This is a genomic window from Streptomyces sp. NPDC088812 (assembly GCF_044750285.1).
GTDB lineage: Bacteria > Actinomycetota > Actinomycetes > Streptomycetales > Streptomycetaceae > Streptomyces.
On the sequence record NZ_JBIVJP010000007.1, the window covers coordinates 193601 to 250233 of the forward strand.

A 56633-nucleotide genomic window follows, 5' to 3' on the forward strand; every position below is an offset into this window, starting at 1 on the left:
CGGGGGTTCGGGACGGCGGTGGGCCTCGACGAAGGCGCGCGGCGAGCGGAAACCGCGGGAGAGGACCGCGTACCCGGCGGCGGACCAGCCCAGCCAGCCGGTGACCGCCACCAGGTCGCCGGGCTGGGCGCCGGCCCGGGTGATCGGCTCCTGGTTGCGCAGGTCGCCGAGCGCGGTGATCGACACCATGATGGTGTCGCCGCGGACGACGTCACCGCCGACGACCGCGGCCCCGGCGACCTGGCACTCGTCCCGCAGGCCGTCCATCAGTTCGGTCGGCCAGGTCACCGGCAGTTCGGCGGGCACGACGAGGCCGAGCAGCACGGCGGTCGGCACCGCGCCCATCGCGGCGATGTCGGCGAGGTTCTGCGCGGCGGCCTTGCGGCCGACGTCGTAGGCGGTGGACCAGTCGCGGCGGAAGTGCCGGCCCTCCACCAGGATGTCGGTAGTGGCCACGACCCGTCGGTCGGGTGCGGCGACCACCGCGGCGTCGTCGCCGGGGCCGACCCGGACCGCCGGGGTGGTGGTGAGACGGGAGGTGAGCTCCCTGATGAGCCCGAACTCCCCGAGCTCACCGACCGTGCCCTTCATCGTCCTGGCTCCCCTTCTGTCCCTGTCCGTGCCCGGTCGCGCGTCACCAGTGTCCTGGATACGGTCGAGAAGGCCGTCAACTTCTGTCCTGCCCGCACCCCGGCGCGCGATCCGTGGTCCCCGCAGGTCTCCCCGCGGCGAGCGGCGACGCGATACCGTGGCGTTCCTTTTCCCCACATGATCCTCGTGGCCGCCCTGGAGGTTCCGTGGTACAGGCGTACATCCTGATCCAGACGGAGGTCGGCAAGGCGTCGACCGTCGCCGAGACGATCAGCAAGATCCCCGGGGTCGTCCAGGCCGAGGACGTGACGGGTCCCTACGACGTGATCGTGCGGGCCCAGGCCGACACGGTCGATGACCTCGGCCGCATGGTGGTCGCCAAGGTCCAGCAGGTGGACGGCATCACCCGTACCCTGACCTGCCCGGTCGTGCATCTGTAGCCCCCGTCTACCCTGGGCCGGTGAACCTTCTCCGCCACCGGCCGGTCGTTGCGCCGTCGCTCGCCCTCCTGCTCGCTGCGGTGGGCTGCTCCTCAGCAGACGGTGACGCGTCGGCGGCGGTTCCCAGCCCCTCGGCCCCGGTCACCGAACTGTGCCGGAACCTGGACAAGGCGCTGCCGTCCGAGGTGGACGACCTCGGCCGACGGGATCCCTCACCCACGTCCCCGCTGACCGCGGGCTGGGGGAACCCGGCGATCATACTGCGCTGCGGTGTCGAACGGCCCGCCGAGATGAGCGACGAGCAGGCCGACGGGGTCGAGGTGGACGGGGTCGGCTGGCTGCTGGAGAAGCAGGAGAACGGCTCGTTCCGCTTCACCACGACGCTGCGCAGGGCGTACGTCGAGGTCACGATCCCCGAGGACCGCACGGGGAACGGCATGGCACCGCTCGTCGACCTGGCCGCCCCCGTCAAGAAGGCGATCCCCGAAGGGATCGCCGACTAGGTCGTACCGGCGGGAGCCGGATCAGCGCAGGCCCGTCGGCCTGCGCAGGGCCGACTGCACCAGCCGGTCCACCAGCTCCGGGTAGTCGACGCCGGTCGCCTGCCACATCTGCGGGTACATGGAGATCGGCGTGAAGCCCGGCATGGTGTTGATCTCGTTGATCACGAACTCCCCGTCCTCGGTGAGGAAGAAGTCCGCCCGGACCAGCCCCTCGCAGGAGGCCGCCTCGAAGGCGTCCACCGCGAGCCGGCGCACCTCGGCGGTCTCCTCGGGCGTCAGCGGCGCCGGGACGATGCCGGGGGTGGAGTCGATGTACTTGGCCTCGAAGTCGTAGTAGGCGTGCGCGTCCGGCGGCGGGATCTCGGCCGGGACGGAGGCCCGCGGCCCGTCCTCGAACTCCAGCACACCGCACTCGATCTCGCGGCCCCGCAGCGCCGCCTCGACGAGGATCTTCGGGTCGTGGTGCTGCGCCTCGGCGATCGCCTCGTCGAGACCCGACAGGTCGTCGACCTTGGTGATGCCGATGGAGGAGCCCGCGCGCGCGGGCTTCACGAAGAGCGGCCAGCCGTGCTCGCCGGCGAAGTCGATGATCTTCTTGCGGGCGGCGGACTCGTCCCGCTGCCACTCGCGCGGCCGGATCACCAGGTACGGGCCCACCTTCAGCCCGAAGGAGGTGAACACCCGCTTCATGTACTCCTTGTCCTGGCCGACGGCCGAGGCGAGCACGCCCGAACCCACGTACGGGATCCCGGACAGCTCCAGCAGCCCCTGGAGGGTGCCGTCCTCGCCGTAGGGGCCGTGGAGCACGGGGAAGACGACGTCGACCTCGCCGAGCGCCTTCGGTACCGATCCGGGCTCGCTGTAGACGACTTCGCGGTTCGCGGGGTCGACGGGGAGCACCACGCCGCCCTCCTGCGACTCGGCCAGGTCCTCGACGCTCGGCGTGCGGCGGTCGCTGATCGCCATGCGCTCCGGCGCGTCGGCGGTGAGCGCCCAGCGGCCGTCCTGGGTGATGCCGATCGGCAGGACCTCGTACTTGGTCCGGTCGACGGCCGCGAGGACGGCGCCGGCGGTGACCACGGAGATCCCGTGTTCGGAGCTGCGACCGCCGAACACGACGGCCACGCGCGGCTTGCGAGACGGCTGCTCAGGGCTCTGGGGGAGGTTCTCGGTGCTCATATCGCGATGAGAGTACCCGGTGGTAGGGCCCGGAGACAGCGTCGACTCAGGGGATCGCTCAGCGTCGTTCCGGCTTCGCGCTGCGCGACATCAGTTCCTCCAGCGCCACCACCGGAGGCTTGCCCTCGTGGACGATGCCGACGACCGTCTCCGTGATGGGCATGTCGACGCCGTGCCGGCGGGCCAGATCCAGCACCGACTCGCAGGACTTGACGCCCTCGGCGGTCTGGCGGGTGACCGCGATGGTCTCCTGGAGGGTCATGCCCTTGCCCAGGTTGGTGCCGAAGGTGTGGTTGCGGGACAGCGGCGAGGAGCAGGTCGCCACCAGGTCCCCGAGGCCGGCGAGGCCGGAGAAGGTGAGCGGGTCGGCTCCCATCGCGAGGCCGAGGCGGGTGGTCTCGGCAAGGCCGCGGGTGATCAGCGAGCCCTTGGCGTTGTCACCGAGGCCCATGCCGTCGGCGATCCCGACGGCCAGCCCGATGACGTTCTTCACGGCACCGCCCAGCTCGCAGCCCACCACGTCGGTGTTGGTGTAGGGGCGGAAGTAGCTGGTGTGGCAGGCGGCCTGGAGGCGCTGGGCGACGGCCTCGTCGGTGCAGGCGACGACGGCCGCGGCCGGCATCCGCGAGGCGATCTCCCGCGCGAGGTTGGGACCGGTGACGACGGCGACGCGGTCCCGGCCCACCTTGGCGACGTCCTCGACGACCTCGCTCATCCGCATGGTCGTGCCGAGTTCGACGCCCTTCATCAGTGAGACGAGGACGGTGTCCGGGGCGAGCAGCGGGCGCCACTCGGCGAGGTTGGTGCGCAGGGTCTGGGAGGGGACGGCGAGGACGGTGAAGTCGGCGTCGCGCGCGGCCTCGGCGGGGTCGGAGGTGGCCCGCAGGTTCCCGGGCAGCTCGACGCCGGGGAGGTAGTCGGGGTTGGTCCGGGTGGAGTTGACCGCGTCGACGAGGTCGGCGCGGCGCGCCCAGAGCGTCACCTCGCAGCCCGCGTCGGCGAGGACCATGCCGAAGGCGGTGCCCCAGGATCCGGTGCCGAAGACGGCCGCCTTGACGGGCTTGCTCACGTGCCGTTCTCCCCTTCTCGGCCGGCCGTCCGGCCTGTCTCTGTCTGTGTCTGCGTACGGCGCCGCTGCTCGATCCGCTCCCGACGGGGGTCGTAGGGCGTGGCGGGCGCCTTCTCGCCGCGGATCTCCTCCAGCAGGACGGTGATGGCGGCCATGATGACCTCCGTCGCCTCCTTCAGCAGCTCGGGAGTCATCTCCTGACCGTAGAAGCGGTCCAGGTCCACGGGCGGGCCCGCCAGGACGTGGTGCGTCTTGCGCGGCAGGAGGTGCGGCTTCTTGGCGTAGGGCGGGAGCAGTTCGTTGGCCCCCCACTGCGCGATCGGGATCACCGGGCACTTGGTCTGCAGGGCGACGCGTGCGGCCCCCGTCTTGGCGGTCATCGGCCAGCCGTCGGGGTCGCGGGTGAGGGTGCCCTCGGGGTAGAAGGCGACGCACTCACCGCGCTCCACGGCGTCGATCGCGGCCCGGAAGGCGCTGAGCGCGTCGGTGCTCTCGCGGTAGACGGGGATCTGCCCGGTGCCCCGCATCGCGGCGCCGACGAATCCCTGCCGGAAAAGCCCGCTCTTCGCCAGGAATCGCGGTACTCGACCGGTGTTGTACTGGTAGTGCGCGTAGGCGAAGGGGTCGACGTGTGAATTGTGGTTCACCGCGGTGATAAATCCGCCCTCGGCCGGAATGTGCTCCATTCCTCGCCAGTCCCGCTTGATCAGAACCACCAGCGGCGGTTTGCAGAGGACCGCAGCGAAGCGGTACCAGAAGCCGATTCTGCGGCGGGGCACGCGGACACCTTCCTCTAGAACTTCCTCCGGCCCCTGGGGGCCGCACAAGTGTCGCCCCGGGCCGCCGGTCTGTCGAGAACACCGTACGCCCCGTTCGAGGGACCTCCTGAAGAGCCGGGTGACAATGGCGGCGACGAGAGAGGGACGGTACACCGGTGCTGTGGAGCATGGTCATACCCCTGAAGCCGTTGGCGCTGGCCAAGAGCAGGCTCGCGGACACCGCGGGCGACGGGCTGCGCCCGGGGCTCGCCCTCGCCTTCGCCCAGGACACGGTCGCGGCCGCCCTGGCCTGCCCGGCGGTACGGGATGTGGTGGTCGTCACGGACGACGTCCTGGCCGCTCGGGAACTCGCGGCGCTGGGCGCCCGCATCGTCCCCGACGAGCCGCGCTCCGGTCTCAACGCCGCTCTGGCGCACGCCGCGGCCGTCGTGCGCGGTGAGCGCCCGGACGGCGCGCTCGCCGCCCTGAACGCCGATCTTCCGGCTCTTCGCCCCCGGGAATTGACCCGCGTCCTGGAGGCGGCCGCACAATTCCCGCGCTCTTTTCTCCCCGACGCGGCCGCGATCGGCACGACGCTTCTCGCGGTGGCCCGAGGCCGTGAATTGCTTCCGGCATTCGGCACGGATTCCCGCGCCCGTCACCGCGCTTCCCAAGCCGTGGAACTCGGCCTCGACGCGGTGGATTCCGTACGCCAGGACGTGGACACCGGCGAGGACCTGCGGGCGGCGCTGACCCTGGGCGTGGGTCCGCGGACGGCGGCAGCGGCCGCGCGCCTGCTGATCCCCGGGCAGTAGGCTGCCGACCATGCAGGCCACCGCGTACACCTACGACCCCGGCACCCGCAGTGGACAGGTGCTGCTGGACGACGGCACCCCGGTGCCCTTCGACGCCCCGGCGTTCGACGCGGGCGGGCTCAGGCTGCTGCGGCCGGGGCAGCGGGTGCGGATCGAGACCGAGGGCGAGGGCGACGCCCGGCGCATCACCCTGGTGACCCTGCAGACCTTCTGAGCGGCAGACCTCCTGAGCGGCAGACCTTCCGAGCGGCGCCGACGACAGGAACCGGCGGTGCAGGAGCCGGCGACCGGAGCCGGCGACCGGAGCCGGCGACCGGGTCGGTGACCGGAGCCGGCGACCGGAGCCGGCGACCGGGTCGGTGACCGGAGCCGGCGACCGGAGCCGGCGACCGGGTCGGTGACCGGAGTCGGCGACCGGAGTCGGCGACCGGGTCGGTGACCGGAGTCGGCGACCGGAGCCAGCGACCGGGTCGGTGACCGGAACCGGCGACCGGAACCGGCGACCGGAGCCGGCGACCGGGTCGGTGACCGGAGTCGGCGGCCGGAGTCGGCGGCCGGAGCGGTGACCGGAGTCGGCGGCCGGAGTCGGCGGCCGGAGCGGTGACCGGAGTCGGCGGCCGGAGCGGTGCTCCGGACCGGTGAGGGAGCTCGGTGACATGGACCGGCAGCAGGAACCGGCAGTGCCGGAACCGGCGATCAGCGCCGGTCACCGGAGCCGGAGCCCGAACCGGTGATCCGAACCGGCGACAGAGCCCGGCGGCTGGGCCCGATGACAGGAACCGACGACGGGGACCGCCGGCAGGAACCCGCAGTGCCGGAACCGGCGATCAGGGCCGGTGACCGGGCCGACGGTGCCGGAACCGGCGATCAGGGCCGGTGACCGGGCCGGGGAACAGCCCCCGGACACGCCGCGGGCCGGACTCCGAGAGGGAGTCCGGCCCGGCGCGTGGGTGCCTCTGGCCTCCGGCGCCTAGCGCGCGGTGGTCTTCTTGGCGGTGGTCTTGCGGGCGGTCGACTTCTTGGCGGGGGCCTTGGTGGCCGTCGCCTTCTTCGCCGGGGCCTTCTTGGCCGTGGTCTTCTTGGCGGCGGCCGCGGTCTTCGCGGTGGAGGCCTTCTTCGCCGCGGGTGTCGTCGTCTTGGTGGCCGCCTTCTTGGCGGTCGTCTTCTTGGCGGCGGCCGTGGTCTTCTTCGCCGTCGCCGCCTTCTTCGCCGGGGCGGCCTTCTTCGCCGCGGCCGTCTTGGTGGTGGCCTTCTTGGCGGCGGCCTTCTTGACCGTCGCGGTCGCGCCGCCGGTCAGGCTGCCCTTGGGGGCCTTCTTGACGGAGACCTCGCCACCACGCGGCAGCTTCTTGGAGCCGCTCACCAGGTCCTTGAAGCCCTGGCCTGCGCGGAAGCGCGGTACGGACGTCTTCTTGACACGGACACGCTCGCCCGTCTGGGGGTTGCGTGCGTAACGCGCCGGGCGGTCGACCTTCTCGAACGAACCGAAACCGGTGACCGAGACCCTCTCCCCCGCGACGGTCGCGCGGACGATCGCGTCCAGGACCGCGTCGACGGCGTCGGCGGCCTGCTGTCGGCCGCCCAGCTTGTCGGCAATCGCTTCTACGAGCTGCGCCTTGTTCACGTCTTCCCCTTCGGAGACATCGCCAGAACGAAAGTGTTCAAGCTTTTTCGCACGTTAGGCAGATATATACCGCAAATCAAACACGAAACGGGCTAATCACCCTTGTGCCGCAACGAACTCGGCTGCTCCGGAGGCGATCAGCTCTCCTCTTCGGGCATTCGCCCTTCGTCGAGGTCCGCCATGAACCGCTCCAGACGCCTTGTCGCATCGGCGAGATCGTGCTTGGCCGCGGCCGTAATGACCAGCAGCTTCCGGGTCAGCGCCATCCGTACGCCCTCCGGGACTTGCAGTGCGCGCACCCGTGAGTGCGCTTCCTTGAGCCGGTTCGCGACTGCCGTATAGAGCTCGAGTTGGCCGTCGTGTTCCATGCACAGATTGTGCCATCTGGGGCGAGTTGTCGCCCCCCCAGGGGGCAACTGCCGCCTTGAGCCGCCGCCCGGACACCGTCGCGGGCCACGTCGCCAGAGGGCGCTTACCCGGCCAACCGCCCTGTCAACGTGGGGCGTTGGGAGAAATGGTGAGGACTCGGGGGCCGAAAGGGTGCGGACACAGCCGTACCCCCGATCGGACCGATCGGGGGTACGGAGGGGGGTGTCGCGGTGGCCGAAAGTCGACCTGTCCCAGGGGGTCAGACCTGGAGCGTGCGCGGCTTGAACGACGGGCGCCCAGCCTCGTAGGCGGCGATGTCGTCCTCGTTCTGGAGGGTGATGGAGATGTCGTCCAGGCCGTTCAGCAGCCGCCAGCGGGAGTTCTCGTCCAGCTCGAAGGAGGCGGTGATGCCCTCGGCCCGCACCTCACGCGCCTCAAGGTCCACAGTGACCTCAGCCGTGGGGTCCTTCTCCGTGAGCTCCCAGAGGGCGTCCACGATCTCCTGCTCGATGACCACCGTGAGCAGGCCGTTCTTCAGCGAGTTGCCGCGGAAGATGTCGGCGAAGCGGGAGGAGATGACGGTCTTGAAACCGTAGTTCTGCAGCGCCCAGACGGCGTGCTCACGGGAGGAGCCGGTGCCGAAGTCGGGGCCGGCGACCAGGACGGTCGCCCCCTGCCGCTCGGGGCGGTTGAGGATGAACTCCGGGTCCTTGCGCCAGGCCTCGAACAGCCCGTCCTCGAAACCGTCCCGGGTCACCTTCTTGAGCCAGTGAGCAGGGATGATCTGGTCGGTGTCGACATTGGAACGGCGCAGCGGGACGGCCCGGCCGGTGTGCGTGGTGAATGCTTCCATGGCTGATCAGACTCCAGCGGGCGTACGGGTCTCGGCGTCGGACAGGTCGGCCGGGGAGGCCAGGTGGCCCAGGACCGCGGTGGCCGCCGCGACCTGCGGCGACACCAGGTGGGTGCGACCGCCCTTGCCCTGCCGGCCCTCGAAGTTGCGGTTGGAGGTGGACGCGGAGCGCTCACCCGGCGCGAGCTGGTCGGGGTTCATGCCCAGGCACATCGAGCAGCCCGCGTGCCGCCACTCGGCGCCGGCCTCCTTGAAGACGACGTCCAGGCCCTCGGCGACGGCCTGGAGGCCCACCCGGGCGGAGCCGGGGACGACCAGCATCCGTACGCCGTCGGCGACTTTGCGGTCCTTGACGATCTCCGCGGCGGCCCGCAGGTCCTCGATGCGCCCGTTGGTGCAGGAGCCTACGAAGACGGTGTCCACCTTGATGTCGCGCAGCGGCTGGCCGGCCTCCAACCCCATGTACTCCAGGGCCTTTTCCGCGGCGAGGCGCTCCGAAGCGTCTTCGTACGAAGCCGGGTCGGGGACGTTCGCCGAAAGCGGCGCGCCCTGGCCGGGGTTGGTGCCCCAGGTGACGAACGGCGACAGTGCGGCGGCGTCGATGACGACCTCGGCGTCGAACTCGGCGTCGTCGTCCGTCTTCAGCGTCTTCCAGTACGCGACGGCCGCGTCCCAGTCCTCGCCCTTGGGGGCGTGCGGGCGGCCCTCGAGGTAGTCGAAGGTGGTCTGGTCGGGGGCGATCATGCCCGCGCGGGCGCCGGCCTCGATCGACATGTTGCAGATGGTCATCCGGGCCTCCATCGAGAGCTTCTCGATGGCGGAGCCGCGGTACTCCAGGACGTAGCCCTGGCCGCCGCCGGTGCCGATCTTCGCGATGATCGCCAGGATCAGGTCCTTGGCGGTGACGCCGTCGGGCAGTTCGCCGTCGACGGTGATCGCCATGGTCTTGGGCCGGGTCATCGGCAGCGTCTGCGTGGCCAGCACGTGCTCGACCTGCGAGGTGCCGATACCGAAGGCCAGACCGCCGAAGGCGCCGTGGGTGGAGGTGTGCGAGTCGCCGCAGACGACGGTCATGCCGGGCTGGGTCAGCCCCAGCTGCGGGCCGACGACGTGCACGACGCCCTGCTCGACGTCGCCCAGCGGGTGCAGACGCACACCGAACTCGGCCGCGTTCTTGCGCAGCGTCTCCAGCTGGACGCGGGAGACCGGGTCCGCGATGGGCTTGTCGATGTCGAGGGTCGGGGTGTTGTGGTCCTCGGTGGCGATGGTGAGGTCGAGGCGGCGCACCCGGCGGCCGCTCTTGCGGAGGCCGTCGAAGGCCTGCGGGCTGGTCACCTCGTGCAGCAGGTGCAGATCGATGAAGAGGAGGTCGGGCTCGCCCTCGGCGCGCCGGACGACATGGTCGTCCCAGACCTTCTCCGCGAGTGTCCTACCCATCGCTTTCCCTCCGGCCGGCAGACGATCACCGGCCCAACTAGAGATCTTGTGGAGGCGGCGCCCACGCCCCTGTTCACGGGCACCCGCCGCCAGGCCCGTCGGTCTTCGGGCGCTGTGCATCCAAGGGTTGCGCGTCTCACGGAAAATTGAACTTGCGTTTCACAGAGTGAGACGGGAATATCGTTTCATGGACAACAGTAGCGGCGTCGGCGTCCTGGACAAGGCAGCACTTGTCCTGAGCGCCCTGGAGTCCGGTCCGGCCACCCTCGCGGGCTTGGTCGCGGCGACCGGACTGGCACGACCCACGGCCCACCGGCTGGCTGTGGCTCTGGAACACCACCGTATGGTGGCGCGGGACATGCAGGGCCGTTTCATTCTCGGCCCCCGCCTGGCGGAACTGGCCGCGGCCGCCGGTGAGGATCGTCTCCTCGCCACCGCCGGCCCGGTGCTCACCCACCTCCGCGACATCACGGGCGAGAGCGCGCAGCTCTACCGTCGCCAGGGCGACATGCGCATCTGCGTCGCCGCGGCGGAACGCCTGTCCGGCCTTCGGGACACGGTCCCGGTCGGTTCGACGCTCACCATGAAGGCCGGCTCCTCGGCCCAGATCCTCATGGCCTGGGAGGAGCCCGAGCGCCTCCACCGCGGGCTTCAGGGGGCCCGCTTCACGGCGACGGCCCTGTCGGGCGTACGGCGCCGGGGCTGGGCCCAGTCCATCGGCGAGCGTGAACCGGGCGTCGCCTCCGTCTCGGCGCCCGTGCGCGGCCCGTCCAACCGCGTGGTGGCCGCCGTCTCGGTCTCCGGCCCGATCGAGCGTCTGTCGCGCCACCCGGGCCGGATGCACGCCCAGGCCGTCATCGACGCGGCCTCCCGTCTGTCGGAAGCCCTGCGCCGCACCGGCTGAGCGGCCGCCCGGTCGAACGGGACCCCCGGGACGTCACCGGGGAGAGCCGGCCTCAACGCCGCGGCAGGCTCTCCCCGGTCCCCCCGGATCCCCCCGTCACCCGGTCTTCCCGCCGGCCTCCGCCGTGCGGTGGGCGTAGCGGTCCTTCGCGTACCGGCCGCGCCGTTCCAGCGGGACCTGCCCGTGCGCGGCGGCCAGGCCGAACGCCGGCATGTCGCCGTAGATCGCTTCGTAGGCCCCCTCCGGCACGACGTACGTCTCGTGCCAGATCCCCACGTGGCCGCCCAGCTTCCCGTCCCGTTCCATGCGGTTGACCTTCGTCCACACCGTGTGATGGAAGGCGTCGGGCGCGCTCGCGTACGCGTACAGCTTCTCCTTGGACTCCCAGTACTGGACGACGTAGTACGTCCGCGGGGAAGCCGTGAGCAGCACCCGGGAGAGCAGTCCGCGGCCGGGTTCCTTCTTCAGCTCGGCCAGCATGCGGAACATGGCCAGCATGACCGGCAGCCACTGGTGCACGGCCCGGAAGTGGTTGATCCGCATGCCGATCAGCAGGACGACCACCTCTCCCCGGGCGTCCGCGGTGGTCCGGCGTGCGGTGGAGGTCCCTTTCCCGTTCCCGTCCATGCTTGGATAGTGCCGCTGACCAACAAGGAGCACAAGAGATGCGGCTGGCCGAGTTGAGCGAGCGCAGTGGCGTGTCCACCGCGACGATCAAGTACTACCTGCGCGAGGGCCTGTTGCCGCCCGGCCGCCAGATCAACACGACGACCGCCGAGTACGACGAGGAGCACCTGCGCCGGCTGCGCCTGGTGCGCGCGATGATCCAGGTGGGCAGGGTGCCGGTGGCCACGGTCCGGGAGGTCCTCGGCCACGTCGACGACGACTCCCTGGGCCGTACGGTCCGCCTGGGCGCGGCCCTGTGGGCGCTGCCGCAGGTGCCGGAGCCGGACACCGAGGACGAGCACGTACGGACCGCGCAGCGGGAGGCGGACGCACTGCTGCACACCCTGGGCTGGGCCAACGCCCGGCAGCTGACGAGCCTCTCCCCCGCCTACCGCTCGCTCGTGGTGTCGGTGGCCGCGCTGCGCCGGCTGGGCTACGACTGGGACGCCGAACTCCTCGTTTCCTACGCCCGGTTGATGCACCGGGCGGCCGTGCTCGACCTGGACTTCGTGGAGACGCGCGAGTCGGAGGCGGAGCGGGTCGAGACGGCAGTGCTGGGGGCGATCCTCGTCGAGCCGATGCTGCAGGCGCTGCACCGGCTGGCGCAGGAGGAGGAGTCGGCGCGGCGGTACGGCTTCGAGTGACACGAACGCGTTGAGCCGCGGCCCGAAGCCCCGCCGTTGCCTACATGGGTCCGCGCCGGGTCACGCCCAGTGCCCAGCGGTACAGGTCGGGCACTCTGAACAGTCGTTCCGGTCCGTCGCTGTCGAGCGTCTCCAGCAGTCCCGCTTCCTGCGCGAGCCCCACGAGATCTTCCTCGATGCCGCTGAGCGCGTCTTCACCCACCGGCGTTCGACCGTACTCGCGCAGCGCCTCCGCCGCCTGCCTGAGCTCCTGGAACTCTTCGTCGAGCAAGGCGGAGAGCGCCTTGTCGCTGACGCTCTCCAGGCTCAGCGCCAAGCTGCGTGGACGCAGAACGGACCTGTCGTACCCACTGCGCTTCTCCTCACTCCGTTCCCACTCCAGCGCGGCGGCGAAAAGCTGCAGCAACGCACGTGGAGAGTGATCTCCATTGCCGTCCGCGAGCCGGTTCCACACCCAGTTGGCAGTGAAAGCCGTGCGTTCACCACGCATGCGCTCACCCACCAGCGCACCCCAGGCGGCAGCGACCTGCTCAGGACCCCAGGCTGCCACCTCTGTACCAGGCAGTACCGGATCGATCTCCGCCAGCACCTCGGCGAACGCGGGGGCGCGTACCGCCCTCTTGAGGACCACCTTGAAGTACTCCTCCCGGTCCTCCCACTGCAGTCGGCGGGAGAGGCCGAAGAAATGGCTCTTGTTCTCGAAGCGCAACCCCTGCCAGATGTCCTGGCGCACGAACACCTTCAGACGGATCCCATGCAGCCTGGAGGTGAGGTCCGCCTCCTTGGTGAGCAGCCCGGCGATGGCGGCTGACCTACGTGAACGCTGGGCCGGTGAGTGCCCGAAGGCTGTGTCCAGGCCGTCGAAGAGAAGGAGTAGGTGACGCTCAGCCCCAGCATCCACCCTCTGGAGCCAGTCCCCGCACCTCAGAGGCCCCATGGGGTCGTCGAGCACGTCGAAGACGGCCTGGGTCACCGCGAAGTCCCCGCTGCCCAGGTCCGCCAGGGCAGGATGGGGAGCACCCTGCTCCCGAGCGGGGCCGTAGGACTCATAGATCGCCAACGCCATGAGCACCTGCCAGAACGAGCCCCAGTCCAACCCGCGCTGATCAAGCGCACGGCCGACGGCAGCGTAATTGTCAGGCCCGAAGGACCACGCCGGGCGTCCCTGATATTGATTCGGCGTGGTCACCAGCACCGGCTCCCACTCGGTGAGCTTCCCGGCTGCCAACCAACGGAATAGAGCCGTCTTGCCTGTCCCCTTCCGTCCGAGAATCAACGGCACCCCCGGAGCAGCGGTCTCGTTGACCTGACGGGTCACGACGTAGTCCTGCAGGAACTCTTCGTGGTCGAGGATCTCCGCAGTGCCTGTGGAGAAGGAAAGCTGCCTGAGCGCTTCCGTCTTGCCCACTGACGTCCTGCCGTGGAGGGAAGACATCGTGTTCGGCTCGGGAACGATCTGAACGATCCAGTCAGCAATCCGCGCGTACGGAGCCAACTGGCCCTTTGCACCGACGACCGTGTCGGTGAAGGCAATCTCGGCGTTGTAGGGGACGGTGTGGGTGATCTCCTCAGCCGACAGCCCATGAGAGTCACCCTCACGCTGAGATCCCGCGGCAGCTGTCCACGCCTCGACCCATGATTTGGCACGCTCCGCCAGTCGGGTCGCGCTGCTCCCCGGTGGCATGGGCGACACGACGAAACGCGGCTCCGGCGTCAGCGGACGACCGTCGACGCTCCGCCGTGTAGTGGCGCCGAGCAGTGCCTTGGTCAGCATCTCCGTACCGGCTCGGGCCTGGGCGTGCGGATGGAAGCAGACAATGGCCATGTCCGAAATATCGAACAGCAAGGGAGCGGCCACGGGGCTCACGCCAGTGCGTGAGTCGATCAGCACCACATCGGGACGAAGGTTCGAATCGCGCACGTCATCGATGAGGCGGTGCAGCGCGTTCGTCCGCTCCCGATACCAGATCTCTGGCTCCAGAGCGCGGAGTTGGGCAGCGTAGGCGCTGTCGATCCTTCCTGCGGGCATGCAGTAGAGCCGACCCGAGTCGTCCACGGGGATGACGTGCTCGAGTACGGACTCCTGCTGGCCGAACTCGCACTGCAGCAGGGCCGAGACCACTCCTTGGTCGGGGTCCACCTGGTTCTCGATGCCGAAGAGCGCGTCGAGGCCAGGAGCTTCCAGGTCCATGTCGATACAGACCACGGTCAGCCCGTGTTCAGCGGTGAGGCGCCGCGCCACCGCCACCAGAGCCGTGCTACGCCCGACACCGCCCTTCAGGCTGTAAAAGGTGACCACTGGAGCCGAGTCCAGGTCCTCATCCAGGTCACTGGCGAACGTCACCGACCACGGGACGTCGCCGACGTCCTGCGCCCGCTCCAGCGCGGTCGCCCACAGAGGCAGGCGTGCACCCTCTTCGACGTGCGCCAGGTCTCCGTACCACTCGGCCTCGGAGGCGGTGAGCAATTCCCAGGTATGCACCTGCTCGGCCACCTCACCCCTGAGCCGCGACATGAGCTTGCTCCGGCGCTCTTCATGGGACCAGGGCGCGAAGGCGTCGCTCTCGGCGCGCACCAGGACACCACCGGCGTCACGTACGACGTGAACCACAGCCGAGGGCACGAGTTCGCGCACGGCAGCCGTGATCTCATCAGCTGTCTCACGGTCGGACATTCCGTCGGCCTCTCTCATCCGTCTCGCCTGCGGGCGGTGATCCCTCGTTGGGAGTTGGCCTGGCGAATACGCGTCGCGACCCAGCTTGCCAGTTCTCTTCCGCCCTTGAGCAGGTCCTTCGGGTCCACGTCGGCGGGCAGGGCGGACTCGTAGCGCAGCTCCGTCCCCCAGTGGAGGATGAACAGATCAGCATGCCCCCGGGGCGGCGGAAAATTGGCCGACCGCCACAGTCCCTTGAGGTTGTGGCCCTCGTTCCCGCCTCGCGGGAAGCGGATGCCGTTGAGCTGCAGGTAGGTCTTCAAGCGGCACTCGACGACATAGCCGGCGAGGTAAACCGCTCCGAGATAGTGACCCGAGTCGGCGAGAAGCTTCGACTCGGCGGCCCGCACGCCCGCCACGGCCCTGAAGTCGGACACGCTCCCCCTCATTCCGCGCGATGCACCCCCCGGAGCAGCCCTACCCGAGGACCTCCGCGCCGTCAGACGAAAGAAGCCTCCCAGATCACTGGAAGGCTTCTGTTCGAACGTACCCCCGACCGGATTCGAACCGGCGCTACCGCCTTGAGAGGGCGGCGTGCTAGGCCGCTACACAACGGGGGCGTGGACACTGCGTTTCCGCAGGTCCGAGCTGGTCTACCTGGACTCGAACCAAGACTAACTGAACCAGAATCAGTCGTGCTGCCAATTACACCATAGACCAATGTGGTTTAGACCAGTCAGTACCCCCGACCGGATTCGAACCGGCGCTACCGCCTTGAGAGGGCGGCGTGCTAGGCCGCTACACAACGGGGGCCCTAGCGATTCCGAGGTGATCGGAACCAGTACCCCCGACCGGATTCGAACCGGCGCTACTGCCTTGAGAGGGCAGCGTGCTAGGCCGCTACACAACGGGGGCTTGCGGATGTGATCCGCGGGCGCAGATGAGCTCTGCGAGCTGGCCTACCTGGACTCGAACCAAGACTAACTGAACCAGAATCAGTCGTGCTGCCAATTACACCATAGGCCACTGGAACGCAAGCCCCGGAGGGGATTTTGTTCTAGCTTGCGCCTCGGGGATCCGGCCTTTCGGCCCGCTCCCCGGCGGCGCAGAAAGAACATTACCCGAAGGTGGACCGGGCTCCAAAACGGGTATCCGCGCCGAGGATCGCGGGCAGTTCGGCGAGGGTGGCGATCCGGTGCCGTCCGGACGGGAGCTCCACGGTGGCCGTGCCACCGAAGCGGTCGATCCACACCGAGAGCAGTCCGGCGTCCGCGGCGCCCTGTCCGTCGATCTCCGGGTGGTCGCCGACGTAGGCCACCTCGTGCGGGGGGAGGGACAGGGCCTCGCAGGCCGCGAGGAAGGCGGCCGGCTCGGGCTTGGACACGCCCAGCTCGGCGGCGCACAGGATCGCCTCGAAGCGGTCGTGGACGCCGAGGACGCGCAGCTTGCGGTCCTGGACGTGGATGCTGGAGTTGGAGAGCACCGCGTGCCGGTGGCTGGCGGCGAGGGCGTCGAGGACGGGCAGGACGTCCGGGAAGAGGGCCCAGGCGGCCTCGTAGTGGCCGACGTAGCGCCGGAACCAGGTGTCGGCCTCGTCGTCGGTCATCTCCCGCCCCAGGAAGACCCGCACCCGGTCGCGGCGCTGGTCCTCGAAGGTGGCCTCGCCGGCCGCGTAGCGCGCCCACTGCCGGTCGGTGATCTCCCGCCACAGGTCCAGGGCCTGTTCCGGGGTGCCGTACCCGTCCAGCAGTCCCTCCGCCGTGAGATGGCCGCGCATGCCCTCCCGGTCCGCGGTCGTGTAGTCGAAAAGGGTGTCGTCCACGTCCCAGACCACGGCGCGAATGTTCATGCTCCGACGGTAACGCGGAGTACGGCGGCCTGTCCGCCGATCGCCGCCGGCTCAGACGGGGCCGCCCGTGTCCTCGTCCGGGCCGGGCGCCACGAAGAAGTCGGTGAGGAAGCAGGTGACCTCGCCCTCGGCGGAGCGGCCCGTCCAGGTCGGGTACGAGCCGTCGCCCCAGCCGGAGGTGAAGGCCGCCAGGGTGTGGCCGGTGGCGGGGGACCGCACCAGATGGGGCCCCTCCGACCAGTCGCTGTTCTCGAAGGCGTCCCACAGCGGGCCCTCGTCCTCCTGCGCCTCGGGGAAGCCCTCCTCCGCCGCGGCGTCGTAGAAGCAGCCGGTGCCGGCGTCCACGCCGTAGCCGAAGAACTCGTCGTCGCCGAGCTCGGCGGGGTCCTGGCCGGGGAGCAGGGCCAACTCCCAGGTCACGGCGGGTTCGTCGCGGATGACGAGGCGGGCCGCGGCCACCCGCCGGTGGGGACGGGCGGCCGGCGGCTCGTCGGGCCGGGCGAGCGTCGCCACGGCCGCCTCGACCCGGTAGCGGCCGGGGGCCACCGTGACCGTGAACGGCTCGACGTCCCCGCTGCCGAGGTACACGAACGGATCGCAGGCGACGACCCGGCCGGTGGGCAGGTCCAGTGCACCGCCGTCGGCCACATGGATCACTCCGGTGTTCCCGGACTCGTAGCGGAACGTGCTGCCCGGTGTGAACAGCCAGGTGTAGTCACGGGGGGACATCGGCATGGCGGGGCCTTTCGGGACGGGCTGAGCCGGGCCGCCCACGAGCCGGAGCTCGCGCGCGCACCCGCCGGGACCTCCCCCGGTACGACAGCGGCGTGGCAAGTCCCCGGAACACTAGCCGTCGGCACTGACATCGCTCTCCGCGCCTCGGACACCTCGATGCCCAAGGGCCCCGCCCACGGCATCCTCACCGTCCGCCCCGCGGCCTGGTCCGCCTTCCTGGGCCCGGCCCGCCGGGACCGACCGGAGCCCGACGTCCCCGGCCGATGCGGTGTGACGCCTGCCGGCCCCCTGCGGGAGCAGTTGGGTCCGGCAGGGAGCCGGACGGCGGTTCGTCTCTCGCGCCGTAGCCGGGCGGCATGCGACGAGGGCGGCAGCTTCCACGGCTGCCGCCCTCGTCGTGTGCGTCAGGCGGTGCCTACGCCGCCGCCAGCTTCGCCAGGGCCGCGTCGATACGGGCCAGCGTCTTCTCCTCGCCCAGGATCTCCAGGGACTCGAAGAGGGGCAGGCCGACCGTGCGGCCGGTGACGGCCACCCGGACCGGGGCCTGGGCCTTGCCGAGCTTGAGGCCGTGGGCCTCGCCGGCGGCCAGGACGGCCTCCTTGAGGGACTCGGCCGAGGTCCAGTCCGCCGCCCGGAGCTTCTCCCGCGCCGTGGTGAGCAGCGCGTCGCTGCCCTCCTTCATCGCCTTCGTCCAGCTCGGCTCGTCGAAGACCGGCTCGGGCAGGAAGAGGAAGTCGACGTTGTCGGTGATCTCCGACAGGACCTTCAGGCGGGTCTGCGCGTGCGGGGCGATCGCCTGCCACCGGGCCTCGTCGAAGTCCTCCGGCGCCCAGGCGGCGAAGGGCGCCTTCAGCCACGGGCGGCAGCGCTCCGTGAAGTCCTTCACCTCCAGCAGGCGGATGTGGTCGGCGTTGATGGCCTCGCACTTCTTCAGGTCGAAGCGCGCCGGGTTGGGGTTGACGTCCTTGACGTCGAACGCCGCGACCAGCTCGGCGGTGGTGAAGACGTCCTGGTCGGCCGAGAGCGACCAGCCCAGGAGGGAGAGGTAGTTGAGCAGGCCCTCGGGGAGGAAGCCCCGCTCCCGGTAGAGGTTGAGGGACGCCTGGGGGTCGCGCTTGGAGAGCTTCTTGTTGCCCTCGCCCATCACGTACGGCAGATGGCCGAAGGCCGGGATCTCCTTCGCGACGCCCAGCTCGATCAGCGCCCTGTACAGGGCGATCTGGCGGGGGGTGGAGGAGAGCAGGTCCTCACCGCGCAGGACGTGGGTGATCTCCATCAGGGCGTCGTCGACCGGGTTGACCAGCGTGTACAGCGGGGCGCCGTTGGCGCGGACGATGCCGTAGTCCGGGACGTTCTCCGGGGTGAAGGTGAGCTCGCCGCGGACCAGGTCCGTGAAGGTGATCGTCTCGCCGGGCATGCGGAACCGGACGATCGGGGTGCGGTCCTGGGCCTTGTACTCCTCGACCTGCGCCTCGGTCAGGTCGCGGCAGTGGCCGTCGTAGCCGGAGGGCTTACCGGCGGCGCGGGCGGCCTCGCGGCGGGTGTCCAGCTCCTCCTGGGAGCAGTAGCAGTGGTAGGCGTGGCCGGCGTCCAGCAGCTTGCGCGCGACGTCCTTGTAGAGGTCCATGCGCTGCGACTGGCGGTACGGCGCGTGCGGGCCGCCGATCTCGGGGCCCTCGTCCCAGTCGAAGCCCAGCCAGCGCATCGAGTCCAGGAGCTGCTCGTAGGACTCCTCGGAGTCGCGGGCCGCGTCGGTGTCCTCGATGCGGAAGACCAGGGTGCCCTGGTGGTGCCGGGCGAACGCCCAGTTGAACAGGGCGGTGCGGACCAGGCCCACGTGGGGGTTACCGGTGGGCGAGGGACAGAAACGGACGCGTACGGGAGAGCCGGGTGCGCTAGCCACGCTTGACAACCTTGTTGGTGAGAGTGCCGATGCCTTCGATGCTGACGGCGACCTCGTCGCCGACAGCCAGGGGGCCGACCCCTGCCGGGGTGCCCGTGAGGATCACGTCGCCGGGGAGCAGCGTCATGGCCTCGGTGATGTTGACGATCAGATCCTCGATCGAGTGGATCATCTCGCTGGTGCGGCCGAGCTGCCGCTGCTGCCCGTTGACCGTCAGCTGGATGGTGAGGTCGCTCGGGTCGAGGTCGGTCTCCACCCACGGGCCGAGCGGGCAGGAGGAGTCGAAGCCCTTGGCCCTGGCCCACTGCTTCTCGCGCTTCTGGACGTCCCGCGCGGTGATGTCGTTGGCGCAGGTGTAGCCGAGGATCACGTCCTTGACACGCTCGCGCGGGACCTCCCGGCACATGCGGCCGATGACCACGGCGAGCTCGGCCTCGTGGTGGAGGTCCTGGGAGAAGGACGGGTACTGGATGTCGTCGCCCGGACCGATCACCGAGGTCGACGGCTTGAAGAAGGCGAACGGGGCGTCGGGCACCTCGTTGCCGAGTTCGCGCGCGTGCTCGGCGTAGTTGCGGCCGAAGGCCACGACCTTGTTGGGGAGCACGGGTGGGAGCAGCCGGACCTTGCTCAGCGGCACCTTGGTGCCGGAGAGCTCGTGTTCCGCGAACGGGATGCCCTTGATGATGTCGAGGACGAGCTCGTCCGGCTTGTCGCCCTCGACCGCGCCGAAGGCGACGTTCCCGTCGATGGAGAACCTGGCGATGCGCACGGGTTGGTTGGCCCCTTGCTGAGCTGGCTGGAGTCTGACGCTCCAGGCTAACGCGGAAGGGCGCCCCCGGCCGGGGACGCCCTTGACATCCGTGACCGGCCGCCCCTGGTGCGGCGGCCGGAACGTGCGACTACTGCGCCGGGGAGGTGACGGGCACCTCCATGAGGATGGTGCGCCGGGGATTGGCGGTCTGGGCGGGGAGGTCGACGGCGTGCTCCGGCTGCTCCGGAAGCTGCAGTGCGTCGGCGCCCTCGAGGTGCGCCAGCGTCGTGCGCCGCGGGTTGGCGATCTTGTGGAACATCGTCGTCGTCTTCACTGTTGTACTGAGCCCTGTCCTGTCCGGGCGCCCGGCGGGCCGTGGCCGGCCCACCGCTTCAGGCGCGGCTTGTCGGATGTGCCATTTCTGTAAAGCGTCAGGCTAAACACGTGATTCCCGGTGAATCCGTGAAGGTCTCATGATGTGGGTGTGAGTTTGCTCACTGATCCATGGGCAAAACGGTCATATCGATCCGTCAACTCGCCACCAGGAAACGGACATTGCACCCCTGAAGCGCGCATTCCGCTCCTGATCATGGCGACTGGGACACCGCTCGAACCCACCCGGTTGGCCCATGCATGTCCGGTTTCTTCACGATCACCTTCTACGACCGGTGACCCACCCCTCACGTGCTGTCACGGATGTCACAGCCCGGCCAACACACCTTGTTGGAGATCCTGCACTGTGCTGGAATTCCACGGAACCGCCGCGGGATCGAGCCGGCGCGCAGGGGGCGCACAGCAGCGCCGAGTGGCGGCGAGAAGGGGGAGCCAGCGCCGGTCACTCACGACTCGGAGGGCGTACTCAAGACGCCCTTCAAGACGCCGACACCGTCCTTCCGTTCATCCGGAGGGGCGCCTGGTCCAGAGGTTGCGACGCTAGTGCAGGGACGTTTCAAGAGGGATGGCAGTGCTTCGGCCGAGCCGGAGCCGCATGGCGGGACTGCCTCCAGCAATGGCAGCTCCTCGCCCCAGCACGCCCAGAACCCGGGTGCGGCCCCGTCCGGCGAGGGCGGTGAGCGCCCCGGGCGCCCCGCCGCGTCCGCGTCGCCGAGCGCCCTGCCGCCGACTCCCCCGGTCAAGCCGGCGCCCGACCCGGCCGGGGCCACCGGTCACGGTTCGCGGGTGGCCCTGCGCAACTGGCGCATCTCCACGCGCCTGGTCGCGCTGCTGACGCTGCCCGTGGTCGCGGCGACCACGCTGGGCACGATGCGCATCAGCCAGTCCCTGGACGACATCCAGCAGCTCGACAACATGTCGCTGCTGACCGAGATGACCAACCAGGCGACCGACCTGGCCTCCGCGCTCCAGGAGGAGCGCGACAAGTCCGCCGGTCCCCTGGCGCACGGCGCGAAGGCCTCCACCGCCACGGTGAAGGGGGCCCGCGACAAGACGGACAAGACGCTGGCCGCGTTCAGCGACGCCTCGGAGGAGATCGACGCCTCCAGCAAGGACGGCAACCTCCAGGGCGTCCGCGACAGCCTCGTCGGCCTCCTCAGCGACCTCGGCAACCTGGCCAAGATCCGCAAGTCGGCCTACGCGGAGGAGAACAACTCCACCCAGACGGTGGAGGCCTACCACCGCCTCATCACCAGCCTGCTCGACCTCTCGCAGGACATGGCCCAGGCCACCAGCAACCCGGAGATGATCCAGCGCACCCGCGCGCTGGCCGCCTTCTCCTCGGCCAAGGAGTACGCCTCCGTCCAGCGCGCCACCCTCGCGGCCGCGCTGCCGGTCAGCAACGACGTCTACGGCAAGCTCTCCGAGAACGACCGTCAGTACGCCGAGGCGGCGCTGGAGAACCAGGAATCCGAGCTCGCCAGTTTCCGCAGCATCTACGGGGACGACGGCGCCGAGGAACTGCTCCAGCCCGTCGAGCAGGGCAGCCCGACCATCGAGGACGCCGACACCTACGCCGACCGTGCGCTGAGCTCCTCCACCGGTCTTGAGTCGCTGGACAAGCGGTCCTACCAGGACTGGCTCGACGCCAGTTCGACCAAGATCAAGCAGATGGCCAACATCGAGACCACGCTGCTCGAGGACATGGAGCAGAAGGCCCGCGAGCTGCGCACCGAGTCGGAGAGCGAAGCGCTCATCACGACCGCGCTGATCCTGCTCGTGCTCGGTGTGTCGCTGGTCGGCGCGTTCGTCGTCGCCCGGTCCATGATCCGCTCGCTGCGCCGCCTCCAGGAGACCGCCACCAAGGTCGCCCAGGACCGTCTGCCCGAACTGGTCAAGCAGCTGTCCGAGTCCGACCCGCAGGACGTCGACACGTCCGTGGAGTCGGTCGGTGTGCACTCCCGCGACGAGATCGGCCAGGTGGCCGCGGCCTTCGACGACGTGCACCGCGAGGCGGTCCGCCTCGCCGCCGAACAGGCCCTGCTGCGGGGCAACGTCAACGCGATGTTCACCAACCTCTCGCGCCGCTCCCAGGGTCTGATCCAGCGCCAGCTGTCGCTCATCTCCGAGCTGGAGTCCCGCGAGGCCGACCCCGACCAGCTGTCCTCGCTGTTCAAGCTCGACCACCTCGCGACGCGTATGCGCCGTAACGGTGAGAACCTCCTCGTCCTCGCGGGTGAGGAGCCCGGCCGCCGCTGGACCCGCCCGGTCCCGCTGGTCGACGTGCTCCGCGCCGCCGCGTCCGAGGTGGAGCAGTACGAGCGCATCGAGCTGTCCTCCGTGCCGACCACCGAGGTGGCCGGCCGGGTCGTCAACGACCTCGTGCACCTGCTCGCCGAGCTGCTGGAGAACGCCACCTCGTTCTCCTCCCCGCAGACCAAGGTCAAGGTCACCGGTCACGCGCTGCCCGACGGCCGCGTGCTGATCGAGATCCACGACACCGGCATCGGCCTCTCCCCCGAGGACCTCGCCGCGATCAACGAGCGGCTCGCCGCGCCGCCCACCGTCGACGTCTCCGTCTCCCGCCGCATGGGCCTCTTCGTGGTCGGCCGTCTGTCGCAGCGGCACGGCATCCGCATCCAGCTGCGCCCGTCCGACTCCGGTGGTACGACCGCCCTGGTCATGCTGCCGGTGGACGTCGCCCAGGGCGGCAAGAAGCCGCAGCCCAAGCCCGGTCAGGGCGGCGCGTCCGGCGGCCCCGCGGCCGCGCAGGCCGCCGCCGGTGCGGCCGCGGCCCGTCGCCAGAACGGCCAGCAGGGCGGTGCCCTCGGTGCCGGTGCGCCCGGGGGCGGTGCCCTCGGCGCCGGACCCGGCGGGGTCGGGGCCGGCCGGCTGGCCGCCGGTCAGGGTCCCCGGGCCGCGCTGCCCGGACGGGACGGCACCGACCGTTCCGGCGCGCCGCGCGGACCGCAGGCTCCGATCTCCCCGCAGCAGGGCCGCCCGGCTCCGGCCGGCGCCGGCTTCGGCGGGCAGGCTCCGGGTGCGCCGCAGGGGTTCCAGTCGGCAGGTCAGGGTGCGCCCGGCCAGGGCCAGGACCTGTTCGGCGGCGGGCGCCCGGCGCCGCAGCGCCAGAACGACGGCGACCGCGCCGAGCAGGGCGGCGGTCGCGGGCGTCGGCCGCAGCTGCCGCCGCGCGGCGGACCGCGTGCCGAACTGCCCGGCGCGGCCCCGCAGCAGCGCGCCGCGAGCTGGGGCGACGACAACGCCCAGCCGCACACCCCGCTGGACGCCCCGCGCGGCCACGAGGAGCCGGACGTCACCCGGACGTCCCCGATGCCGCGCATCGACGACCGCCAGGGCCCCGGCTCCACCGCGGAGATACCCCGCGTCGAGGAGCACCAGGTCCCGGGCGGCCCCGCCGACTTCACACGTCCCGGCCTCAACGGCCTCCAGGGCACCGGCCAGTTCCCGGGCGTCCCCGGCGGCCAGGACACGGGCCAGTTCCCCGCGCCCGGCGTCAACGGGCAGCAGGACGGCTTCGTCCGCTCCGACGTCTTCGGCACCCCGGGCGGCCAGAACACCCCCGCGGGCACGGGCGGCTTCGCCGCTCCGCAGGCGTACGACGACGGTTCCACCGGTCAGTTCGCCGCGCCCGGCTACGAGAGCTCCTCCACCGGGCAGCACGCGCTGCCCGGCCGGCAGGACCCGCAGACCACGGGCCAGTTCCAGCGTCCGCAGCCGGGCGACGGCTACGGCTCCCCGCAGCAGCCGGTCCCGCCCCGCCCCGCCGCGCACCGCCCCGAGCAGGACAACGGGGGCTTCGCGCAGCGGCCCGACCAGGGCCGTGGAGCGGGCGACGGGTGGGCGCTGCCGCCGGCCCCGGGCCCGGGCGACGGCCGTACCCCGCTGTACGACAACCTGGAGACCAACTGGTTCCACGGTGGAGGACAGCAGGGCGCCGCGCACGGCAACGGCTCGGCTCCGGCCCCCCAGCAACAGCAGCCGCAGACTCCGGCTGCTCCCCAGCGTTCCGCGGGCGGTGCCTGGCGCACCTCGCCGAACGACGAGCTCGTCCGGCAGGCCGAGCGCGTCCGGCAGCCGGCCGCGGGCGGCGTCACCACGTCCGGCCTGCCGCGCCGGGTACCGCGGGCGAACCTCGTCCCGGGCACGGCGCAGCAGCAACAGCACCAAAGCGGTCCGCAGGTCTCGCGCGCGCCTGACGACGTGCGCGGACGGCTGACCAATCTCCGTCGGGGCATCGCGCAGGGTCGCCAGGCCGGCAACGGTCAGACCGGCAGTTTCCCGAGCCCCACTCACCAGCAGGAGCGTTAGTTGAGCCAGATGAGCCAGGCGGCACAGAACCTGAACTGGTTGATCACCAACTTCGTGGACAACACCCCCGGGGTGTCCCACACCGTCGTCGTGTCCGCCGACGGGCTCCTGCTCGCGATGTCCGAGGGCTTCCCGCGCGACCGTGCCGACCAGTTGGCGGCCGTCGCGTCGGGGCTCACCTCGCTGACGGCAGGCGCCTCCCGGATCTTCGAGGGCGGCCAGGTGGCCCAGACCGTCGTCGAGATGGAGCGGGGTTTCCTCTTCCTCATGTCCGTCTCGGACGGCTCGTCCCTGGCCGTGCTGGCGCACCCCGAGTGCGACATCGGCCTGGTCGGTTACGAGATGGCGCTGCTGGTCGACCGGGCGGGAGCGGTGCTCACGCCCGACCTGCGCGCCGAACTGCAAGGCAGTCTGCTCCACTGATCGTCCCCGGTACCACCCCCCTCACGAAATCACCGTCCGGCCGACACAATCCCCCCACCGGCCGACGGACGGCACGACTGACCGAGACATGCTGTCCCGCCCGGAGGATCCATGACCCCGCCCACCGCCTCTCATGATCCGTACGCGGAACCGTACGGGGACGAGGGCGACCAGCCGCTGGTGCGTCCGTACGCGATGACCGGCGGCCGGACCCGGCCGCGCTACCAGCTCGCCATCGAGGCACTGATCAGCACCACGGCCGACCCGGCAGCGCTCATGGGGCTGCTCCCCGAGCACCAGCGCATCTGCCACCTGTGCCGCGAGGTCAAGTCGGTCGCGGAGGTGTCGGCGCTGCTGGCCATGCCGCTGGGTGTGGCACGGATCCTGGTCGCGGACCTGGCCGAGGCCGGCCTGGTGGCCATCCACCAGCCGGGCGGCGACGAGAACAACGGCGGCGCACCGGACGTGACGCTGCTCGAAAGGGTGCTCAGTGGACTTCGCAAGCTCTGACGGCGGCCGGGCGACCACCTCCGCGAAAATCGTGGTGGCGGGTGGCTTCGGCGTGGGCAAGACCACGTTCGTGGGTGCCGTCTCGGAGATCAACCCGCTGCGCACGGAGGCCGTGATGACGTCCGCGAGCGCGGGCATCGACGACCTCACCCACACCGGGGACAAGACGACCACCACGGTCGCCATGGACTTCGGCCGCATCACGCTGGACCAGGACCTGATCCTGTACCTCTTCGGTACGCCCGGTCAGGACCGCTTCTGGTTCATGTGGGACGACCTGGTGCGCGGCGCCATCGGCGCGGTGGTCCTGGTGGACACCCGCCGGCTCGCCGACTGCTTCCCTGCCGTGGACTACTTCGAGAACAGCGGCCTGCCGTTCGTCGTCGCCCTCAACGGCTTCGACGGGCAGCAGCCGTACCAGCCCGAAGAGGTGCGCGAGGCGCTGCAGATCGGACCGGACACCCCGATCATCACCACCGACGCCCGCCACCGCGCGGACGCCAAGAGTGCGCTGATCACGCTGGTCGAACACGCGCTGATGGCCCGCCTGCGGTAGCGGAAAAAGCGGTCGTCCACGGCGGTTGCCGCGGGCCTGGGAGCCGGCTGTGGCTTTTGACACGGCCGGCTTCGGCGTTCATAACGTTTCGGCAGAGGAATCGCCACAGGGCCGCCACGCGTCGCGGTCGCTCGGTCTCGCTGTGCGCACGAAAGCCCCGTCTTTTGACGGGGCTCGCTCTTTATGACCGTTTTATCTGGGGCTTACATCACACGGAATCCATGCTCCCCACTGTTTTGAGGAGCGCAGGTCGTCATGCTGGAATGCCTGAACTGCCCAATAGTCAATGACGTACTCATGGTCGATGGCTGACCGGGCTCTGAGACACTGCGGCACGACGTAGGTGCCGACCGCCGAGAGGTTGTTGGTCGAGTGAGGCGAAGCAAGAAAAGTCCCGAGCCGGCGGCGCGGGGCAACTTCACCCCGCCGCCGCGCGGAGCGGCGACCACCCCTGTGCCGGGCCCCGAGTCGCCGGCCGCGCCCGCCGAGAGCGCCGGCCGTCTGTCTCCCCGCAACTGGCGGGTGCGCACCCGGCTCAACGCGATCCTGCTGATACCCGTGCTGGTCGGCCTGGTCATGGGCGGCTTCCAGGTGAAGAGCTCGATCGACACCTGGCAGGAGGCCGAGGACGCGGAGAACACCGCGCGCCTGGTCCAGGCCTCCCTCACCTACGCCGACGCCCTCTACAAGGAGCGCGACACCACCGCCGTTCCCCTCCTCACCGGTGAGAAGGACGACTCGGCCGTCACCGACGCCCGCAAGGCGACCGACGCCGCCGCCGACGCCTTCGACGCGGCCGCCCAGAACATGCCGCAGAAGTCCGGCCTCCAGCGCCGTCTGCAACTGTTCCGCACCGCCGAGACCAAGCTGACGGCGCTGCGCGCGGCCGCCTACACCTCGCAGCTCACCGGTGTGCAGACCGAGGAGGGGTACACCGCGGTCGCGCACCCCCTGATGGAGTTCTCCAACGAACTCGGCCTGGGCACCGGAAACATCACCTCCTACGGCCGTACCGTCTACGCGATCTCGCTGACCAAGGCCGCCCTCTCCCTCGAGCGCTCGATCGGCATGCACCTGCTGGTCAGCCCCGGCCCCAAGAACGCCGACCTGGCCAAGCAGCGCGTCGCCCTGTCCTCGTACGCCTACCTCGAGGGCATCGCCGTCGAGGAGTACACCGGCGGTGGCACCGAGGCCGACGCGCAGAAGCTGGAGGACGCCGAGGCGAAGATCAAGACGGACGCGGCGTCACAGGCGGCCGCGGCCAAGCAGAAGGACCCGGACTACGTCCCGCCGCCCTCCGACCCCACCGACATGGTCTCCGCGCTGGCGTCGCTGCAGAGCACCGACGAGTCCGAGCGGGCCGCGCTCGCCGAGGACGGCGTCACGGCGGAGAACTGGTGGGCGGTCACCACGCTGAAGTACGACGCGTACCTCGCGATCGAGTCGGACATGGCCGACAAGGCGGTGACCGAGGCCTCGGACATCGCCGCCGACGCCCGGACCGACGCGCTCGTCACCGGTGCCGCGGTCGTGATCGCCCTGCTCCTCGCCTTCATCCTGGCCGCCAGCGTGGCCCGCCAGATGAGCCGCTCGATGCGCCAGCTGCGCAACGCCGCCTTCGGTATCGCCGAGCAGCGGCTGCCGATGCTGGTCGACCAGCTCTCGCGCACCGACCCCGGCCGCGTCGACACCCGGGTCACCCCGATCCCGATCAGCACCACCGACGAGATCGGCGAGGTCGCCCGCGCCTTCGACCAGGTCCACCGCGAGGCCGTCCGGCTCGCCGCCGAGCAGGCCCTGCTGCGGGGCAACATCAACGCGATCTTCACCAACCTCTCGCGCCGCAACCAGTCGCTGATCGAGGGCCAGTTGACCCTCATCACCGACCTGGAGAACAACGAGGCCGACCCGGACCAGCTGGAGAACCTCTTCCGTCTGGACCACCTCGCGACCCGTATGCGCCGCAACGGCGAGAACCTCCTCGTCCTCGCCGGCGAGGAGCCCGGCCGCCGCTGGGACCAGCCGGTGCCGCTGGTGGACGTGTTGCGCGCCGCCTCCTCCGAGGTGGAGCAGTACGAGCGCATCGAGCTCTCGGGTGTTCCGGAGGCCGAGATCCACGGCCGTGCCGTGACCGACCTCGTGCACCTGCTGGCCGAGCTGCTGGAGAACGCCACCACGTTCTCCTCGCCGCAGACCAAGGTCCGCGTCACCGCGACCCGTCTGCCCGACGGCCGCATCATGATCGAGATCCACGACAAGGGCATCGGTCTGACGGCCGAGGACTTCGCGGACATCAACCACAAGCTGGCCAACCCCCCGACCGTGGACGCCGCGATCTCGCAGCGCATGGGTCTCTTCGTGGTCGGCCGGCTGTCCGACCGGCACGGCATCCGGGTCCAGCTGCGCCCCTCGGGCGAGCAGGCCGGCACCACCTCGCTGGTCATGCTGCCGGACGCGATCACGCACGGCGGTGGCGGCGAACACCCCGCCGGCCGCGACGAGTTCACCGTCTCGCAGATCATCCCCGAGCAGCAGTTCCAGGGTGAGAACTTCAACCAGCCGCAAGCGCGCACGGCGGCCGAACTCGGCTTCGACGACAGCCGCTACGTCGAGGTCCCCGACGACATCCGCGACCTGGACCCGGTGGGCCGCACCCGGATGCGCGAGGAACGCCGGGCGGCCCTGGAGTCCCAGGCCCCTGGCCGGCAGCAGGACTCCCCCGAGCCGTCCGCGTACGGCGAGGGCTTCGACCGCGCCCAGCAGCAACAGCAGCAACAGCAGCAACAGCAGCAACAGCAGCAACAACAGCAACAGCAGGCGTACGACGGTTCCCAGAGCGGCTTCGCCGGTGCGCAGAACGCCTACGGCGACGGTACGGCCGGCGCGACCGGGTACACCGAGCAGCCGACGGGGTCGTACGACCAGCAGACGGCGTACGAGGAGCAGCAGCGTCCGGCGTACGAGGACCCGTACCTCGCGTCGAACGGCACCGCCGCACCGAACGGTGCCTTCCCGTCGAACGGCGGCTACCCGGACCCCGCGTATGCGGAACCGTCCCAGGAGGACCGCACGCCGCCCCAGGCGTCCGCGCCGGGGGGCTTCCCCCCGTACGGGGAGCAGTCCTACCAGGACGACTGGCCGCAGCAGACCGGTTACCAGAACGGCTTCCCGGACCAGTACGCTCCGCAAGCGGAATCGGCGCAGGCCGCTGACGCGAACGAGCAGAACCGCGTAGGCTTCGACCGTCCGGGACCGGCCCCTTCCGCCGCCCACGCGCTGACCGACGCCGGACTGCCCCGCCGCGGCTCCGCCGCGGCGAGCGGTTCGAACGGCGCCGCGCAGCCCGTGAACCGCGAGGCGCCGGCCCCCGCTGCGGACAACGGCGGCGACGGCGACTGGCGTTCGGCGAACGACGAGCGCTGGCAGCAGGCCTCGCAGCTCCGCAAGCCGAAGGCGGGCGGGGTCACCTCCTCCGGCCTTCCGCGGCGGGTGCCCAAGGCCAATCTGGTCGAGGGCGCCGCCGAGAGCACCCCCCAGGGAGGCCCGCAGGTCTCCCGCGCCCCGGAGGACGTCCGAGGCAGGCTGAGCAACCTGCGTCGAGGCGTCCAGCGCGGACGCAACGCAGGCAGTGAAACGAACGGCCAGGGCTTCGGTCCTGACAGCACCTACGACCAGGAGCGTTAGTGTGAGCCCGATGAGCCAGGCGGCACAGAACCTGAACTGGTTGATCACCAACTTCGTGGACAACACCCCGGGGGTGTCCCACACGGTGGTGGTCTCCGCCGACGGACTCCTTCTGGCGATGTCCGAAGGCTTCCCCCGCGACCGCGCCGACCAGCTCGCGGCCGTCGCCTCCGGTCTGACGTCACTGACGGCAGGCGCCTCCCGGATCTTCGAGGGGGGCAGCGTGAACCAGACGGTTGTGGAGATGGAGCGGGGATTCCTCTTCATCATGTCCATCTCTGACGGTTCTTCGCTCGCAGTCCTCGCACACCCCGAGGCGGACATCGGCCTCATTGGGTACGAGATGGCCCTTCTGGTGGACCGGGCCGGCACGGTCCTGACGCCCGATCTTCGTGCGGAGCTCCAAGGGAGCCTGCTCAACTGACAGACGGACGGTGCGTTCTGGCGTCCCGAGGCCGTAGGGTTTCGGGACGCGGCTTCCACGTGATGGGTGCCAGGCACAGTCGGAGGAGGAGAAAAGTGGTAACACCCCCAAACGGTGAGCATGCGGGCAACTGGTCGTACGGCCCTGTCCAGGGCCAGGGCGACGGTTCCCAGAACGCGAACCGTTACAACTTCCCCTCCGCCCCCAGCCAGCAGCGTCAGCCGTACGCGCCCCAGGGCCCGCAGGGTCCCGGACCGTCGCCGTACGACCAGCCGCACACACCGCGCATCCAGCCCGTGCAGCCGCAGCGCCGCACCCCCGAGCCGGCGCCCGCCGGGGCGGCCGGCAACCCCTTGGTGCGTCCGTACGCCATGACCGGCGGCCGGACCCGCCCGCGGTACCAGCTCGCCATCGAGGCGCTGGTGCACACCACCGCGCAGCCGCACCAGATGCAGGGCCAGCTGCCCGAGCATCAGCGGATCTGCAACCTCTGCCGAGAGATCAAGTCGGTCGCCGAGATCTCGGCGCTCCTGACCATCCCCCTCGGCGTGGCCAGGATCCTCGTCGCCGACTTGGCGGAGGCGGGACTGGTCGCCATCCATCAGCCCGGCGGCGACGAGAGCGCCGGCGGCCAGCCAGACGTGACACTGCTCGAAAGGGTGCTCAGTGGACTTCGCAAGCTCTAGCGGCGGTCCTTCCCGCTCCACCACCTCCGCGAAGATCGTGGTGGCGGGCGGCTTCGGCGTGGGCAAGACCACGTTCGTCGGCGCTGTCTCGGAGATCAACCCGCTGCGCACTGAGGCCGTGATGACTTCCGCTTCGGCGGGCATCGACGACCTCACCCACACCGGGGACAAGACGACCACCACGGTCGCCATGGACTTCGGCCGCATCACCCTGGACCAGGACCTGATCCTGTACCTCTTCGGTACGCCCGGTCAGGACCGCTTCTGGTTCATGTGGGACGACCTGGTGCGCGGCGCCATCGGCGCGATCGTCCTGGTGGACACCCGCCGGCTCGCCGACTGCTTCCCCGCGGTCGACTACTTCGAGAACTCGGGTCTTCCCTTCGTGATCGCCCTCAACGGCTTCGACGGCAGCCAGCCGTACCAGCCGGACGAGGTCCGCGAGGCCCTCCAGATCGGGCCCGACACCCCGATCATCACCACCGACGCCCGCCACCGCGCGGACGCCAAGAGCGCGCTGATCACGCTGGTCGAACACGCGCTGATGGCGCGGCTGCGGTAGCGCCGGCGCGCGGCACGGCACGAACAGGGCGCCCTCTCCGTCGGGAGAGGGCGCCCTGTCGTGGTGTGCGGGGTCGTGGGGACGCGGCGCGGGCCGGCGGCGGTCGCAGGGCGCGGTCCGTCCACCCCGCCCGCTCCTCGCGTGCGGGCAGGGCAGACGGCGTACCTGCACCCTCTGGACGGGCGAAGGCCCCCGGCCACCCGGGGACGGGACGCGCGAACCCCCAAGGCCCGCGCGGGAGCGGGACGCGCGAAGGCCCCCGGCCGCCCGGAGACGGGACGCGCAAAGCCCCCCGGCCGCCCGGGGACGGGACGCGCGACGGCCCCGGCCGCCCGGGGGCGTCGGGGCCTTCGTGCGTTCGGCGTGGGGTGGTCAGCGCCAGCTGTGCGGGGCGCGGAAGCCGCCCTCGCGTTCCAGACGGCGCCAGCCGGCCCTCGGGCGGCCGCGGTGGGCCGGGGCGGGCTCGGGGGTGCGGGCGGCGGCGCGGGCCAGGAGGATCGCCGTGATGGCGGCGACTTCCTCGGGCTCGGCGTGGCCCTTCTCGACGCGGATGTCAGGGGCGTTCATGGCTGTCAGTCTCCGTGAGAGAGGTTTCCACGAGGGTGTCGCGGAAAGTCCGCTGGGTTACTGCGGGGGGTTGCCGTGCTTGCGGGAGGGCAGGTCGGCGTGTTTCGACTGGAGCATCGCCAGGGACCTGATGAGGATCTCGCGGGTCTCGGCGGGGTCGATGACGTCGTCGACCAGGCCGCGTTCGGCCGCGTAGTAGGGGTGCATCAGCTCGGACTTGTACTCCTTGACCATGCGGGCCCGCATGGCCTCGGGGTCCTCGGCCCCGGCGATCTGACGCCGGAAGATGACGTTGGCGGCACCCTCGGCGCCCATCACGGCGATCTCGTTCGTCGGCCAGGCGTAGGTGAGGTCCGCACCGATGGACTGGCTGTCCATGACGATGTAGGCACCTCCGTACGCCTTGCGCAGGATCAGCGAGATCCGGGGCACGGTCGCGTTGCAGTAGGCGTAGAGGAGCTTCGCGCCGTGCCGGATGATGCCGCCGTGCTCCTGGTCGACGCCCGGCAGGAAGCCGGGGACGTCCAGCAGGGTGAGGATCGGGATGTTGAAGGCGTCGCACATCTGCACGAAGCGGGCGGCCTTCTCCGACGCCTCGATGTCCAGCACTCCGGCCAGCGCCTGCGGCTGGTTGGCGACGATGCCCACCACCTGGCCGTCCAGCCGGGCCAGCGCGCAGATGATGTTGCGCGCCCAGCGCTCGTGGACCTCCAGGTACTCGCCGTCGTCGACGATCTCCTCGATCACCTTGGCCATGTCGTACGGCCGGTTGCCGTCCGCCGGGACCAGGTCCAGCAGCACCTCGCCGCGGCGGTCGACCGGGTCGCCCGACTCCACGCGCGGGGGGTTCTCCCGGTTGTTCTGCGGCAGCAGCGACAGCAGGTAGCGGACCTCCGCGATGCAGGTCTCCTCGTCGTCGTACGCGAAGTGGCACACCCCGGAGGTCTCCGCGTGCACGTCCGCGCCGCCCAGGCCGTTCTGGGTGATCTCCTCACCGGTGACGGCCTTGACCACGTCGGGACCGGTGATGAACATCTGCGAGGTCTCGCGGACCATGAAGACGAAGTCGGTCAGGGCGGGGCTGTAGGCCGCGCCGCCCGCGCACGGGCCGAGCATCACCGAGATCTGCGGGATGACACCGGAGGCCCTGGTGTTGCGCTGGAAGATGCCGCCGTACCCGGCGAGCGCGGAGACGCCCTCCTGGATCCGGGCGCCGGCGCCGTCGTTGAGCGACACCAGCGGAGCACCGGCCGCGATGGCCATGTCCATGATCTTGTGGATCTTCGTGGCATGGGCCTCGCCCAGCGCGCCGCCGAAGATACGGAAGTCATGGGCGTAGACGAAGACCGTACGGCCCTCCACCGTGCCCCAGCCGGTGATCACACCGTCGGTGTACGGCTTCTTCGCCTCCAGACCGAACCCGGTCGCCCGGTGCCGGCGCAACTGCTCGACCTCCTGGAAGGACCCCGGGTCCAGGAGCAGCTCGATGCGCTCACGGGCGGTCAGCTTGCCCTTGGCGTGCTGCGCCAGGGTCGCCTTCTCGCTCGGCCCGGCCAGCGCCTGCGCACGGATCTCGTGCAGCTCGGCGACGCGCCCGCGCGCGTCCGTGGGCTCCGTGGTCGGCTCACCCGTCGTCTCTTCCAAAACGGTCATGTAGCGACCTTACGAAGCCCACCAAGGAATGCGAGACGTCGACTCCGTACAGTGTCCGACGCGTTTTCCTGGTGCTCCTGAACAGATCCAAGGGGGCATGCAGGCTTTCCGACTGCTCAGGGGGCGTCAGGGTTGTGGAAACCGCACAAATACGGTCGGCGAGACCTGCCGCACATTCCCCGGGTGGCGATCCCTCCAGGCGGGTGACGCGACGAGCTTAGCCTGCGCGGCCGGGTTCGAGTGGACGACCTTCCGTGTTCCCCGGATCACTCTGCGCATGAGGTTGAAAGTTGAACTGAATGCCTCTAGAGTCGACCTCGTTGAAGTCGTTGAACCTTCAACAGAATCGCGTCCCGTCATCGATCCGACCCTCAAGGAGCACGTCATGGGCATCTTCGGCCGCAGGAACTCCGAGACCTCCCCCGCCACCACGTCCGCCACGGCCGGCACCGTCGCCACCGTGAACCCGGAGCTCGCCGCGCTCACCGGTGAGTACACGATCGACCCGGCGCACTCGACGCTCGGTTTCGTCGCCCGGCACGCGATGGTCACCAACGTCAAGGGCACGTTCAACGACTTCACCGGCACGCTGCACCTGGACGGCACCGACCCGTCACGGTCGACCGCCACGCTCGACGTCACGATGGACAGCATCGACACCGGGTCCGCCGACCGCGACGGGCACCTGAAGAGCGCCGACTTCTTCAGGACCGACGAGTTCCCGGCGATGACCTTCCGCTCCACCGCGGCGCAGGCCCTCGGCGGCGACGACTACCGCATCACGGGCGACCTGACCATCCTCGGCGTCACCCGGCCGCTCACCATCGACCTGGAGTTCAACGGATCCGCGAAGGACCCGTTCGGCAACGAGCGCGTCGGCTTCGAGGGCCGCGCCGAGATCCTGCGCTCCGAGTGGGGCCTGACCTGGAACGCAGCGCTGGAGACGGGCGGCGTACTGGTCTCCGACAAGATCAAGCTGAACTTCGACATCTCGGCCGTCCGCACCGCGTGACACGTCACCGGCGGCGCACCGACGCCGCCCCCTCCGAGCGCGCCCGCCCTCCACTCCCCCAGGCCCCGTCGGCCTCGGGAGGGCGGGCGCTCGGCGTGTCCTGACCGTGCTTCCCGCGCCCCTTCCCCGCGCCACCACGCTCGCCGCCGTCTCTCGTTGCTCAGGGTGTCCCCCTGAGACGGCAGGGAAGACGCTCGAGCAAGGAGGCAGCATGAGCACCAGGACAGGACCGCAGAAATACCCGGGCGCCGACCGCGACCACTGGTACCAGGACGACTTCGAAGGCGACCGCATGGAGGTCAACGTCGTCGTCCTGCACACCACGGAGGGCACCTCGCTCCCCGGCTACGGAGGCGGCGCCTCCGCGCCGAACCTGACGGCGGTGCCCGACCTCGCGGCCAAGAAGCTGAAGTGGTACCAGCACTTCGACATCGACATCTCCTCGCGCGCCCTGCTCAACAAGCCCGGCGGCGTCGAGACCAACACCCTGAACGTCTGCCAGGTCGAACTGGCCGGCACCTGCGACCCCGAGACGCACACCAAGTGGCGCACCGGCGACCGGGCCCACGTCTACTGGCCCAAGGCCCCGGACTGGGCCCTGCTCGGCGTCGCCCGCTTCCTCACCTGGATGCACACCGAGCACGACGTCCCCCTGCGCGGCCCGGCCCTGTGGCCCGCGTACCCGAAGTCCTACGGCAACGGCGGCGGGCAGCGGATGAGCAAGGCGCGCTGGAACGCCTTCAAGGGCGTGTGCGGGCACATGCACGTACCGGAGAACACGCACGGGGATCCGGGGGCCATCGACTTCGAGAGGCTGCTGGAGCTGGCCAAGGGATAAAGGGCTCCGGGTCCCGTACGCCACGGCCCCTTCGGCGTCCGCGGGCCCGGCGCGCCCCGCGCCGGGCCCGTGCCGGTCTCCCGCGGGGACCGGGTCAGAAGCCTCCCCCGAAGTCCCCGCCACCGCCGAAGTCGCCGCCCCCGCCGCCCCCGAACCCGCCGAAGCCTCCGAAGTCCCCGGTGTCGAAGTCCGCGCCGGAGACGTCACCGCCGTCGTAGCCACCGCCGAAGTCGCCGTAGCCGCCGCCGTAGTCGGCGGCGTAGGACGGGGTGGCCATCATGCTGCCGAGCAGGGTGCCGACGAGCAGGCCGGGCAGGATGCCGCCGCCGAAGTAGCCGCCCGCCCAGGGGCCGTAGGCCGGGCCCGCCTCCCAGTACGGGCGGCGGCCGTAGTCGGTGTCGACCTCGCGGACCGCCGGGTCGAGGCCGTCGGCGAGGCGGGTCCGGTCCGCGGCGCAGACCGGTACCTCGCGCGGCGCGCCACCGGCCGGCGTCCAGGTGGCGTCGGCCACGGAGGGTCCGTGGCGCGGGTCGAAGAAGCAGGGCGGCCGGCGCTCGGGCAGCTCCCCGCCCGTCCTGCGGGCGGCGAGCCGGACCAGGGAGAAGCGGCCGTCGTCCAGGGCCTGGGTGACCGCGCGCACGTCCTCCGGTCTGGTCGCGGCGGCCATGGACGACTTGGCCCGGTCGTAGGCGTCGAGGGCGTGCTCGTAGTCGGTGCGCATGGCGTCGTCGGCGCCCGGTTCGGCCGGGTGGAAGTCCAGGCGGTCCAGTTCCTCGCCGAACGCGGTGATGTCCTCGTCGACGACGACCCGGAGCCGTTCGAGGGCGGCCCGCTGCTCCTCCGTGTGCCGCCGGCGGTTGCGGCGGACGAGGGTGTACGCGCCGGCGCCGCCCACCACCAGGACCGCGCCGGTGGTGATCAGCGCGGTGGAGGAGATCCCGCCGCCGTCGGGGCTCCAGCTCGCGGGGGCCGAGCCGCCCATGTTGGCCAGGGCCCGGTCGGTGAACGCGTCGAGCTGGGTGGCGGTGTCGCTCTCGCCCCGCACACTGGCGACCAGGTTGCGGACCGCCGCGTTCGGCAGCACGGCGGAGTCGGCGCGGGCCTCGAAGCGGTCGCCGAGACGGACGGCGTACAGGCCGGTCACGCCGGTGGCGGTGCGCAGGTCCGTGAAGAGGTTCTCGGTCGGCTGGTCCGCGGGCAGGACAGCGATGAACACGGGCTTGTCGGCGCTCTCGATCGTCTTGCGCAGCGCGTCGGCGTCCGCCTGCGACAGCAGGGCGGACGCCTCCGGGTCGACGTACACGGGGCTCTCGCGGAGGGCCTCGGCGATCGTCGTGACGCTGCTGTCCGCGACCGCGCGCGGGGCGCCCGCCGACAGCAGCGTCAGCGTGGCGAGCGCCAGCGCGGCCAGGAGGCCGGCGAAGGCTCGGGCCGATGGTGCGACCTTCATACTTCGACGCTACCCGAATTGCCAGCAATTAGAGCATATGGGCGCTATTGGGCTTTCTGTGCTTCCCGATAGGCCTCGGTCAGCTTCGCCACCGCCTCTCCGTACCGTCCCGTCAGCAGCAGATGGTCGGCGTCGGCGAAGGGGCTCGCGACGGCCGCCGTCATCCGGCCGGCCCGCTGCTGGACGATCAGCCGCGCCTTGGTGACCAGCGCCCGGCCCGCGCTGTCGGCACCGGTCCGCTCGGCCGCCCGGGCCGCGACGGCGAGCGCCCGCAGGGTGCCCTCGCCGCCCTTCGGCACCTCGGTCAGCGTGGTCAGGCCCCACCCGTAGGGGAACTGCGGGTCGTACGCCGTGTCGCCGACGTTGATCGGCAGCTGCGCCTCGGAGCGCGGCCAGGTGACGGGGAGCTGCCCGGTGAAGGGCCGCCTGCCGTAGAGCACGTCGGCCACGCCGTCGCCCTCCGTGCCCGGCAGCCAGGAGGCGACCAGGGCGTCGACGGCGTCCAGCCGGTCGCCGACCAGCTGGGGCCGTCCGGAGACGATCAGCACCACGCACTTCATCGCCGCGCAGACGGTGTCGACGGCGGCCCGGTCGGCGGCGGACAGTTCCAGGTCGTGGCCGTTGCCGACGTCGCCGGCGCCCTCGGCGTACGGGGTCTCGCCGACGACGACCACACCGACGTCGTGGCCGGCGGTCGGCGCGGAGGCGTCCTTGCTGTACGTCAGGTCGGGGTCTGCCGCCCGCATGGCCTCCAGGACGGTCGTGCCGGGGGTGATGTCACCGGAGGAGCCCTGCCAGGTGATGGTCCAGCCGCCGGTCTGGTTGCCGATGTCGTCGGCGTTGGAGCCGGCGACGTACACCTTCTGGGACTTCTTCAGGGGCAGCACGCCGCCCGCGTTCTTCAGCAGCACCTGGGACTCGGCGACCGCCTCGCGGGCCACGGCCCGGTGCGCGGCGGAACCGATCTCCGCGATGCCGCTGGTGTCGGCGTACGGCTGCTCGAACAGGCCGAGCCGGAACTTCTGGGTGAGGATGCGGGAGACGGCGTCGTCGATCCGCCGCTCGCTGATCCGGCCGGCCTCGACCTCGTCGACGAGCGTGGCGTGGAAGGTCGTGTAGGCGTACGGGACCATGATCATGTCGAGGCCCGCGTTGACGGACGTCCGCACGTCCAAGGCGTAGTCGCCGGGGATCTGGTCGATGGCCTGCCAGTCGCTGATCACGAAGCCGTCGAAGCCCATCCGGTCCTTGAGCACGCCGTTGATCATGTCGGCGCGGGCGTGCATCTTCACCGGCCCCTGGTCGTCGCCGATGATGTCGAGCGAGGAGAACGACGGCATGACGGTGCCGACTCCCCGGTCCACGGCGTCCTGGTAGGGCGCCAGGTGGACGGCCTCCAGTTCCTGCCGGGTGACCTCGGTGACGCCCTGGTCGAGGGTGTAGGTGCCGGTGGTGGAGGAGCCGTAGGCGGTGCCGCCGTCGCCGACGAAGTGCTTGGCCGTGGCCAGGACCTTGTCGGAGCGGTCCAGGTCACTGCCGTCGGCGCGGCCCTGGAGTCCCTGGATGACCGTCTCCAGCGACTCCACGAGCGCCGGGTCCTCGCCGAAGGACTCGTAGGTACGGCCCCAGCGTTCGTCACGGGCGACGCACAGGCAGGGGGCGAACGTCCACGGGATGCCGGTGGCCCGGGTCTCGGCGGCGGTCACCTGGCCGGTGCGCCGGACGAGGTCCGCATCGCGGGTCGCGCCGAGGCCGATGTTGTGCGGCAGGACCGTCGCGCCGACGAGGTTGTTGTGGCCGTGCACCGCGTCCACGCCGTAGATCAGCGGGATCTGGAGGCGGGTGGCCTGCGCCCGCAGCTGGAAGACGTCGACCATCTTCGCCCAGGCCTCGGGGGTGTTGGGCGTCGGTGTGGAGCCGCCGCCGGACAGCAGTGAGCCGAGGTCGTAGGCGGCGATGTCACCGGCGGCGGTGAGCGCGCCGCGTTCGGCCTGGGTCATCTGCCCGGCCTTCTCCGCCAGGGTCATCCGGGAGAGCAGGTCGGCGACCCGTCGTGCGACGGGCAGCCGCTCGTCCAGGTACGGCAGTCCGTGCGCGTCCACGACCACGCTCGGGTTCTCGGCCGGCGCCTTGGCCCCGGTGACGGTCAGCCGCAGGGGGATCGTCTCGGCGGTCTCGCCCGTCCGGTCCTTCAGCGTCGGCACCTCGATGGTCCGGGAGGCGCCGGAGGCCGTGCCCGCGGGGAAGGTGAGGGTGCCGCTGACCGGCGTGTAGTCGCTGCCGGAGCCGGCGCTGCCGCCGCCGGTCTCGTACGTCACCGTCACCGGCTCGTCGACGGGCACCGCACCGGTGGTGGCGACGGTGACCTTCACCTTCGCCGTGCCGCCCTCCGTCACCGGGTAGACGGCGGCGTCGGTGGTGACCGAGGCGCGCAGGGACTGGTCGGCCTTCCCGTACAGCTCGACGGCGTCCATGGCGAAGTCGCCCGGGGCGCCGACGGGCAGGGTGACGGCGTACCCCCACATCCCGGTGAGGCCGAGGACCTGGTCGATGCCGCCGACGGGCTGGTAGTCCGTGCGGTAGGTGAAGTCGGAGAACGGCAGCTCGATCTGTTTCCAGCCGCTGAAGTCGTCGGTGAAGGAGGTCGTCCACAGTTCGGAGGCCTCGCCGTGGGCGCCGCCGTCCTTCAGCTCGAAGACGATCTTCGCGCCGTTGCCGCGGCCATCCCACCAGAAGCGGATGCCGCGGTGGGCCGACCAGTCGTGGGCGGGTTCGTCCGCGGCGAAGTCGTGGGTGAAACCCCCGTAGCCGCTGATGTCGTAGGTTCCGGTGAGGACCTTGGCGCCCTCGGGGGCGTCGGCGCGGTCGGCCAGCCGGAGCGCGGGCGGGTCGTCGGCGTCACCGCCCCAGGTGAAGATGCCGTCGGCGGGCTGGCCCCCGAAGGGCACCTCGCCCTCGAAGCGGTCGACGGAGACGGGAGCGGGGTCGTCGGCGGCCGTGGCGGACGCCCACGGGAGCAGGGCTGCGAGCAGGGTGGCGGAGGCGAGCAGGGCGGTTCTTCGCATGGACCTTCCCTCGGCACTCGTATGTCCACTGAATCACTCATGGCTTAGATCAGGCCGTGAGTTAACTGACGGCTCCTGGCGGCGTCAAGAGTTCACGTCGGGACTGGTGCACAGGGGGTGGACGGCCGGATGGGGTGCCTCGTCCGTTCGGCTTGTGAAGGCGGGGGCGGGGCTCGGGAGTGTCTGACGTGGCGTCATGTGCGGGGCGGGGGCGGCGTGGGTTGCTCGCCCCCGCCGCCCCTTCCCGTCCCGTCCCCGGGGGCTCTGCCCCCGGCCCCCCGTTCGGCCCTGAACGGGCCTCGTCCTCAAACGCCGGACGGGCTGGGGGGGCGGCCTCGTCCTCAACCGCCGGACGGGCTGGGGGGACGGCCTCGTCCTCAAACTCCCCCAGAGGGGGCACCCCCAGACGGGCTGGGACGAGGGGGCTCGTCCTCGGACTCCGCCAGAGGGGGCACCCCCGGACGGGCTATTCGGCCGGGGTCACACCGGCCCTCAGGAGGCCGTACGTGTAGGCGTCCTCCAGGGCCTGCCACGAGGCTGCGATCACGTTCTCGGCGACGCCCACCGTGGACCACTCGCCCGCGCCGTCCGTCGTGGCGATGAGGACGCGGGTGGTGGACTGGGTGCCGTGGACGCCCTCCAGGATGCGGACCTTGTAGTCCACCAGGTCGAGCTTGGCGAGCTGGGGGTAGATCTTCTCCAGGGCCACGCGCAGGGCGCGGTCGAGGGCGTTGACCGGGCCGTTGCCCTCGGCGGTGGCGACGATGCGCTCGCCCTTGGCCCAGAGCTTGACGGTGGCCTCGTTGGCGTGGGTGCCGTCGGGGCGGTCCTCGACGATCGCGCGCCAGGACTCGACGGTGAAGTACTTCAGGGGCCTGCCCTCGACCTCGGTGCGCAGCAGCAGCTCGAAGCTGGCGTCGGCCGCTTCGTACGTGTAGCCCTTGAGCTCGCGCTCCTTGACGCGCTCCACGACCCGGCCGACCAGCTCGCGGTCGCCGCCGAGGTCGATGCCGAGTTCCTTGCCCTTGAGCTCGACCGAGGCGCGGCCGGCCATGTCGGACACGAGCATCCGCATGGTGTTGCCGACCCGCTCCGGGTCGATGTGCTGGTACAGGTCCGGGTCGACCTTGATCGCGGAGGCGTGCAGGCCCGCCTTGTGCGCGAAGGCCGAGACGCCCACGTAGGGCTGGTGCGTCGAGGGGGTGAGGTTCACGACCTCGGCGATGGCGTGCGAGATACGGGTCGTCTCGCGCAGCTTGCCCTCGGGGAGGACCTTCTTGCCGTACTTCAGTTCCAGGGCCGCCACGACCGGGAACAGGTTGGCGTTGCCGACCCGTTCGCCGTAGCCGTTCGCGGTGCACTGGACGTGGGTCGCGCCCGCGTCCACGGCGGCCAGCGTGTTCGCCACCGCGCAGCCGGTGTCGTCCTGGGTGTGGATGCCGAGGCGGGCGCCGGTGTCCGCGAGGACGGTCGAGACGACGGCCTGGATCTGCGCCGGGAGCATACCGCCGTTGGTGTCGCAGAGGATGACCACGTCGGCGCCGGCCTCCGAGGCGGCCCGGACGACCGACTTGGCGTACTCCGGGTTCGCGCGGTAGCCGTCGAAGAAGTGCTCGCAGTCGACGAAGACGCGGCGGCCCTGCGCGCGGAGGAAGGAGACGGTGTCGCGGACCATCTCCAGGTTCTCGTCGAGCGTGGTCCGCAGGGCGAGCTCGACGTGCCGGTCGTGGGACTTCGCCACCAGCGTGATGACCTCGGCGCCCGAGTCCAGCAGCGCCTTGACCTGCGGGTCCTCGGCGGCCTTGGCCCCGGCCCGGCGGGTGGCCCCGAAGGCGACGAGCTGGGCGTGCCGGAAGTCGATCTCCTCGCGCGCACGGGCGAAGAACTCGGTGTCGCGCGGGTTGGCGCCCGGCCAGCCGCCCTCGATGAAGCCGACGCCGAAGTCGTCCAGGTGCCGTGCGATCGCGAGCTTGTCGGAGACGGTGAGGTTGATGCCCTCACGCTGGGCGCCGTCCCGCAGGGTCGTGTCGAAGACGTGGAACGAGTCGTCGAGTTCGCTGGTTGCCGTCTCGGTCATGGTCTCAAGGCTCCTGTTGTGGATCTTCGGTCTTACCGGAATGACCGGCTCCACCATCCCCCCATGGTCCCTCACGCTCTCGCTCCCGGCTGAAGGTGGGCCAGGAAAACGAAAAACCTCTCGCGGGTGCGAGAGGTCTGCGCGCGGGTCGAGGACGACGGTGGCCGCCCGTACCTGGTCGTACGTGGCGGTCACTGCGGACCGGCGCGCCTGCTGCCAATAATCATGGCGAACGAGAGCACGGGGGCAGTCTGGCACAAGCCGCCCCCGCGGCCACGGGGTGTCTCAGGATGCGGGCGGTGCGGTGTCACGGCACGGCCCGGCACGGCCCGGCACGGCCCGGCACAGCACGGCACCGGCTCAGGCGTCCGCGAGGAGCGTCCGCTCCACGAACTCCCGTACATGGCCGAGGACCTGGTCCCGGTCCGTGCCGCGCAGGCCGATCGCCACATGGATGGAGAAGCCGTCGAGGAGGGCGCGCAGCCGGGCGGCGCAGCGGTCGGGGTCCACGGGGCGGAACTCCCCGCGCGACACCCCCTCGGCGATCAGCGCCACCAGGTCGCGGTGCCAGGCTCCCTCGATGGCGGCCTGCCGGTCCCGGGCGTCGTCGTCGGCGTTCTGCGAGCGGTTCCAGACCTCCAGCCACAGGGTCCAGTGCGGGTCGCGATGGCCGTCGGGGACGTACAGGTCGACGTAGGCGTCGAGGCGTTCACGGGCCGGTCCCCCGCGGGCCAGCAGCCGGCTCCGCTCGGCGCCCAGCCGGCCCTCGCTCCACTCCAGGGTCCGCAGCAGGAGTTCGTCCTTGGAGCGGAAGTAGTAGAGGAGATGGCCGCTGCTCATGCCGACCTCGCGGCCGAGCGCCGCCATGGTGAGCTTCTCCAGCCCGCGTTCGGCGATCATCTCCATGGCGGCGGCGAGGACGTCCTCGCGCGGCGGCGCCTGCCTGCGCCCACCGGCCATCTGCGGCTCCTAGATCTTCGGCTGCTGCTGGGTGATGCAGTGGATGCCACCGCCGCCCGAGAAGATCGTACGGGCGTCCACCAGCGTCACCGTGCGCTCGGGGAACAGCCGCCGGAAGATGCCGGCCGCGATCTCGTCGCGCGGGTCGTCGAAGCCGCACAGCACGACCCCGCCGTTGCAGAGGTAGTGGTTGATGTAGGAGTAGTCGGCCCAGTGGCCGTCGGCCTCCAGGACGGTCGGGGCGGGTACCTCGACGACCTCCAGACGGCGGCCCCGGGCGTCCGTGCCGGACCGCAGCAGGCCGATGACCTCCTTCGTCACCTCGTGGTCGGGGTGGGCCGGGTCCGGCTGGTGGTGGGCGACGACCACGCCGGGGCGGGCGAAGGCGGCGACGATGTCGACGTGGCCGAGGGTGCCGTAGCCGTGGGGAGGGTAGTCGCCGGTGAGGCCGCGCGGCAGCCAGATGGCCTTGCGGGTGCCGAGGTGGGCATGGATCTCGGCCTCGACCCGCTCGCGGGACCAGTCCGGGTTGCGCTCGGGGCCGAGCTGGACCGTCTCCGTCAGCAGGACGGTTCCCTCGCCGTCCACGTGGATCGCGCCGCCCTCGTTGACCAGCTTCGAGGCGTACGTCCGGGCGCCGGCGAGGTCCGCGACGGACGCGGCGATCTTCGCGTCGTGGTCCCAGCGGGCCCAGTGCTGGGCGCCCCAGCCGTTGAACGTCCAGTCGACGGCGGCGAGTTCCCGGCCGTTCGTCAGGAACGTGGGGCCGATGTCGCGCATCCAGGCGTCGTCGAGGTCCCGCTCGACGGTGTCGACGCCGGGTCCCAGCAGGGTCCGCGCCTCGGACGACTGCCCGGGGCCGCACACCACCGTGACCGGCTCGAAGCGTCGGACCGCCCGGGCGACGGACGCCCAGGCGCTCCGCGCGGCGGCGAGTTCCGCGGGGTCGTCGAAGGTGGGGTTGGGGGACGGCCACGCCATCCAGGTGCGCTCGTGCGGGGCCCACTCGGCGGGCATGCGGAAGCCGTCGGCGGCAGCAGACATGACGGGTCCTCAGAGGAAGTAGAGGCGGTTGAGGGAGACGGACTCGGCCGGCCGGGAGCGCAGCGGCTCGCCGTCGAGGGTGACCAGGCCGGTGCGCTGGTCGACGTCGACGGCTCCGGTGCGGGAGTTCAGGCGCAGGTCGGCCGGGCCGATGCCGCGGGTGCCGCGGACGGCGACCCTGCGGCGGCGGGTGGGCATCGAGTCGTGGCCCTGGTCGAGGGCGGCGCGTGCGACGAAGGCGACCGAGAGGTCGGCGGGGGTGGCGCCGTACGCCCCGAACTGCGGCCCGAGGACCAGGGGTTCACAGGTGTCCGTCGCCGCGTTCGGGTCGCCGACCACGCCGTACGCCGGGAAGCCGGCCTTCAGGACGAGCTGCGGCTTGGCGCCGAAGTACTCCGGGCGCCACAGCACGATGTCGGCGAGCTTGCCGGCCTCGATCGAGCCGACCTCGTGCGCGAGGCCGTGGGCGAGGGCGGGGTTGATGGTCAGCTTGGCCATGTACCGCAGGACGCGCTCGTTGTCGTGCTCCTCGGGCGCGCCGAGCTCGGCCTTCATCTTGCCGGCCATCGCGAACGTGCGGCGGACCGTCTCGCCGGCGCGGCCCATGCCCTGCGCGTCGGAGGAGGTGATGCCGATGGCGCCCAGGTCGTGCAGGACGTCCTCGGCGCCCATGGTCGAGGCGCGGATGCGGTCGCGGGCCATGGCGGCGTCGCCGGGCAGGTCGGGCTTGAGGTCGTGGACGGAGACGATCATGCCGTAGTGCTCGGCGACGGCGTCCCGGCCGAAGGGGAGGGTGGGGTTGGTGGAGGAGCCGATGACGTTCGGGACGCCGGCCATCTTCAGGACGTTCGGCACGTGGCCGCCGCCGCAGCCCTCGATGTGGAAGGCGTGGATGGTACGGCCCTCCAGCACGCGCAGGGTGTCCTCGACGGACAGGCACTCGTTCAGCCCGTCGCTGTGCAGGGCGACCTGGACGTCGTGCTCCTCGGCGACACGCAGGGCCGTGTCCAGCGCCCGGGTGTGGGCGCCCATGTCCTCGTGCACCTTGAAGCCGGACGCGCCGCCCTCGGCGAGCGCCTCGACCAGGGGTGCCTCGTAGGAGGACGAACCCCGGCCCAGGAAGCCGATGTTGACCGGCCAGGCGTCGAAGGCGTTGAACGCGTGCCGCAGCGCCCACGGCGAGTTGACCCCGACCCCCCACACCGGTCCGAACTCCTGCCCGATGACCGTGGTCACGCCCGAGGCCAGCGAGGCCTCCATGATCCGCGGCGACAGCAGGTGGACGTGCGTGTCGACGGCACCGGCGGTGGCGATCAGCCCTTCGCCGGAGACGATCGAGGTGCCCGTGCCGACGACGACGTCGACGCCGTCGAGGGTGTCGGGGTTGCCGGCCCGCCCGATCGCGTGGATCCGGCCCTCGCGGATCCCGATGGACACCTTGCGGATGCCCTGCACGGCGTCGATCACGACGACGTTGCTGATCACGACGTCACAGGTGTCGCGCACGGCGGCGGCCTTGAGGTGCAGTCCGTCGCGGGCGGTCTTGCCGAAGCCGGCCAGGAACTCGTCGCCGGGGTGCTGGGAGTCGGACTCGACGCGGATCACCAGCCCCGAGTCACCGAGGCGGACGCGGTCGCCCGCGCGCGGGCCGTGCGTGGCGGCGTACTCGTACGGGGTGAGGCTGCGGTGCTCGGCGGGGTGTCCTCCGGGGCGGCTCATCGTCCGTCCTCCTCGTCCGTCGTTCCCGGTACGCCGAGATAGCCGCAGGCGGCGGCCCGGCGCAGGGCCTCTTCCTTCGCGCCGGGCGCGTCCAGCGGCCCGTCGACCAGTCCGGCGAAGCCGACCGCAATCCGGTCACCGCCGATCGGCACCAGTCCGACCTCGTGCGTCTCCCCCGGCCCGAACCGCACCGAGGAGCCGGCGGGGACCGCGAGCCGCATCCCGTAGGCGCGCTCGCGGACGAAGTCCAGGCGCGGGTTGGCCTCGAAGAAGTGGAAGTGGGAGGTGACCGAGACGGGCACGCCGGCGGTGTTGGTGACGGTGAGCCGTACGACCGCCTCGGGCTCGGTGTGCCCGGGGCCCGGCAGCAGCGCGCCGGGGGCTTGGGGGCCGAGCCCGCCGCCGAGGGGGTCGGAGACCACCGCGAGCCGTGAGCCGTCGTCGAAGACGGCCTCGACGTGCACCTCGGTGACGACGTCGGCGACGCCCGGCAGCACGTCGTCCGGGCCGAGGACCGACCGGGCGCGCTCGATCGCCTCGGCGAGCCGGGCGCCGTCGCGGGCGGCCTCGCAGACGGTGTCCGCGATGAGCGCGGTCGCCTCGGGCACGTTGAGCCGCAGCCCGCGGGCGCGGCGCGCGCGGGCCAGCTCGGCGGCGCCGAAGAGCAGCAGCCGGTCACGTTCCGTGGGGGTCAGTCTCACGACGGGGACCTCCTTGCCTTCCCACACTTTAGAGCACCACTCTAAATGCAAGGGGCAGATGCCTGAAGCCCGCACCGGCCAGCATGGACTTCCTCACATTGGGCATCACTCAAACCGATGGTGGTGGCCGGGAACGCGGCAGGGCCGCCGCGGACGCGTGGCGTCCGGGGCGGCCCTGGGTGACGGTGGGGGCGGCGGGGCTCAGCCCAGCTGCTGCATCCACCCGTGCCGGTCCTCGGCCGTGCCGCGCTGGATGTCCAGCAGGGCCTGGCGCAGCCGCAGCGTGACCTCGCCGGGCTCGCCGTCCGACTGCTTCCACTCGGCGCCGGCGCGCTTCACCGTACCGACGGGGGTGATGACGGCGGCGGTGCCGCAGGCGAAGACCTCGGTGAGGGTGCCGTTCTCGGAGTCGCGCTGCCACTGCTCGACGGAGACGCGGCCCTCCTCGGCCTCGTAGCCGAGGTCGCGGGCGACGGTCAGGAGGGAGTCGCGGGTGACGCCCTCCAGGATGGAACCGGTGAGGGTGGGCGTGACGATCTTGTTGCCGTACACGAAGTACAGGTTCATGCCGCCGAGCTCCTCGACCCACCGGTGCTCGACCGCATCGAGGTAGCAGACCTGGTCGCAGCCCTGGGCGGCGGCCTCGGCCTGGGCGAGCAGGGACGCCGCGTAGTTGCCGCCGGTCTTGGCGTCGCCCATGCCGCCGGGGACGGCGCGGACGCGGTCCTCGGAGACCCAGATGGAGACCGGCTTCACCCCACCGGCGAAGTAGGCGCCGGCCGGCGAGGCGATCACCAGGAAGAGGTACTCGTTCGCGGGCTTCACACCCAGACCGACCTCGGTGGCGATCATGAAGGGGCGCAGGTAGAGGGACTCCTCGCCACCGTGGGCCGGCACCCACGCCTTGTCCTGCTCGACCAGGACGTGGCACGCCTCGATGAACGTCTCCACCGGCAGCTCGGGCATGGCGAGGCGGCGCGCGGAACGCTGGAAGCGCTTGGCGTTCTGGTCCGGGCGGAAGGTGGCGACGGAACCGTCGGGGCGCCGGTAGGCCTTCAGGCCCTCGAAGATCTCCTGGGCGTAGTGCAGGACGTTGGTCGCCGGGTCGAGCGGGATCGGCGCGTACGGAACGAGCTGGCCGTCGTGCCAGCCGCGGCCCTCGGTCCACTTGATCGTCACCATGTGGTCGGTGAAGTAGCGGCCGAAGCCGGGGTTGGCCAGGATGGCCTCGCGCTCGGCGTCGGAGAGCGGGCCGGCGGACGGCTTGAGCTCGATCGTGGGCGTCGTCATGGGTGGTTGTCCTTCACCGGTTGTAGTGACGGGCCGCGCTCACCCCCGCACGGCCGGTGGCCGGTGCTAGGACGTCCGAGCATTCCCTCGTACCGCAGCTCCGCGTTCGATTATCTCGCGGCGGTTGCGCTGGAAGAAAACGGAGTGAATGCGGCCCAGGATCGATGGTGGCACCCGGCGACGGCATACGAGAAACCGCCGGGTGCGGAAGCGACCCGGCGGCTTGAAGTGATCTGCGGGAGATCGAGTGCGCGGCGGGTCAGCCGGCTACTCGTACGGAGAGGGCGTCGCCGATCTCCGAGGTGGAGCGGGCGGGCTTGCCGGTGCGCTCGGCGAGGTCCGCGGAGACCGCGTCCTCGATGCGGGCCGCCTCGGCGTCGTAGCCGAGGTGGCGCAGGAGCAGGGCGACGGACAGGACCGTGGCGGTGGGGTCGGCCTTGCCCTGGCCGGCGATGTCCGGGGCCGAGCCGTGGACCGGCTCGAACATCGACGGGAACGCGCCGGACGGGTTGATGTTCCCGCTCGCCGCGACGCCGATGCCGCCGGAGACGGCCGCGGCGAGGTCGGTGATGATGTCGCCGAAGAGGTTGTCGGTGACGATCACGTCGAAGCGCTCGGGCTGGGTGACCAGGAAGATGGTCGCCGCGTCGACGTGGATGTACTCGGTGGTGACCTCGGGGAACTCCTCGGCCACCTTGTTGAAGATGTTCGTCCACAGGTGGCCGGCGAAGGCCAGCACGTTGTTCTTGTGGACCAGCGTGAGCTTCTTGCGCGGGCGGGCCTGGGCGCGGGCGAAGGCGTCACGGACCACGCGCTCGACACCGAAGGCGGTGTTGACGGAGACCTCGGTGGCGACCTCGTGCTCGGTGCCCTTGCGGATGGTGCCGCCGTTGCCGGTGTACGGGCCCTCGGTGCCCTCACGGACGACGACGAAGTCGATCTGCGGCTCGCCGGCCAGCGGGGTGGCGACACCCGGCAGCAGCTTGGACGGCCGCAGGTTGACGTGATGGTCGAAGGCGAAGCGGAGCTTCAGCAGGAAGCCGCGCTCCAGGACGCCGGAGGGGACGCTCGGGTCGCCGATCGCGCCGAGCAGGATGACGTCGTGCTTCTTCAGGGCGTCGAGGTCGGCGTCGGTGAGGGTCTCACCGGTGGCGTGGTAGCGCTGGGCGCCGAAGTCGTACTCCTTGGTCTCCAGCTTCACATCCTGCGGGAGGACGGCGGAGAGGACTTTGAGACCTTCGGCCACGACTTCCTGGCCGATGCCGTCACCCGGGATCACTGCGAGATTGATGCTGCGAGACATGCCCGGCACCCTACCCCTCGTCCCATGGAATGACATGGACCGTCCGCCATACGGACAGCCGGGGTGTGTCGGCACCGTGCCGGAAGTGCGGTTCCGGAGTGCGGCGCGGAGCCCGAAGTCCCGCTCGGGGCCCGCGCCGCACTCCGTTCGGGTGCGGCTCCCGGTCCGGGGCGGCCTACAGGTGGCCGGTCTCGCCGCCGTTGTCGCGGCGGTCGAGGGCGCGCTGGAGCGCGGCGGCGGCGTTCTTGCGGTCGGACTCGCTCGTACGGGGGGCACGGCGGACTCGGCGGCGGACGGTCGTCTCGGCCATGGGCGATCGACTCCTTCGACACAGCAGGGAGTACGGAAGGGGGTACGAGACGCCGGATGGGCGGGGAGCGTGGCCGCAGGGGTGGCCTGCCGGGGCCGGGCTCACGACCGCCATTCGCTGGATCGAGCGAGACGTTCGGCTCCTACAAAGTTAAGCGAGGAGCACGCGGCTGTCTCCACAATTACTCGGACTTCCTACTATCTGAGACAGTGCCGTGCGTCACACGGTCCCCACCTGCGGTTTCCCGGATCCGGTGCGCCGCTCGCCGCGGGACCGGTCGTCCACCCGACTGATCCTCCGCACGGCGTGCGACATCGCGTTCCGGCCGGGGAACGGTTGTGGTCATGAGCGACGAGCCCCAGGCACTTCTCGAGGGCGGGCCGGCCGATCTGCCCGACCGGATCGTCCCGATCACGACCCCCGGAGAGGACGTGAAGATCGAGCTCCGGAACGGCTACGAACACTTCCGTCCCACCGACCGCCAGGCCGACACGCCCCAGGGCAGGCTGCCGGTGTACGAGTGGTGGGAGCGGACGGAGATGCCCGGCTAGGCCCGGCCGGGGCGGGGTCCGACACCCGTCTCCGGCACGCGCGAGGGGCCGGGCTGTCCGCCCGGCCCCTCGCGTGTCGTGTCCGCCCGCTCGTCAGCCCATGTGCGGGTAGCCGTAGTCGGTCGGCGGGACCAGCGTCTCCTTGATGGCGCGGGTCAGGGTCCAGCGCGTCAGGTTCTGCGGGGCGCCGGCCTTGTCGTTGGTGCCGGAGGCGCGGCCGCCGCCGAAGGGCTGCTGGCCGACGACGGCGCCGGTCGACTTGTCGTTGATGTAGAAGTTGCCGGCCGCGTACCGGAGCCGGTCCATGGTGTGCGCCGCCGCCGCGCGGTCGTTCGCGATGACCGAGCCGGTGAGGGCGTAGTCGGACACCGACTCCATCTGGGTCAGCATCTCGTCGTACCGGTCGTCCTCGTAGACGTGCACGGCGAGGACCGGGCCGAAGTACTCGGTGGTGAAGACCTCGTTCTCCGGGTCGGTGCACTCGATGACGGTCGGGCGGACGAACCAGCCGACCGAGTCGTCGTAGGAGCCGCCCGCGACGACCGTGCAGGACGGGTCCTCCTGGGCGCGGTCGATCGCGGCCTTGTTCTTGGCGAAGGAGCGCTCGTCGATGACGGCGCCGATGAAGTTCGACAGGTCGGTGACGTCACCCATGGCGATGCCGTCGACCTCGGCGGCGAACTCCTCCTTGAAGCCGGAGTTCCAGATCGACGCCGGGACGTACGCCCGGGAGGTCGCCGAGCACTTCTGGCCCTGGTACTCGAAGGCGCCACGGGTCAGGGCGGTCTTCAGGACGGCGCGGTCGGCGCTCGGGTGGGCGACGACGAAGTCCTTGCCGCCGGTCTCGCCGACCAGGCGCGGGTAGGCGCGGTAGTTCTCGATGTTGGCGCCGACCGTCTTCCACAGGTACTGGAAGGTCCTGGTCGAGCCGGTGAAGTGGATGCCGGCGAGGTCGCGGTGGGTCAGTGCGACCTCGGAGACCTCGATGCCGTCGCCGGTGACGAGGTTGATGACGCCCTTGGGCAGCCCCGCCTCCTCCAGAAGCTGCAGGAGCAGCACGGCGGCGTGGGTCTGCGTCGGGGACGGCTTCCACACCACGACGTTGCCCATCAGGGCCGGGGCGGTGGGCAGGTTGCCCGCGATGGCCGTGAAGTTGAACGGCGTGATCGCGTAGACGAAGCCCTCCAGCGGGCGGTGGTCGAGGCGGTTCCACACGCCCGGGGAGTTGGCCGGGGGCTGCTCGGCGAGGATCTGGCGGGCGTAGTGCACGTTGAAGCGCCAGAAGTCGACCAGCTCGCAGGGGGTGTCGATCTCGGCCTGCTGGGCGGTCTTGGACTGGCCGAGCATGGTGGAGGCGGCCAGCGTCTCGCGCCAGGGGCCGGCCAGCAGCTCGGCGGCGCGCAGGATGATCGCCGCGCGGTCGTCGAAGGACAGGGCGCGCCAGGCCGGGGCGGCGGCGAGGGCCGCGTCGACGGCGTCCTGGGCGTCCTGCCGGGTGGCGTTGGCGTAGGTGCCGAGGCGGGCCTTGTGGTTGTGCGGCTGCACGACGTCGAAGCGCTCGCCGCCGCCCATCCGCCGCTCGCCGCCGATGGTGCAGGGCAGGTCGATCGGGTTGTCGGCCAGCTCCTTGAGCTTGGCCTCCAGACGGGTGCGCTCCGCAGAGCCGGGGGCGTAGCCGTGCACCGGCTCGTTGACGGGCGTGGGGACCTGGGTGACAGCGTCCATGGGTTCCGTGACTCCTTGAGTTGAGCGGGTGGTTCGGGCTCAGCCCTTGCTGACCATCGAGCGGACGAAGAAGCGCAGGTTCGCCGGCTTCTCCGCGAGGCGCCGCATGAAGTAGCCGTACCAGTCGGTGCCGTAGGCGGTGTAGACGCGCATGCGGTGGCCCTCGGCGGCGAGCCGCAGGTGCTCCTCGCCGCGGATGCCGTACAGCATCTGGAACTCGTACTCGTCGAGCTTGCGCCCGGCGGAGCGCGCGAGCTCCTGGGCGATGCTGATGAGCCGCGGGTCGTGCGACCCGATCATCGGGTAGCCCGCGCCCTCCATCAGCGTGCGCAGGACCCGGACGTACGCCTTGTCGATCTCGTGCCGGTCCTGGTACGCGACCTCGGCGGGCTCCTTGTACGCGCCCTTGACCAGCCGGACGCGGCTGCCGTTCGCGGCGAGGCGGCGGGCGTCGGCCTCGGTGCGGAAGAGGTAGGCCTGGATGACGCAGCCGGTCTGCGGAAAGTCCTTCCGCAGCTCGTCGTGGATGGCGAACATCGAGTCGAGGGTGGTGTGGTCCTCGGCGTCCAGGGTGACGGTGGTGCCGATGGCGGCGGCGCCCTCGACGACCGGGCGGACGTTGGCCAGCGCGAGCTCGTGGCCGCCGGGGAGCGCCTGGCCGAACATCGACAGCTTGACGGACATCTCGACCCGGGGGCCGAGGTCCAGCTCCCTCAGGCGGTCGATCAGCGCCAGGTAGGCGTCCCGGGCCGCGGTGGCCTGCTCGGAGGTGGTGATGTCCTCGCCGACGACGTCCATCGTCAGCTCCAGGCCCTTGGCGGTGAGCTCCTCGATGATCGGCGCGATGTCGTCGACGGTCTCACCGGGGATGAAGCGGTCGACGACCTGCTTGGTCACCGGGGCCGCCGAGATCAGGCGTCGCATCCGGTCGCTGCGCGACGCGGCGAGAATCACGGGACCCAGCACGGGGCACCTCCACTTACCAACCCATACGAGGCCGGTACCCGACGATTCGGGACCGGCACGGAGAACCACCGTGAAACCTAAGGATCCCTCCGATCGTCAGCCATCGACAGCTGTCACGCATCCGTGCCGCAGATCTCGGACAGATGTATGAAGGACGCCCTCGACCAGCGCCGAATGCGGGAGAATGCCCAGGTGGCATCGGACTACAAGGGCGACTACCAGGAACTCGTCGACGAGATCTCGGAGCTCCTCGGCGCCCCCGCGACCCTGGAGAACCGCGACTTCGAGCTGATCGCGTTCGGCGCCTACGACAGCGAGGACGAGCTGGACGCCTCCGCCCTGGACCCGGTGCGCACCCGCTCGATCCTGACCCGGCGTTCCACGGCGGCGGTCCGGGCCTGGTTCGAGGGCTTCGGCATCACCCGGGCGACCGGCCCGGTCCGTATCCCGCCCACCCCGGAGGCCGGCGTGCACCGGGGCCGCGTCTGCCTCCCCGTACGGCACCGGTCCGTCGTCTACGGCTACGTCTGGCTGCTGGACGGCGATCCGGGCCCCTCGGACGCCCAGCTGTCGGCCGCGATGGAGGTGACCGGCCGGATCGGCGCCCTGCTCGCCGACGAGGCCCAGCACGGCGCCGACCTCACCCGGGAACTGCGGGCGGTGCTGACCGCCGAACGGGACTGGCAGCGGGACATGGCGGTGGCGGAGCTGCGCGCCGCCCTCGGCGTCCGCGCCGAGGGCCCCCACACGGTGGTCTGCGTGGCCCCCTGGCCGTCCGCCGACCCGGACGACGCGCCCTCGCTGCGCACCCTGCCGGGGGCGGAGGCCCTGTGCACGGTGCCGCCGGGCACCGGGCACAGCGCCCCACGGTCGCTGGCGCTGCTGGTGCGGCTGCGGTCGGCGGACGCCCTGGGGCCGGCGCTCTCGGGCGCGGCCCGCCTGCTGGAGCGGGCCGGGACGGCGCACCGTCCTGCCGCCGCCGGCCTCGCCGCGCCCCGTACCGGCATCGCCGAGCTGGGCACGGCCTGGCAGGAGGCGTCCGCGGCGGCGCGGGCCGCACGGGCGGAGCCACGGCTGGGCCCGGTCGCGCAGTGGGCGGAGATCGGCCCGTACCGCCTGCTCACGGCGCTCCCCGCGCACAGCGCCCACGACCCGGCCGTCCGGTCGCTGCTCGATCCGGCGCACCGCGAGCTCGCCCGCACCGCCGAGACGTACCTCGACTGTGCGGGCCAGGCCGGCCGCGCCGCCGCCGAACTGGGCGTGCACCGGCAGACCTTGTACTACCGGCTGTCGCGGGTGGAGCAGCTGACGGGCCTGGACCTGGACGACGGGGAGGACCGGCTGCTGCTGCACATGGCGCTGAAGGGCGTCCGGCTGACCTGAGGTCGGCCACCGGCGGACACCCGGCTGACCTGAGGCCCGCTACCGGCGCATACCCGGCTGACCTGAGGTCGGTCACGGGCTGATATGTCGGACAGGACGGCACGCGGTGGCCCCGGACGCTAGCCTCTCCTCCCGTACCGGGCGGCTGACTGCTTGGGGGACGAGGGGCGTGGGAAGCGACATGGCGGCGTTGTGCCGCCTGGAGCGTCATCTGCTGGGGACGGCGCAGGAGGCCAACTATCTGATCGACCTGTCCAACGTGGTGCGCGACCGGGCGCTCGGCGGCGGGGCCCCGCGCTCGCTGCAACGGCTGCGGCTGGTCCTGCGCGCGCTGTCCGAGTCCACCGGCGACCGGGAGGTCACCGTCCACGCGATCGCCGACAACAGCCTGCTGCATCCGCGGTACGACGGGGAGTTCCCCGATCCCGCGGAGGGCGCGCTGCTGCGCGCGTGGCGGGACCGGGGCCTGATCGCCGCCATCGCCAAGGCGGACCCCGACCTGCTCGACCACGCCAAGGAGTTCGGGACCAGGGTCATCAGCGGTGACTTCTTCACCGGGCACCGGGGGGAGCACCCCTGGATCCAGGGGGACCGCGAGCACTTCCTCAAGCCCGAACGGAGCGGGGGCGGGCCGGTGCGGCTGGTGCTGCGGGACATGCGGGTGTTCGCCGACCGGGAGGTCTCCCGCGAGGGCGAGCGCGACGGGCTCAAGGCCCGCAACCTGCTGGACTTCAAGGGCAAGCCCCGCGCGGACGTGCTGGGCCGGTCCTGGCGCTGCCCGCGCCCGAACTGCAACCCCGGCCCGGCCATCCAGCGGGGCAAGGTGGTCTGCCGGTCCCACCGGACCCTGCTGACGGACCTCGGCCCGCGCCGCCGCCGGATCCAGCTGAAGATCCTCGTCGACGGGACCTGCCACGCCTGGGAGAACCTGACCGAGGGCTCCGCGGGGCAGGACCGGGAGTTCGTGCTCGGCCGCAACCATCTCGCGAGGATCGAGGAGTGCCATCTGTCCGACGAACGGCGGGGCAGGATCAGCAGGCAGCACCTGCTGCTCGTCTCCAGCCGGGGCGTGCTGCGGGTCCTCGACACCAGCCTGGTGGGCAGCCGGGTACGGACCGTCCGGCCGGGCGGGGAGCCGACGGCGTGGCGCCCCCTGCCGCGCCGCGACGCGGCCGCCGGGGGCGTGTCCGGGCAGCTCCCGCGCGCCTTCGGGCCCGACGACGAGATCGAGCTGGTCCCCGGGGTCGTGCTGCGCCGCAGCGGCCAGCGCTGGCCGGAGGAGCGGCCCGAGGGCGTGCGGGCCAGACCGCCGAGGCGCCCCAGGGGCGGTGACGAGTTGACGCGTCCGGGCTGAGCGGGCGCGGGGCTCGGGGCGAGGGGTCCGGCGGGGCGCCCGGATAAAATGACGGCGGGGAACGGGTGGAACCGGTGGGGGGGCCGAGTGGAGCCACTGCGGGAGGACGATCCCGAACGGATCGGCGGGCACCGGTTGTTGGCCCTCCTGGGCCAGGGCGGCTGGGGGAACGTCTACTTCGCCCGTACCGACGGCGGCCGCTCGATCGCGCTGAAGACGATCCGGCCCGATCGTCTCCAGGAGGACTCGGCGCGGTTCCGCAGGCGCTTCGCCCGGGAGGTCGAGGCCGCCAAGGCGGTCGACCCGAAGCACACCGCCGAGGTCGTGGACTTCGACACACGGGCCCCCGAGCCCTGGCTCGCCACCCGCTACGTCGCCGGCGTGAACCTGGCGGAGGCGCTCGAGCACTGCGGCGGCCCCCTGCCGCTGCGGACCTGGCGGGTCCTGGCGGCCGGCCTGACCGACGCGCTGCGCAGCATCCACCGTGCGGGCCTCGTCCACCGCGACCTGAAGCTCGCCAACATCCTCCTGGCCGCCGACGGCGCCTCGGTCATCGACTTCGGCATCGCCCGGCACCTGGCCCCCGAGGACGGTGCCTCGCTGACCGCGACCGGGGCCACCCCGCGGACCACGACCTTCGCCTCGCCCGAACAGCTCCGGGACGAGCGGGTGGGGCCGGCCGGTGACGTCTTCGCCCTGGGTCTGGTGCTGGGCTACACCGCCCTGAACCGCCACCCGTTCGGGACCGGCTCCACGATGCAGATCGGCGCGGGCATCCTGACCGGCCGGCCGTCGCTGGACGGCCTGCCTCCCACGGTCCGGAAGATCGTCCTGCCGTGTCTGGAGCCGAAGCCGCAGGACCGGCCCGAGCCCGCGGAGGTCGCCGTCCTGCTCTCCGCGGACGCGCCGTCGAACGCGAAGGACTGGCTGCCTCCGGGAGTACGGGCGGAGATCGACGAACGGTCCCGTTTCGCCATCGACACGGAGCATCCGCTGCGTCCACGGCCCCACGGGCACGTCCGGCCCTCACCGGCGGACACCCCGTCCGGGGTCCCGTACGACCCCACCCCGGCGGAACAGCGGTCCGCGCCGCACGCCCGTCCGCTGCGGGAACGCGAGCTGTCGACGGCGCCTCCGGCCCGGCCGGGGGCCGACACGACCACCCTGCCCCCGCCGGCGGCGAAGCCCGAGGTGCGGCTTGCGGAGAAGAAGCCGAAAGTCGCGCCCGCCGCGCTCCGGGCCTCCGCCGAGGCGGGGAACGCCGAGGCCATGCGTCAGCTGGCCGCCCGCCACAAGAGCGCCGGTGACGTGGAGTCGGCCCTGCTCTGGTACCGGCGCGCGGCGGACTCCGG

Annotated in this window: 50 protein-coding genes and 5 tRNA genes (2 of these 55 running past the window's edge); 20 read left to right on the top strand and 35 right to left on the bottom strand. The window is 71.2% G+C overall.

What is annotated here, in order from left to right; genetic code table 11:
- Positions 1-591: the 5' portion of a thiamine-phosphate kinase gene (locus tag ACIP67_RS14800; protein ID WP_401691849.1), read on the bottom strand. 375 nt of this gene lie to the left of the window's left edge; only the first 591 of its 966 coding nucleotides appear in the window; its start codon is at positions 589-591; its stop codon lies off the left edge, out of view.
- A 206-nt stretch (positions 592-797) separates the two neighbouring features.
- Between ACIP67_RS14800 and ACIP67_RS14805 the strand changes: the two genes are divergently transcribed.
- Together ACIP67_RS14805 and ACIP67_RS14810 are read left to right on the top strand one after the other, a co-directional pair.
- Positions 798-1031 (top strand): Lrp/AsnC family transcriptional regulator, encoded by a 234-nt coding sequence (locus ACIP67_RS14805; protein ID WP_037677600.1) that lies wholly within the window; start codon positions 798-800, stop codon positions 1029-1031.
- Positions 1032-1051: 20 nt separating this feature from the next.
- Entirely contained in the window at positions 1052-1534 is a 483-nt protein-coding gene (locus ACIP67_RS14810) for a DUF3515 domain-containing protein (RefSeq protein ID WP_401691851.1), read from the top strand.
- 21 nt (positions 1535-1555) lie between these two features.
- On the opposite strand, the gene ACIP67_RS14815 is transcribed toward ACIP67_RS14810, so the two are convergent.
- From ACIP67_RS14815 to ACIP67_RS14825, 3 genes are read right to left on the bottom strand one after another with little or no spacing between them, the layout of a single operon-like run.
- Entirely contained in the window at positions 1556-2713 is a 1158-nt protein-coding gene (locus ACIP67_RS14815) for a D-alanine--D-alanine ligase family protein (RefSeq protein WP_401691853.1), read from the bottom strand.
- A gap of 58 nt (positions 2714-2771) precedes the next feature.
- On the bottom strand, positions 2772-3782 hold the full coding sequence (locus ACIP67_RS14820) for an NAD(P)H-dependent glycerol-3-phosphate dehydrogenase (protein ID WP_401691856.1): 1011 nt from the start codon (positions 3780-3782) through the stop codon (positions 2772-2774).
- Positions 3779-4561, bottom strand: coding sequence for a lysophospholipid acyltransferase family protein (locus ACIP67_RS14825; protein WP_401691858.1), 783 nt, complete (start codon positions 4559-4561; stop codon positions 3779-3781). Before ACIP67_RS14825 ends, ACIP67_RS14820 begins: the two co-directional genes overlap by 4 nt.
- Before the next feature lie 155 nt (positions 4562-4716).
- Here ACIP67_RS14825 and cofC point away from each other — a divergent pair, with 155 nt between their 5' ends.
- Both cofC and ACIP67_RS14835 read left to right on the top strand, forming a co-directional pair.
- Positions 4717-5355, top strand: coding sequence for a 2-phospho-L-lactate guanylyltransferase (gene cofC / locus ACIP67_RS14830; RefSeq protein WP_401691860.1), 639 nt, complete (start codon positions 4717-4719; stop codon positions 5353-5355).
- Between the two features lie 10 nt (positions 5356-5365).
- Positions 5366-5569, top strand: a complete 204-nt coding sequence (locus ACIP67_RS14835) for a hypothetical protein (protein ID WP_389520321.1) — start codon at positions 5366-5368, stop codon at positions 5567-5569.
- A 756-nt stretch (positions 5570-6325) separates the two neighbouring features.
- Here ACIP67_RS14835 and ACIP67_RS14840 read toward each other — a convergent pair.
- From ACIP67_RS14840 to leuC, 4 genes are all read right to left on the bottom strand, one after another.
- Positions 6326-6979, bottom strand: a complete 654-nt coding sequence (locus ACIP67_RS14840) for an HU family DNA-binding protein (protein WP_401691862.1) — start codon at positions 6977-6979, stop codon at positions 6326-6328.
- Positions 6980-7116: 137 nt separating this feature from the next.
- Positions 7117-7347, bottom strand: a complete 231-nt coding sequence (locus tag ACIP67_RS14845) for a hypothetical protein (RefSeq protein WP_401691864.1) — start codon at positions 7345-7347, stop codon at positions 7117-7119.
- 260 nt (positions 7348-7607) lie between these two features.
- Positions 7608-8201, bottom strand: coding sequence for a 3-isopropylmalate dehydratase small subunit (gene leuD / locus ACIP67_RS14850; RefSeq protein ID WP_401691866.1), 594 nt, complete (start codon positions 8199-8201; stop codon positions 7608-7610).
- 6 nt (positions 8202-8207) lie between these two features.
- A complete protein-coding gene (leuC, locus tag ACIP67_RS14855; RefSeq protein WP_401691868.1) occupies positions 8208-9638 on the bottom strand; it encodes a 3-isopropylmalate dehydratase large subunit in 1431 nt (476 codons plus the stop codon).
- 187 nt (positions 9639-9825) lie between these two features.
- Here leuC and ndgR point away from each other — a divergent pair, with 187 nt between their 5' ends.
- Positions 9826-10542, top strand: coding sequence for an IclR family transcriptional regulator NdgR (ndgR, locus tag ACIP67_RS14860; RefSeq protein ID WP_385068494.1), 717 nt, complete (start codon positions 9826-9828; stop codon positions 10540-10542).
- 96 nt (positions 10543-10638) lie between these two features.
- Here the strand turns inward: ndgR and ACIP67_RS14865 are convergent, their stop codons facing one another.
- A complete protein-coding gene (locus ACIP67_RS14865; protein ID WP_401691870.1) occupies positions 10639-11169 on the bottom strand; it encodes a DUF4188 domain-containing protein in 531 nt (176 codons plus the stop codon).
- A gap of 38 nt (positions 11170-11207) precedes the next feature.
- Between ACIP67_RS14865 and ACIP67_RS14870 the strand changes: the two genes are divergently transcribed.
- Complete coding sequence (locus tag ACIP67_RS14870) at positions 11208-11852, top strand: MerR family transcriptional regulator (RefSeq protein ID WP_401691872.1); 645 nt, start codon at positions 11208-11210, stop codon at positions 11850-11852.
- 40 nt (positions 11853-11892) lie between these two features.
- Here the strand turns inward: ACIP67_RS14870 and ACIP67_RS14875 are convergent, their stop codons facing one another.
- From ACIP67_RS14875 to ACIP67_RS14930, 12 genes are all read right to left on the bottom strand, one after another.
- Complete coding sequence (locus tag ACIP67_RS14875; RefSeq protein ID WP_401691875.1) at positions 11893-14526, bottom strand: tyrosine-protein kinase family protein; 2634 nt, start codon at positions 14524-14526, stop codon at positions 11893-11895.
- A 14-nt stretch (positions 14527-14540) separates the two neighbouring features.
- The gene (locus ACIP67_RS14880; RefSeq protein ID WP_401691877.1) at positions 14541-14942 is read right to left on the bottom strand and encodes a hypothetical protein; all 402 of its coding nucleotides are present in this window, start codon (positions 14940-14942) and stop codon (positions 14541-14543) included.
- A 110-nt stretch (positions 14943-15052) separates the two neighbouring features.
- Positions 15053-15125 (bottom strand) — tRNA-Glu (locus ACIP67_RS14885).
- A gap of 28 nt (positions 15126-15153) precedes the next feature.
- Positions 15154-15225: transfer RNA gene (locus ACIP67_RS14890), tRNA-Gln, on the bottom strand.
- Between the two features lie 20 nt (positions 15226-15245).
- A tRNA-Glu gene (locus ACIP67_RS14895) sits at positions 15246-15318 on the bottom strand.
- Between the two features lie 29 nt (positions 15319-15347).
- Positions 15348-15420, bottom strand: a tRNA-Glu gene (locus ACIP67_RS14900).
- Positions 15421-15459: 39 nt separating this feature from the next.
- Positions 15460-15531: transfer RNA gene (locus ACIP67_RS14905), tRNA-Gln, on the bottom strand.
- Positions 15532-15622: 91 nt separating this feature from the next.
- Positions 15623-16354, bottom strand: a complete 732-nt coding sequence (locus tag ACIP67_RS14910; protein WP_401691879.1) for an HAD family hydrolase — start codon at positions 16352-16354, stop codon at positions 15623-15625.
- A 51-nt stretch (positions 16355-16405) separates the two neighbouring features.
- Positions 16406-17089, bottom strand: coding sequence for a DUF4241 domain-containing protein (locus ACIP67_RS14915; protein ID WP_401691881.1), 684 nt, complete (start codon positions 17087-17089; stop codon positions 16406-16408).
- Positions 17090-17504: 415 nt separating this feature from the next.
- The gene (gene gltX / locus ACIP67_RS14920) at positions 17505-18992 is read right to left on the bottom strand and encodes a glutamate--tRNA ligase (RefSeq protein ID WP_401691883.1); all 1488 of its coding nucleotides are present in this window, start codon (positions 18990-18992) and stop codon (positions 17505-17507) included.
- Entirely contained in the window at positions 18985-19761 is a 777-nt protein-coding gene (locus ACIP67_RS14925) for a fumarylacetoacetate hydrolase family protein (protein ID WP_389520339.1), read from the bottom strand. Before ACIP67_RS14925 ends, gltX begins: the two co-directional genes overlap by 8 nt.
- Positions 19762-19891: 130 nt before the next feature.
- The gene (locus tag ACIP67_RS14930) at positions 19892-20077 is read right to left on the bottom strand and encodes a hypothetical protein (protein WP_401691885.1); all 186 of its coding nucleotides are present in this window, start codon (positions 20075-20077) and stop codon (positions 19892-19894) included.
- A gap of 602 nt (positions 20078-20679) precedes the next feature.
- Here ACIP67_RS14930 and ACIP67_RS14935 point away from each other — a divergent pair.
- The 8 genes from ACIP67_RS14935 to ACIP67_RS14970 all read left to right on the top strand — a co-directional run bounded on the left by ACIP67_RS14935 (position 20680) and on the right by ACIP67_RS14970 (position 31313).
- Entirely contained in the window at positions 20680-24468 is a 3789-nt protein-coding gene (locus ACIP67_RS14935) for a nitrate- and nitrite sensing domain-containing protein (RefSeq protein ID WP_401691887.1), read from the top strand.
- A gap of 9 nt (positions 24469-24477) precedes the next feature.
- Positions 24478-24891: a roadblock/LC7 domain-containing protein gene (locus ACIP67_RS14940; RefSeq protein ID WP_365460581.1), complete on the top strand. Its 414-nt coding sequence runs from the start codon at positions 24478-24480 to the stop codon at positions 24889-24891.
- 111 nt (positions 24892-25002) lie between these two features.
- Positions 25003-25401 carry a DUF742 domain-containing protein gene (locus tag ACIP67_RS14945; protein WP_019058642.1) on the top strand — a complete coding sequence of 133 codons (399 nt, stop codon included), beginning with the start codon at positions 25003-25005 and terminating at the stop codon, positions 25399-25401.
- Positions 25382-25957: an ATP/GTP-binding protein gene (locus tag ACIP67_RS14950; protein WP_132855910.1), complete on the top strand. Its 576-nt coding sequence runs from the start codon at positions 25382-25384 to the stop codon at positions 25955-25957. The genes ACIP67_RS14945 and ACIP67_RS14950 overlap by 20 nt, the downstream gene beginning before the upstream one ends.
- Before the next feature lie 372 nt (positions 25958-26329).
- A complete protein-coding gene (locus tag ACIP67_RS14955) occupies positions 26330-29641 on the top strand; it encodes a nitrate- and nitrite sensing domain-containing protein (RefSeq protein WP_401691889.1) in 3312 nt (1103 codons plus the stop codon).
- 10 nt (positions 29642-29651) lie between these two features.
- Positions 29652-30065, top strand: a complete 414-nt coding sequence (locus ACIP67_RS14960) for a roadblock/LC7 domain-containing protein (protein ID WP_004983065.1) — start codon at positions 29652-29654, stop codon at positions 30063-30065.
- Between the two features lie 95 nt (positions 30066-30160).
- The gene (locus ACIP67_RS14965) at positions 30161-30751 is read left to right on the top strand and encodes a DUF742 domain-containing protein (protein WP_401691892.1); all 591 of its coding nucleotides are present in this window, start codon (positions 30161-30163) and stop codon (positions 30749-30751) included.
- On the top strand, positions 30732-31313 hold the full coding sequence (locus tag ACIP67_RS14970) for an ATP/GTP-binding protein (RefSeq protein ID WP_073491198.1): 582 nt from the start codon (positions 30732-30734) through the stop codon (positions 31311-31313). The genes ACIP67_RS14965 and ACIP67_RS14970 overlap by 20 nt, the downstream gene beginning before the upstream one ends.
- Before the next feature lie 372 nt (positions 31314-31685).
- Here ACIP67_RS14970 and ACIP67_RS14975 read toward each other — a convergent pair whose 3' ends face one another.
- Together ACIP67_RS14975 and ACIP67_RS14980 are read right to left on the bottom strand one after the other, a co-directional pair.
- Positions 31686-31880: an acyl-CoA carboxylase subunit epsilon gene (locus ACIP67_RS14975; protein ID WP_389520349.1), complete on the bottom strand. Its 195-nt coding sequence runs from the start codon at positions 31878-31880 to the stop codon at positions 31686-31688.
- 57 nt (positions 31881-31937) lie between these two features.
- Positions 31938-33533 carry an acyl-CoA carboxylase subunit beta gene (locus tag ACIP67_RS14980; RefSeq protein ID WP_401691895.1) on the bottom strand — a complete coding sequence of 532 codons (1596 nt, stop codon included), beginning with the start codon at positions 33531-33533 and terminating at the stop codon, positions 31938-31940.
- A 385-nt stretch (positions 33534-33918) separates the two neighbouring features.
- On the opposite strand from ACIP67_RS14980, the gene ACIP67_RS14985 reads away from it, so the two are divergent.
- Together ACIP67_RS14985 and ACIP67_RS14990 are read left to right on the top strand one after the other, a co-directional pair.
- Positions 33919-34545: a YceI family protein gene (locus tag ACIP67_RS14985; protein WP_401691897.1), complete on the top strand. Its 627-nt coding sequence runs from the start codon at positions 33919-33921 to the stop codon at positions 34543-34545.
- A gap of 211 nt (positions 34546-34756) precedes the next feature.
- A complete protein-coding gene (locus ACIP67_RS14990) occupies positions 34757-35383 on the top strand; it encodes a hypothetical protein (protein WP_389520355.1) in 627 nt (208 codons plus the stop codon).
- Between the two features lie 94 nt (positions 35384-35477).
- Here ACIP67_RS14990 and ACIP67_RS14995 read toward each other — a convergent pair whose 3' ends face one another.
- The 10 genes from ACIP67_RS14995 to ACIP67_RS15040 all read right to left on the bottom strand — a co-directional run bounded on the left by ACIP67_RS14995 (position 35478) and on the right by ACIP67_RS15040 (position 49302).
- Positions 35478-36833, bottom strand: coding sequence for a hypothetical protein (locus ACIP67_RS14995; RefSeq protein WP_401691899.1), 1356 nt, complete (start codon positions 36831-36833; stop codon positions 35478-35480).
- Positions 36834-36877: 44 nt separating this feature from the next.
- Positions 36878-39898 (bottom strand): glycoside hydrolase family 3 N-terminal domain-containing protein, encoded by a 3021-nt coding sequence (locus ACIP67_RS15000; RefSeq protein ID WP_401691900.1) that lies wholly within the window; start codon positions 39896-39898, stop codon positions 36878-36880.
- A 466-nt stretch (positions 39899-40364) separates the two neighbouring features.
- Positions 40365-41975 (bottom strand): citramalate synthase, encoded by a 1611-nt coding sequence (cimA, locus tag ACIP67_RS15005; RefSeq protein WP_401691902.1) that lies wholly within the window; start codon positions 41973-41975, stop codon positions 40365-40367.
- Positions 41976-42335: 360 nt separating this feature from the next.
- Complete coding sequence (locus ACIP67_RS15010) at positions 42336-42935, bottom strand: TetR/AcrR family transcriptional regulator (RefSeq protein ID WP_401691904.1); 600 nt, start codon at positions 42933-42935, stop codon at positions 42336-42338.
- 9 nt (positions 42936-42944) lie between these two features.
- A complete protein-coding gene (locus ACIP67_RS15015; protein WP_401691906.1) occupies positions 42945-43979 on the bottom strand; it encodes an agmatine/peptidylarginine deiminase in 1035 nt (344 codons plus the stop codon).
- Between the two features lie 9 nt (positions 43980-43988).
- A complete protein-coding gene (locus tag ACIP67_RS15020) occupies positions 43989-45698 on the bottom strand; it encodes an urease subunit alpha (RefSeq protein ID WP_401691908.1) in 1710 nt (569 codons plus the stop codon).
- The gene (ureA, locus tag ACIP67_RS15025; protein ID WP_401691910.1) at positions 45695-46399 is read right to left on the bottom strand and encodes an urease subunit gamma; all 705 of its coding nucleotides are present in this window, start codon (positions 46397-46399) and stop codon (positions 45695-45697) included. The genes ACIP67_RS15020 and ureA overlap by 4 nt, the downstream gene beginning before the upstream one ends.
- Before the next feature lie 201 nt (positions 46400-46600).
- Positions 46601-47689 (bottom strand): branched-chain amino acid aminotransferase, encoded by a 1089-nt coding sequence (locus tag ACIP67_RS15030; RefSeq protein WP_401691913.1) that lies wholly within the window; start codon positions 47687-47689, stop codon positions 46601-46603.
- 259 nt (positions 47690-47948) lie between these two features.
- Positions 47949-48992, bottom strand: coding sequence for a 3-isopropylmalate dehydrogenase (locus ACIP67_RS15035; RefSeq protein WP_389520370.1), 1044 nt, complete (start codon positions 48990-48992; stop codon positions 47949-47951).
- Between the two features lie 175 nt (positions 48993-49167).
- A complete protein-coding gene (locus ACIP67_RS15040; protein ID WP_389520372.1) occupies positions 49168-49302 on the bottom strand; it encodes a hypothetical protein in 135 nt (44 codons plus the stop codon).
- 344 nt (positions 49303-49646) lie between these two features.
- Between ACIP67_RS15040 and ACIP67_RS15045 the strand changes: the two genes are divergently transcribed.
- On the top strand, positions 49647-49853 hold the full coding sequence (locus ACIP67_RS15045; protein WP_401691916.1) for a DUF5988 family protein: 207 nt from the start codon (positions 49647-49649) through the stop codon (positions 49851-49853).
- A gap of 93 nt (positions 49854-49946) precedes the next feature.
- Here ACIP67_RS15045 and pruA read toward each other — a convergent pair whose 3' ends face one another.
- Positions 49947-51578, bottom strand: a complete 1632-nt coding sequence (gene pruA / locus ACIP67_RS15050; RefSeq protein ID WP_401691918.1) for an L-glutamate gamma-semialdehyde dehydrogenase — start codon at positions 51576-51578, stop codon at positions 49947-49949.
- Positions 51579-51617: 39 nt separating this feature from the next.
- On the bottom strand, positions 51618-52544 hold the full coding sequence (locus ACIP67_RS15055) for a proline dehydrogenase family protein (RefSeq protein WP_401691920.1): 927 nt from the start codon (positions 52542-52544) through the stop codon (positions 51618-51620).
- Between the two features lie 174 nt (positions 52545-52718).
- On the opposite strand from ACIP67_RS15055, the gene ACIP67_RS15060 reads away from it, so the two are divergent.
- The 3 genes from ACIP67_RS15060 to ACIP67_RS15070 all read left to right on the top strand — a co-directional run.
- Positions 52719-53927 carry a PucR family transcriptional regulator gene (locus ACIP67_RS15060; RefSeq protein ID WP_401692141.1) on the top strand — a complete coding sequence of 403 codons (1209 nt, stop codon included), beginning with the start codon at positions 52719-52721 and terminating at the stop codon, positions 53925-53927.
- A 169-nt stretch (positions 53928-54096) separates the two neighbouring features.
- Positions 54097-55281, top strand: coding sequence for an FHA domain-containing protein (locus tag ACIP67_RS15065; RefSeq protein WP_401691923.1), 1185 nt, complete (start codon positions 54097-54099; stop codon positions 55279-55281).
- Between the two features lie 87 nt (positions 55282-55368).
- On the top strand, positions 55369-56633 hold the 5' portion of the coding sequence (locus ACIP67_RS15070) for a protein kinase (RefSeq protein ID WP_401691925.1). Its footprint extends 1726 nt past the window's final position; 1265 of the gene's 2991 nt are visible here — the first part of the coding sequence; its start codon is at positions 55369-55371; its stop codon lies beyond the right edge, outside the window.

What these genes read in the sequence shown, in the direction of transcription:
- ACIP67_RS15000 (WP_401691900.1), bottom strand. Translation starts at nt 39,898, where the DNA reads ATGCGAAGAACCGCCCTGCTCGCCTCCGCCACCCTGCTCGCAGCCCTG.
- ACIP67_RS14945 (WP_019058642.1), top strand. Translation starts at nt 25,003, where the DNA reads ATGACCCCGCCCACCGCCTCTCATGATCCGTACGCGGAACCGTACGGG.
- ACIP67_RS15010 (WP_401691904.1), bottom strand. Translation starts at nt 42,935, where the DNA reads ATGGCCGGTGGGCGCAGGCAGGCGCCGCCGCGCGAGGACGTCCTCGCC.
- ACIP67_RS14985 (WP_401691897.1), top strand. Translation starts at nt 33,919, where the DNA reads ATGGGCATCTTCGGCCGCAGGAACTCCGAGACCTCCCCCGCCACCACG.
- leuC (WP_401691868.1), bottom strand. Translation starts at nt 9,638, where the DNA reads ATGGGTAGGACACTCGCGGAGAAGGTCTGGGACGACCATGTCGTCCGG.
- ACIP67_RS15020 (WP_401691908.1), bottom strand. Translation starts at nt 45,698, where the DNA reads ATGAGCCGCCCCGGAGGACACCCCGCCGAGCACCGCAGCCTCACCCCG.
- ACIP67_RS15045 (WP_401691916.1), top strand. Translation starts at nt 49,647, where the DNA reads ATGAGCGACGAGCCCCAGGCACTTCTCGAGGGCGGGCCGGCCGATCTG.
- ACIP67_RS15060 (WP_401692141.1), top strand. Translation starts at nt 52,719, where the DNA reads ATGCGGGAGAATGCCCAGGTGGCATCGGACTACAAGGGCGACTACCAG.
- ACIP67_RS14990 (WP_389520355.1), top strand. Translation starts at nt 34,757, where the DNA reads ATGAGCACCAGGACAGGACCGCAGAAATACCCGGGCGCCGACCGCGAC.
- ACIP67_RS14940 (WP_365460581.1), top strand. Translation starts at nt 24,478, where the DNA reads ATGAGCCAGGCGGCACAGAACCTGAACTGGTTGATCACCAACTTCGTG.
- ACIP67_RS14870 (WP_401691872.1), top strand. Translation starts at nt 11,208, where the DNA reads ATGCGGCTGGCCGAGTTGAGCGAGCGCAGTGGCGTGTCCACCGCGACG.
- ACIP67_RS14910 (WP_401691879.1), bottom strand. Translation starts at nt 16,354, where the DNA reads ATGAACATTCGCGCCGTGGTCTGGGACGTGGACGACACCCTTTTCGAC.
- ACIP67_RS14915 (WP_401691881.1), bottom strand. Translation starts at nt 17,089, where the DNA reads ATGCCGATGTCCCCCCGTGACTACACCTGGCTGTTCACACCGGGCAGC.
- ACIP67_RS15040 (WP_389520372.1), bottom strand. Translation starts at nt 49,302, where the DNA reads ATGGCCGAGACGACCGTCCGCCGCCGAGTCCGCCGTGCCCCCCGTACG.
- ACIP67_RS14960 (WP_004983065.1), top strand. Translation starts at nt 29,652, where the DNA reads ATGAGCCAGGCGGCACAGAACCTGAACTGGTTGATCACCAACTTCGTG.
- ACIP67_RS14980 (WP_401691895.1), bottom strand. Translation starts at nt 33,533, where the DNA reads ATGACCGTTTTGGAAGAGACGACGGGTGAGCCGACCACGGAGCCCACG.
- pruA (WP_401691918.1), bottom strand. Translation starts at nt 51,578, where the DNA reads ATGGACGCTGTCACCCAGGTCCCCACGCCCGTCAACGAGCCGGTGCAC.
- ACIP67_RS14975 (WP_389520349.1), bottom strand. Translation starts at nt 31,880, where the DNA reads ATGAACGCCCCTGACATCCGCGTCGAGAAGGGCCACGCCGAGCCCGAG.
- ACIP67_RS15030 (WP_401691913.1), bottom strand. Translation starts at nt 47,689, where the DNA reads ATGACGACGCCCACGATCGAGCTCAAGCCGTCCGCCGGCCCGCTCTCC.
- ACIP67_RS15035 (WP_389520370.1), bottom strand. Translation starts at nt 48,992, where the DNA reads ATGTCTCGCAGCATCAATCTCGCAGTGATCCCGGGTGACGGCATCGGC.
- ACIP67_RS14815 (WP_401691853.1), bottom strand. Translation starts at nt 2,713, where the DNA reads ATGAGCACCGAGAACCTCCCCCAGAGCCCTGAGCAGCCGTCTCGCAAG.
- leuD (WP_401691866.1), bottom strand. Translation starts at nt 8,201, where the DNA reads ATGGAAGCATTCACCACGCACACCGGCCGGGCCGTCCCGCTGCGCCGT.
- cimA (WP_401691902.1), bottom strand. Translation starts at nt 41,975, where the DNA reads ATGACCGAGACGGCAACCAGCGAACTCGACGACTCGTTCCACGTCTTC.
- ACIP67_RS14865 (WP_401691870.1), bottom strand. Translation starts at nt 11,169, where the DNA reads ATGGACGGGAACGGGAAAGGGACCTCCACCGCACGCCGGACCACCGCG.
- ndgR (WP_385068494.1), top strand. Translation starts at nt 9,826, where the DNA reads ATGGACAACAGTAGCGGCGTCGGCGTCCTGGACAAGGCAGCACTTGTC.
- ACIP67_RS15015 (WP_401691906.1), bottom strand. Translation starts at nt 43,979, where the DNA reads ATGTCTGCTGCCGCCGACGGCTTCCGCATGCCCGCCGAGTGGGCCCCG.
- ACIP67_RS14995 (WP_401691899.1), bottom strand. Translation starts at nt 36,833, where the DNA reads ATGAAGGTCGCACCATCGGCCCGAGCCTTCGCCGGCCTCCTGGCCGCG.
- ACIP67_RS14835 (WP_389520321.1), top strand. Translation starts at nt 5,366, where the DNA reads ATGCAGGCCACCGCGTACACCTACGACCCCGGCACCCGCAGTGGACAG.
- ACIP67_RS14875 (WP_401691875.1), bottom strand. Translation starts at nt 14,526, where the DNA reads ATGTCCGACCGTGAGACAGCTGATGAGATCACGGCTGCCGTGCGCGAA.
- ACIP67_RS14845 (WP_401691864.1), bottom strand. Translation starts at nt 7,347, where the DNA reads ATGGAACACGACGGCCAACTCGAGCTCTATACGGCAGTCGCGAACCGG.